This window comes from Amycolatopsis sp. NBC_00348 (genome assembly GCF_036114655.1).
Lineage (GTDB): Bacteria > Actinomycetota > Actinomycetes > Mycobacteriales > Pseudonocardiaceae > Amycolatopsis.
The window spans coordinates 6074147-6128870 of the sequence record NZ_CP107994.1 but is presented as its reverse complement, the minus strand read 5'-3'; the positions used below and the strand labels follow the sequence as shown (position 1 = coordinate 6128870).

At 71.7% G+C, this 54724-nt stretch carries 57 protein-coding genes (2 of these 57 cut by a window edge); 23 read left to right on the top strand and 34 right to left on the bottom strand.

Annotated elements, in window-relative coordinates:
- Window positions 1-85: the 3' end of an Rv2231c family pyridoxal phosphate-dependent protein CobC gene (cobC, locus tag OHS58_RS26425; RefSeq protein WP_328644349.1), read on the top strand. 932 nt of this gene lie to the left of the window's left edge; only the last 85 of its 1017 coding nucleotides appear in the window; its start codon lies off the left edge, out of view; the stop codon is at window positions 83-85.
- Here cobC and OHS58_RS26420 read toward each other — a convergent pair.
- The 5 genes from OHS58_RS26420 to OHS58_RS26400 all read right to left on the bottom strand — a co-directional run bounded on the left by OHS58_RS26420 (window position 66) and on the right by OHS58_RS26400 (window position 3620).
- The gene (locus tag OHS58_RS26420; RefSeq protein ID WP_326943638.1) at window positions 66-539 is read right to left on the bottom strand and encodes a hypothetical protein; all 474 of its coding nucleotides are present in this window, start codon (window positions 537-539) and stop codon (window positions 66-68) included. The genes cobC and OHS58_RS26420 overlap by 20 nt on opposite strands.
- Window positions 536-1060: an RNA polymerase sigma factor gene (locus tag OHS58_RS26415; protein WP_328644348.1), complete on the bottom strand. Its 525-nt coding sequence runs from the start codon at window positions 1058-1060 to the stop codon at window positions 536-538. The genes OHS58_RS26420 and OHS58_RS26415 overlap by 4 nt, the downstream gene beginning before the upstream one ends.
- A gap of 14 nt (window positions 1061-1074) precedes the next feature.
- Complete coding sequence (locus OHS58_RS26410) at window positions 1075-1797, bottom strand: adenosylcobinamide-GDP ribazoletransferase (RefSeq protein WP_328649861.1); 723 nt, start codon at window positions 1795-1797, stop codon at window positions 1075-1077.
- Between the two features lie 184 nt (window positions 1798-1981).
- Window positions 1982-2995 carry a nicotinate-nucleotide--dimethylbenzimidazole phosphoribosyltransferase gene (gene cobT, locus OHS58_RS26405; protein WP_328644347.1) on the bottom strand — a complete coding sequence of 338 codons (1014 nt, stop codon included), beginning with the start codon at window positions 2993-2995 and terminating at the stop codon, window positions 1982-1984.
- A gap of 22 nt (window positions 2996-3017) precedes the next feature.
- Window positions 3018-3620 carry a bifunctional adenosylcobinamide kinase/adenosylcobinamide-phosphate guanylyltransferase gene (locus tag OHS58_RS26400; protein ID WP_247055896.1) on the bottom strand — a complete coding sequence of 201 codons (603 nt, stop codon included), beginning with the start codon at window positions 3618-3620 and terminating at the stop codon, window positions 3018-3020.
- A gap of 36 nt (window positions 3621-3656) precedes the next feature.
- Between OHS58_RS26400 and OHS58_RS26395 the strand changes: the two genes are divergently transcribed.
- Window positions 3657-4610 carry a cobalamin biosynthesis protein gene (locus OHS58_RS26395; protein WP_328644346.1) on the top strand — a complete coding sequence of 318 codons (954 nt, stop codon included), beginning with the start codon at window positions 3657-3659 and terminating at the stop codon, window positions 4608-4610.
- A gap of 418 nt (window positions 4611-5028) precedes the next feature.
- Window positions 5029-6510 carry a cobyric acid synthase gene (locus OHS58_RS26390; protein ID WP_328644345.1) on the top strand — a complete coding sequence of 494 codons (1482 nt, stop codon included), beginning with the start codon at window positions 5029-5031 and terminating at the stop codon, window positions 6508-6510.
- Window positions 6511-6513: 3 nt separating this feature from the next.
- On the opposite strand, the gene OHS58_RS26385 is transcribed toward OHS58_RS26390, so the two are convergent.
- From OHS58_RS26385 to OHS58_RS26375, 3 genes are all read right to left on the bottom strand, one after another.
- Entirely contained in the window at window positions 6514-7149 is a 636-nt protein-coding gene (locus OHS58_RS26385; protein WP_328644344.1) for a DUF4190 domain-containing protein, read from the bottom strand.
- Window positions 7150-7213: 64 nt separating this feature from the next.
- Window positions 7214-7984, bottom strand: a complete 771-nt coding sequence (locus OHS58_RS26380; protein ID WP_328644343.1) for a CbtA family protein — start codon at window positions 7982-7984, stop codon at window positions 7214-7216.
- Window positions 7985-8002: 18 nt separating this feature from the next.
- Entirely contained in the window at window positions 8003-8212 is a 210-nt protein-coding gene (locus OHS58_RS26375) for a CbtB domain-containing protein (protein ID WP_247055886.1), read from the bottom strand.
- 193 nt (window positions 8213-8405) lie between these two features.
- Here OHS58_RS26375 and OHS58_RS26370 point away from each other — a divergent pair, with 193 nt between their 5' ends.
- Window positions 8406-9305: an ROK family protein gene (locus tag OHS58_RS26370; RefSeq protein ID WP_247063553.1), complete on the top strand. Its 900-nt coding sequence runs from the start codon at window positions 8406-8408 to the stop codon at window positions 9303-9305.
- Between the two features lie 334 nt (window positions 9306-9639).
- Here the strand turns inward: OHS58_RS26370 and OHS58_RS26365 are convergent, their stop codons facing one another.
- From OHS58_RS26365 to OHS58_RS26355, 3 genes are all read right to left on the bottom strand, one after another.
- Complete coding sequence (locus tag OHS58_RS26365; RefSeq protein ID WP_326943631.1) at window positions 9640-10425, bottom strand: DeoR/GlpR family DNA-binding transcription regulator; 786 nt, start codon at window positions 10423-10425, stop codon at window positions 9640-9642.
- A gap of 48 nt (window positions 10426-10473) precedes the next feature.
- A complete protein-coding gene (locus OHS58_RS26360; RefSeq protein WP_328644342.1) occupies window positions 10474-11871 on the bottom strand; it encodes a Dyp-type peroxidase in 1398 nt (465 codons plus the stop codon).
- Window positions 11872-12098: 227 nt separating this feature from the next.
- Window positions 12099-12734, bottom strand: a complete 636-nt coding sequence (locus OHS58_RS26355; RefSeq protein WP_328644341.1) for an RICIN domain-containing protein — start codon at window positions 12732-12734, stop codon at window positions 12099-12101.
- Between the two features lie 274 nt (window positions 12735-13008).
- Here OHS58_RS26355 and OHS58_RS26350 point away from each other — a divergent pair, with 274 nt between their 5' ends.
- Window positions 13009-13995, top strand: a complete 987-nt coding sequence (locus OHS58_RS26350) for an ArsR/SmtB family transcription factor (protein WP_326943628.1) — start codon at window positions 13009-13011, stop codon at window positions 13993-13995.
- Between the two features lie 199 nt (window positions 13996-14194).
- Here OHS58_RS26350 and OHS58_RS26345 read toward each other — a convergent pair whose 3' ends face one another.
- Both OHS58_RS26345 and gltB read right to left on the bottom strand, forming a co-directional pair.
- Complete coding sequence (locus tag OHS58_RS26345; protein ID WP_326958964.1) at window positions 14195-15646, bottom strand: glutamate synthase subunit beta; 1452 nt, start codon at window positions 15644-15646, stop codon at window positions 14195-14197.
- Window positions 15647-15711: 65 nt separating this feature from the next.
- A complete protein-coding gene (gene gltB, locus OHS58_RS26340; RefSeq protein ID WP_328644340.1) occupies window positions 15712-20283 on the bottom strand; it encodes a glutamate synthase large subunit in 4572 nt (1523 codons plus the stop codon).
- Between the two features lie 547 nt (window positions 20284-20830).
- Between gltB and OHS58_RS26335 the strand changes: the two genes are divergently transcribed.
- Complete coding sequence (locus OHS58_RS26335) at window positions 20831-21463, top strand: YigZ family protein (RefSeq protein ID WP_328644339.1); 633 nt, start codon at window positions 20831-20833, stop codon at window positions 21461-21463.
- Window positions 21464-21746: 283 nt separating this feature from the next.
- Window positions 21747-24467 carry a GH92 family glycosyl hydrolase gene (locus tag OHS58_RS26330; protein WP_328644338.1) on the top strand — a complete coding sequence of 907 codons (2721 nt, stop codon included), beginning with the start codon at window positions 21747-21749 and terminating at the stop codon, window positions 24465-24467.
- A gap of 56 nt (window positions 24468-24523) precedes the next feature.
- On the opposite strand, the gene OHS58_RS26325 is transcribed toward OHS58_RS26330, so the two are convergent.
- From OHS58_RS26325 to OHS58_RS26315, 3 genes are all read right to left on the bottom strand, one after another.
- Entirely contained in the window at window positions 24524-25090 is a 567-nt protein-coding gene (locus OHS58_RS26325; protein ID WP_328644337.1) for a GNAT family N-acetyltransferase, read from the bottom strand.
- Between the two features lie 41 nt (window positions 25091-25131).
- On the bottom strand, window positions 25132-25389 hold the full coding sequence (locus OHS58_RS26320; protein WP_247055854.1) for a hypothetical protein: 258 nt from the start codon (window positions 25387-25389) through the stop codon (window positions 25132-25134).
- A 126-nt stretch (window positions 25390-25515) separates the two neighbouring features.
- Window positions 25516-25971, bottom strand: coding sequence for an Lrp/AsnC family transcriptional regulator (locus OHS58_RS26315; RefSeq protein WP_326951622.1), 456 nt, complete (start codon window positions 25969-25971; stop codon window positions 25516-25518).
- Between the two features lie 80 nt (window positions 25972-26051).
- Here OHS58_RS26315 and OHS58_RS26310 point away from each other — a divergent pair, with 80 nt between their 5' ends.
- Window positions 26052-27071 (top strand): Glu/Leu/Phe/Val dehydrogenase dimerization domain-containing protein, encoded by a 1020-nt coding sequence (locus tag OHS58_RS26310; protein ID WP_328644336.1) that lies wholly within the window; start codon window positions 26052-26054, stop codon window positions 27069-27071.
- 54 nt (window positions 27072-27125) lie between these two features.
- On the opposite strand, the gene OHS58_RS26305 is transcribed toward OHS58_RS26310, so the two are convergent.
- Complete coding sequence (locus tag OHS58_RS26305; RefSeq protein ID WP_328644335.1) at window positions 27126-27947, bottom strand: PHP domain-containing protein; 822 nt, start codon at window positions 27945-27947, stop codon at window positions 27126-27128.
- Window positions 27948-27984: 37 nt separating this feature from the next.
- Between OHS58_RS26305 and OHS58_RS26300 the strand changes: the two genes are divergently transcribed.
- Window positions 27985-30732 carry an FAD-binding and (Fe-S)-binding domain-containing protein gene (locus tag OHS58_RS26300; protein WP_328644334.1) on the top strand — a complete coding sequence of 916 codons (2748 nt, stop codon included), beginning with the start codon at window positions 27985-27987 and terminating at the stop codon, window positions 30730-30732.
- A 42-nt stretch (window positions 30733-30774) separates the two neighbouring features.
- Here the strand turns inward: OHS58_RS26300 and OHS58_RS26295 are convergent, their stop codons facing one another.
- From OHS58_RS26295 to OHS58_RS26280, 4 genes are read right to left on the bottom strand one after another with little or no spacing between them, the layout of a single operon-like run.
- On the bottom strand, window positions 30775-31338 hold the full coding sequence (locus OHS58_RS26295; RefSeq protein WP_328644333.1) for a TetR/AcrR family transcriptional regulator: 564 nt from the start codon (window positions 31336-31338) through the stop codon (window positions 30775-30777).
- Window positions 31339-31380: 42 nt separating this feature from the next.
- Window positions 31381-31578, bottom strand: a complete 198-nt coding sequence (locus tag OHS58_RS26290; protein WP_326943616.1) for a ferredoxin — start codon at window positions 31576-31578, stop codon at window positions 31381-31383.
- A 10-nt stretch (window positions 31579-31588) separates the two neighbouring features.
- Window positions 31589-32803 carry a cytochrome P450 gene (locus tag OHS58_RS26285; protein WP_328644332.1) on the bottom strand — a complete coding sequence of 405 codons (1215 nt, stop codon included), beginning with the start codon at window positions 32801-32803 and terminating at the stop codon, window positions 31589-31591.
- Entirely contained in the window at window positions 32790-33302 is a 513-nt protein-coding gene (locus OHS58_RS26280) for a PadR family transcriptional regulator (RefSeq protein WP_328644331.1), read from the bottom strand. The genes OHS58_RS26285 and OHS58_RS26280 overlap by 14 nt, the downstream gene beginning before the upstream one ends.
- A 109-nt stretch (window positions 33303-33411) precedes the next feature.
- Here OHS58_RS26280 and OHS58_RS26275 point away from each other — a divergent pair, with 109 nt between their 5' ends.
- The 3 genes from OHS58_RS26275 to OHS58_RS26265 all read left to right on the top strand — a co-directional run bounded on the left by OHS58_RS26275 (window position 33412) and on the right by OHS58_RS26265 (window position 35297).
- Window positions 33412-33768: a VOC family protein gene (locus OHS58_RS26275; RefSeq protein WP_326943613.1), complete on the top strand. Its 357-nt coding sequence runs from the start codon at window positions 33412-33414 to the stop codon at window positions 33766-33768.
- A gap of 108 nt (window positions 33769-33876) precedes the next feature.
- The gene (locus OHS58_RS26270; RefSeq protein WP_328644330.1) at window positions 33877-35067 is read left to right on the top strand and encodes a cytochrome P450; all 1191 of its coding nucleotides are present in this window, start codon (window positions 33877-33879) and stop codon (window positions 35065-35067) included.
- 14 nt (window positions 35068-35081) lie between these two features.
- Window positions 35082-35297 carry a ferredoxin gene (locus tag OHS58_RS26265; protein ID WP_326943611.1) on the top strand — a complete coding sequence of 72 codons (216 nt, stop codon included), beginning with the start codon at window positions 35082-35084 and terminating at the stop codon, window positions 35295-35297.
- On the opposite strand, the gene mtnA is transcribed toward OHS58_RS26265, so the two are convergent.
- Window positions 35294-36259: an S-methyl-5-thioribose-1-phosphate isomerase gene (gene mtnA / locus OHS58_RS26260; RefSeq protein WP_326958988.1), complete on the bottom strand. Its 966-nt coding sequence runs from the start codon at window positions 36257-36259 to the stop codon at window positions 35294-35296. The two genes, OHS58_RS26265 and mtnA, sit on opposite strands and share 4 nt — an antisense overlap.
- Before the next feature lie 45 nt (window positions 36260-36304).
- Here mtnA and OHS58_RS26255 point away from each other — a divergent pair, with 45 nt between their 5' ends.
- On the top strand, window positions 36305-36703 hold the full coding sequence (locus OHS58_RS26255; protein WP_328644329.1) for a RidA family protein: 399 nt from the start codon (window positions 36305-36307) through the stop codon (window positions 36701-36703).
- A 95-nt stretch (window positions 36704-36798) separates the two neighbouring features.
- Here OHS58_RS26255 and OHS58_RS26250 read toward each other — a convergent pair whose 3' ends face one another.
- Window positions 36799-37593 carry a PIG-L family deacetylase gene (locus OHS58_RS26250; RefSeq protein ID WP_326958992.1) on the bottom strand — a complete coding sequence of 265 codons (795 nt, stop codon included), beginning with the start codon at window positions 37591-37593 and terminating at the stop codon, window positions 36799-36801.
- 60 nt (window positions 37594-37653) lie between these two features.
- Between OHS58_RS26250 and OHS58_RS26245 the strand changes: the two genes are divergently transcribed.
- On the top strand, window positions 37654-38136 hold the full coding sequence (locus OHS58_RS26245; protein WP_326958994.1) for a DinB family protein: 483 nt from the start codon (window positions 37654-37656) through the stop codon (window positions 38134-38136).
- A gap of 162 nt (window positions 38137-38298) precedes the next feature.
- Here the strand turns inward: OHS58_RS26245 and OHS58_RS26240 are convergent, their stop codons facing one another.
- Both OHS58_RS26240 and OHS58_RS26235 read right to left on the bottom strand, forming a co-directional pair.
- Complete coding sequence (locus OHS58_RS26240) at window positions 38299-39099, bottom strand: Fpg/Nei family DNA glycosylase (protein WP_328644328.1); 801 nt, start codon at window positions 39097-39099, stop codon at window positions 38299-38301.
- Between the two features lie 20 nt (window positions 39100-39119).
- Window positions 39120-39761 carry a TetR/AcrR family transcriptional regulator gene (locus OHS58_RS26235; protein WP_328644327.1) on the bottom strand — a complete coding sequence of 214 codons (642 nt, stop codon included), beginning with the start codon at window positions 39759-39761 and terminating at the stop codon, window positions 39120-39122.
- Between the two features lie 74 nt (window positions 39762-39835).
- Here OHS58_RS26235 and OHS58_RS26230 point away from each other — a divergent pair, with 74 nt between their 5' ends.
- The 4 genes from OHS58_RS26230 (at window position 39836) to infA (ending at window position 42692) form a co-directional block, all read left to right on the top strand.
- Window positions 39836-40693 (top strand): NmrA family NAD(P)-binding protein, encoded by an 858-nt coding sequence (locus OHS58_RS26230; RefSeq protein ID WP_328644326.1) that lies wholly within the window; start codon window positions 39836-39838, stop codon window positions 40691-40693.
- Between the two features lie 300 nt (window positions 40694-40993).
- A complete protein-coding gene (locus tag OHS58_RS26225) occupies window positions 40994-41728 on the top strand; it encodes an alpha/beta hydrolase (protein WP_328644325.1) in 735 nt (244 codons plus the stop codon).
- Window positions 41725-42471, top strand: a complete 747-nt coding sequence (locus OHS58_RS26220) for a GNAT family N-acetyltransferase (protein ID WP_328644324.1) — start codon at window positions 41725-41727, stop codon at window positions 42469-42471. Before OHS58_RS26225 ends, OHS58_RS26220 begins: the two co-directional genes overlap by 4 nt.
- The gene (infA, locus tag OHS58_RS26215; protein ID WP_305879353.1) at window positions 42471-42692 is read left to right on the top strand and encodes a translation initiation factor IF-1; all 222 of its coding nucleotides are present in this window, start codon (window positions 42471-42473) and stop codon (window positions 42690-42692) included. The genes OHS58_RS26220 and infA overlap by 1 nt, the downstream gene beginning before the upstream one ends.
- Here the strand turns inward: infA and OHS58_RS26210 are convergent.
- On the bottom strand, window positions 42640-43614 hold the full coding sequence (locus OHS58_RS26210; RefSeq protein ID WP_328644323.1) for a GlxA family transcriptional regulator: 975 nt from the start codon (window positions 43612-43614) through the stop codon (window positions 42640-42642). The two genes, infA and OHS58_RS26210, sit on opposite strands and share 53 nt — an antisense overlap.
- A gap of 72 nt (window positions 43615-43686) precedes the next feature.
- Here OHS58_RS26210 and OHS58_RS26205 point away from each other — a divergent pair, with 72 nt between their 5' ends.
- The gene (locus tag OHS58_RS26205) at window positions 43687-44022 is read left to right on the top strand and encodes a cupin domain-containing protein (protein ID WP_247055812.1); all 336 of its coding nucleotides are present in this window, start codon (window positions 43687-43689) and stop codon (window positions 44020-44022) included.
- Here OHS58_RS26205 and OHS58_RS26200 read toward each other — a convergent pair.
- Both OHS58_RS26200 and OHS58_RS26195 read right to left on the bottom strand, forming a co-directional pair.
- Window positions 44007-44132 carry a hypothetical protein gene (locus OHS58_RS26200; RefSeq protein WP_326959010.1) on the bottom strand — a complete coding sequence of 42 codons (126 nt, stop codon included), beginning with the start codon at window positions 44130-44132 and terminating at the stop codon, window positions 44007-44009. The two genes, OHS58_RS26205 and OHS58_RS26200, sit on opposite strands and share 16 nt — an antisense overlap.
- The gene (locus OHS58_RS26195) at window positions 44132-44752 is read right to left on the bottom strand and encodes a glyoxalase (RefSeq protein WP_328644322.1); all 621 of its coding nucleotides are present in this window, start codon (window positions 44750-44752) and stop codon (window positions 44132-44134) included. Before OHS58_RS26195 ends, OHS58_RS26200 begins: the two co-directional genes overlap by 1 nt.
- A gap of 114 nt (window positions 44753-44866) precedes the next feature.
- Between OHS58_RS26195 and OHS58_RS26190 the strand changes: the two genes are divergently transcribed.
- The gene (locus OHS58_RS26190; protein WP_326943598.1) at window positions 44867-45637 is read left to right on the top strand and encodes an oxidoreductase; all 771 of its coding nucleotides are present in this window, start codon (window positions 44867-44869) and stop codon (window positions 45635-45637) included.
- Window positions 45638-45984: 347 nt separating this feature from the next.
- Here the strand turns inward: OHS58_RS26190 and OHS58_RS26185 are convergent, their stop codons facing one another.
- Entirely contained in the window at window positions 45985-46446 is a 462-nt protein-coding gene (locus OHS58_RS26185) for a phage tail protein (protein ID WP_328644321.1), read from the bottom strand.
- A 147-nt stretch (window positions 46447-46593) separates the two neighbouring features.
- Here OHS58_RS26185 and OHS58_RS26180 point away from each other — a divergent pair, with 147 nt between their 5' ends.
- Window positions 46594-47946 (top strand): TrpB-like pyridoxal phosphate-dependent enzyme, encoded by a 1353-nt coding sequence (locus OHS58_RS26180; protein ID WP_326943596.1) that lies wholly within the window; start codon window positions 46594-46596, stop codon window positions 47944-47946.
- Between the two features lie 42 nt (window positions 47947-47988).
- Here the strand turns inward: OHS58_RS26180 and OHS58_RS26175 are convergent, their stop codons facing one another.
- The gene (locus OHS58_RS26175; RefSeq protein WP_328644320.1) at window positions 47989-48915 is read right to left on the bottom strand and encodes an NADP-dependent oxidoreductase; all 927 of its coding nucleotides are present in this window, start codon (window positions 48913-48915) and stop codon (window positions 47989-47991) included.
- Window positions 48916-48963: 48 nt separating this feature from the next.
- On the opposite strand from OHS58_RS26175, the gene OHS58_RS26170 reads away from it, so the two are divergent.
- Window positions 48964-49344: a winged helix-turn-helix transcriptional regulator gene (locus OHS58_RS26170; protein WP_326943594.1), complete on the top strand. Its 381-nt coding sequence runs from the start codon at window positions 48964-48966 to the stop codon at window positions 49342-49344.
- Between the two features lie 42 nt (window positions 49345-49386).
- Here OHS58_RS26170 and OHS58_RS26165 read toward each other — a convergent pair whose 3' ends face one another.
- Together OHS58_RS26165 and OHS58_RS26160 are read right to left on the bottom strand one after the other, a co-directional pair.
- Window positions 49387-49935 carry a DUF1062 domain-containing protein gene (locus tag OHS58_RS26165; protein WP_328644319.1) on the bottom strand — a complete coding sequence of 183 codons (549 nt, stop codon included), beginning with the start codon at window positions 49933-49935 and terminating at the stop codon, window positions 49387-49389.
- Window positions 49936-50122: 187 nt separating this feature from the next.
- On the bottom strand, window positions 50123-51400 hold the full coding sequence (locus OHS58_RS26160; protein WP_328644318.1) for a sensor domain-containing diguanylate cyclase: 1278 nt from the start codon (window positions 51398-51400) through the stop codon (window positions 50123-50125).
- A gap of 218 nt (window positions 51401-51618) precedes the next feature.
- Between OHS58_RS26160 and OHS58_RS26155 the strand changes: the two genes are divergently transcribed.
- Window positions 51619-51918, top strand: a complete 300-nt coding sequence (locus OHS58_RS26155) for a hypothetical protein (protein WP_247055794.1) — start codon at window positions 51619-51621, stop codon at window positions 51916-51918.
- Window positions 51919-52032: 114 nt separating this feature from the next.
- On the opposite strand, the gene OHS58_RS26150 is transcribed toward OHS58_RS26155, so the two are convergent.
- Together OHS58_RS26150 and OHS58_RS26145 are read right to left on the bottom strand one after the other, a co-directional pair.
- The gene (locus OHS58_RS26150) at window positions 52033-53238 is read right to left on the bottom strand and encodes an MFS transporter (protein WP_328644317.1); all 1206 of its coding nucleotides are present in this window, start codon (window positions 53236-53238) and stop codon (window positions 52033-52035) included.
- A gap of 64 nt (window positions 53239-53302) precedes the next feature.
- Window positions 53303-54724, bottom strand: the 3' portion of a protein-coding gene (locus OHS58_RS26145) for a VanW family protein (protein ID WP_328644316.1). 369 nt of this gene lie beyond the right edge of the window; the window shows 1422 of its 1791 coding nt (coding positions 370-1791); its start codon lies beyond the right edge, outside the window — the gene reads right to left on this strand; its stop codon occupies window positions 53303-53305.

Sequence of the window (54724 nt, the reverse complement as noted above, 5' to 3'; positions counted from 1 at the left end):
ACTGGGGCCGGATCACCTGCGCCTGGCGGTGCGGGATCGTGAAACGACGGACGCGTTCCTGACGGCTATTCGCAGAGGTGCTTGAACGCCGTCGCGCCCCGCCGGACCAGGAACCGCACCTCGTGGCCCTGGTCGTCGCGGAAGATCATGTCCCCGGAATCGGTGAAGAACATCGTGCCCTCCTGGTAAGGGTTGCCCCAGCCCGCCGGCGCTCCGCCGTTCGGGCCGTACAGCGGCGTTTCCGCCTCGAAGTAGGTCAGGCCGCTGCGCGTCTCGTCGACGCCGCAGTGGGTGAGCAGCGCGAAGTTCGGCAGGAAGCCGTGGGTCTGGCGGGGCAGCGGCACCGCCGGGACGACCGGCACGGGCGCCGGTGCCGGGCGGCTCGCGAGGATGATCCCGCCGGCGACCAGGATCGTGACGGCCGCGACCAGGGCCGGGACGAGCACCCGCCGTCGCGGTGCCGGTGCGGTTTCCCGGACGTCGACGTGGTCGGCGAGGGCTGCGAAGGCGGCGCGCAGCCGCGTTTCGACGTCGGTCATCGGAGCTGTCCTTCCAGTTTCGCGAGCGCGCGGGAGGCGCAGGTCTTGACCGTGCCGCGGGAGACGCCGAGCGTGTCGGCGATCTCGGCTTCGGAGAGGCCGGACCAGTACCGCAGCACGAGCACTTCCCGCTGCCGTCGCGGCAGTTGCCGCACGGCGGCGATGACCTCGCGGTGTTCCTCGTCGAGCAGGGCTTCGGCGTCGGCGGGCGGACCGTCGTCGCGATCGGCCTGCTCGGCTTTGCGGTGCCGCAGCCGCAGGGCCGCGCGCCGCTGGGCGGAGCGGGCGCCGTTGACGACGGAAACGCGCAGGTAGCCGCCGGCACCGGCGGGGTCGTCGAGAGGCCACCGTTTGAAGAGCGCGACGAAGGCGTCCTGCACGACGTCCTCGGCGAGCCCGCGGTCGCCGAGCAGCAGCACGGCGAGCCGGACGAGGCCGGGGCGGTGGGCACGGAAGAGTTCCGCCAGGTCCACGGCGATGTCGGTGCTCAGGGCGTCCTCCTCGGCGTTTACCTGGTACACGCCGGGCGGAGGCCTCAGGTTGACAGCGCGAGCAACGCGGCCGCGACCCCGGCTTCGACGCCCGCGCCGAGGACGTCGCCGGTGACGCCGCCGAGCCGGGTGGTGCAGCGCCGGAGGAGTGCCGCGGTGACGGCGTAGGCCAGCAGGACGGCCAGCGGTCCGCGCCACCACGGCAAGCCGGGGAGGAACGCGGTGCCGGCGGCCGCTGCTGCGGCCAAGGCTGCCGCCGCCGACCGCGGCACCGAGCCCGCGACCGTCGAGCCCAAGCCCTCCGGTCGGGCCGACGGGACGCCTTTCGCGCAGGACATCGACAGCGTGCAGCGGCCGATCAGGATCGCGGCGCAGGCGGCGACGCCGTGGTCCGCCGCGATCGCCCCGGCCAGCGCGCCGACCTGGACGAGCAGCACGAAGACGAGCGTCGCGACCCCGGTCGGCCCGGAGTCGCCGCGGCGCATGACGTCGAGGGCCTTGGCGCGGTCGTAGGAGGCACCGAGGCCGTCGGCGGTGTCGGCGAGCCCGTCCAGGTGCAGGCCACGGCTGCCGAGCGCGACCGCCCCGAGCGCGAGCGCCGCGACGGCGATCGAGGGGAGCGCGTGCCCGGCCCACACGATCAGCCCGGCGGCCGCGGCCAGCGGGACGGCGGCCAGCGGCGCGAGCACCATGGCGCCGCCGGCCACGCGCCGGTCGATGACACGCGGCGCCGGGACGGGCACGGTGGTCAGCGTCCCGACGGCCATCCGCGCGGCATCACCCCAGCGGCTCACGTCGGCTCGCCCGCGGTCCGGCCGCGGCCGGTGGAGTTGTCCACAGCCGCGTCGGAGCCGGCGGAGTTGTCCACAGATCGCCGAACGGGGCTTGTGACCGGCCACCCGCCGATAGACTGGACAGGGGACGCCCCCCAGGGAGTGGTGGGGGCTGCGTTCACGCCAAGTCCGCCAGCAGGCCCATGTCCGCGATGATCGCGCGGGCCGCGCGCAGCGTCGGGATCGCCTGCACCGCGCCGCTGCCTTCGCCCAGGCGTAGCCCGAAGTCCAGGATCGGTTCCAAGCCCAGCGCCTTCAGCGCGAACGCCTGCGACGGTTCCGTCGAGCGGTGCCCGGCCAGCCACCACTGCTCCGCCCCCGGCGCGATGTCCCGCGCCACCAGGGCCGCCGCGCCCGAGAACACGCCGTCCAGGACCACCGGGATGCCGCGGGCCGCCGCTTGGACCAGGAAGCCCGCCGTCGCCGCGACGCAGGCGCTGCCCAGGGCCGTCAGCCGCTCGAACGGGTCATCCATCCGGCCGGCGGTCCGCGTCAAAGCCGCCGAGACCGCCGCTGTCTTGCGCTCCAAGCCGTCCGCGTCGACGCCGGTTCCGGTGCCGACCACCTCGGACGCCGGCAACCCCAGCGATGCCGCGACCAGGGCCGCGCACATCGCCGTGTTGCCGATGCCCATGTCGCCCGGGATGAGCACGTCCGCTTCGCGCTCTTCGTCCGCGATCGCGCGGCCCGCCTCGAAAGCCGCTCGCGCTTCGCCCGGCTCCAGGGCGTCTTCGACGTCGATCGAGCCCGAGCCGCGGCGGATCTTGTGGGCCGTCACGTCCGCCGGGACGTCCGAACCGTCCCAATCGACGCCGAGGTCGGCGACCCGGACCCGCGCGCCGACCTGCGCGGCCAGCACGTTCACCCCGCTCTTGCCGGCCAGGAACACCCGCACCATCGCCGCGGTCACCTCGCGCGGGTACGCCGACAGCGCGGACACGCCGTGGTCGCCCGCGAAGACGACGACGCGGACGTCGTCCAGGGGGCGCGGCGGCACGCTGCCGTGCGCCGCGGCCAGCCAGGCGGCGATCTCCTCGAGCCTGCCCAGCGAGCCGAGCGGCTTGACCAGGCCGTCGAGCCGCTCCTGCGCGGCGGCGCGGGCGGTGGCATCAGGCACGGGTACGTCGAACACGAGCGCCTCCGGGGTACGGGTCCTACAGGTCGAGCACCCGCCCCGCGACGACCAGCTGGACCCGGTCGGCGTCGGCGGACACCCGGTTGTTGAGTGCGCCCAGCACATCACGGAACAGCCGTCCGGACGACGTTGCGGGCACCACACCGCTGCCGACCTCGTTGCTGACCGCGACCACCGGCACCCGCGCCGCGGCCCACGCGGCCAGGAAGTCCTCGAGCCGATCGTCGAGCCGGTGCTCCCAGCCCCGCTCCTGCTCCCACGCGCCGACCTCGTCGAGCACCCGCGAGAGCCAGGTGCCGAGGCAGTCGATGAGGAGCGGCTCGGTCGCCTTCCTGAGCGTGCCCGCGAGGTCCGTGGTCTCGACGGTCTTCCAGTTCGACGGCCGCCGCGCCTGGTGCGCGGCCACCCGCGCGGCCCATTCGGGGTCGTCGTCGCTCGGGAGCAGGCCGGGCGCGACGTAGACGAGGTGCGGGTGGCGGGCGACGAGCCGCTCGGCGTGCCGCGACTTCCCCGAGCGGACCCCGCCGAGGACGAGCACCTTTCCTTCGTCGCGTCCGTACCGGCGGAGGGCGCGGGCCAGGTTTTCGAGATACCCGGCTAGCCGGTGCGTCAGCTTGGTCATACCGGGCATTGTGGTGCACGCGCTAACGTGCGCCACGTGCCACTCCGTCTAGGGACAACCGCGGCCGGACTCGTTACCGGATATGTCGCCGACACCCTGTTCGGCGACCCCCGTCGGGGGCATCCAGTGGCGATCTTCGGTACCGCCGCGGCGGCTCTCGAACGCCGCGTGTGGGCCGACTCGAAGCCGCGCGGAGCCGCGTACGCGGGATTGTGTGCCTTCGCGGCTGTCGGCCTCGGAGCCGCGCTTCAGGCCTCGACGCGGCGAAGTCCCTTCGCGCGCTTCGCGGCGACTGCCGTCTGTACGTGGGTGGTGCTCGGCGGACGTGGTCTCGCCGACGAAGGCGCGGAGATGGCGAAGCTGCTCGAAGCGGGCGAAGTGCCTTCGGCGCGTATTCGGCTCTCGCACCTCTGCGCGCGCGACGCGACGACGCTCGACGCCGCCGAGCTGACCCGCGCCGCGACCGAGTCGATCGCCGAGAACACGTCGGACGCCGTGGTCGCGCCGCTGTTCTGGGGCGCCGTCGCCGGGCTGCCGGGCCTGCTCGGCTACCGCGCGCTCAACACACTCGACGCGATGGTCGGCTACCGGTCACCGCGCTACCAGGAGTTCGGCTGGGCCGCGGCCCGCGCCGACGACCTGGTGAACCTGGCCCCGTCCCGCCTAGGAGCCGCGCTGACGGTCGCGTGTGCACCCCTCGTCGGCGGCCGGGCGCGCGCGGCCTGGCGGATCTGGCGCCGTGACGGCGGGCACCACCCGAGCCCCAACGCGGGCCAGGTGGAGGCGGCTTTCGCGGGAGCGCTGGGCATCCGGCTGGGCGGCACGAACAGCTACGGCGGCGAGGTCGAGCGCCGGGCGCGGCTGGGGGAAGGCCGCGATCCCGAGCCGGTCGACCTGCGGCGGGCGGTGCGGTTGTCCCGGCTGGTGGGTGCGGCCGCGCTGACCGTGGCTGTGGTGGCCGGCGCCGGGATCGGCCGTGGCCGCGATTAGCACCGGGATCGGCCGTGGCCGCGCCGGTCGCCGAGCGGCGGCTGCGGCTGTCAGGTCCAGGATCGGCCTCGGGCTCGCGATGGCAGCCCCCACCACTCCCTGGGGGGCGGCCCCTGTCCAGTCTATCGGCCGGTGGTGGGGGCGAAGCCCCGTTCGGCGATCTGTGGACAACTCGGCGGGTACCGCGCGATCTGTGGACAACTCCGCGGGTGTCACGCGATCCACGGGCAACTCTGCGGATACTGGCGATTAGCGGACAACTCCCGCGAGTAGTGCACGATCTGTGGACAATCCGCGGGTGCCGGGCGACCTGCGGACAACTCCGCGACTAGTGCGCGACCTGCGGACAACTCAGCGAGTACTGCGCGAGCTGCGGACAAATCCGTAGCTACCGCGCGATCTGTGGAAAGGAGCACCTATGAGCGGCCTGCTCGTCGCCGGGACGACGTCCGATGCCGGGAAGAGCCTGGTCACCGCCGGGATCTGCCGGTGGCTCGCCCGGCGTGGGGTGCGCGTCGCACCCTTCAAGGCCCAGAACATGTCCAACAACTCGATGGTCTGCGCCGACGGCGCCGAGATCGGACGTGCCCAGTGGCTGCAGGCGCGGGCGGCGCGCGTCGAGCCCGAGGCCGCGATGAATCCCGTGCTGCTCAAGCCCGGGAGTGACCGGCGCAGTCACGTCGTCGCGCTCGGGAAGCCGTTCGGGACCCTCGAAGCGGGGGAGTACGCGACCGGCCGCGCCGGGCTCGCCGAGATCGCCTTCGCCGCCTACGAACACCTCAGCGCGCGCTACGACGTCGTCGTTTGCGAAGGCGCGGGCAGCCCCGCCGAGATCAACCTGCGCGGTGGCGACTACGTCAACCTGGGGCTGGCGCGGCGGTTCGGGCTGCCGGTGCTCGTCGTCGGCGACATCGATCGCGGTGGCGTGCTCGCCGCGATGTTCGGCACCCTCGCGCTGCTCTCGGCCGAGGACCAGGCGCTGGTCGCGGGCTGGGTCGTCAACAAGTTCCGCGGTGACGTCGGGCTGCTGCGCCCGGGCCTGGACAGCCTCGAGAAGGTCACCGGCCGGCCAGTGCTGGGCGTGCTGCCCTGGCTCCACCGGGTGTGGATCGACTCGGAGGACGCCCTGGCCGCGGCCGGCTGGCGCCGGGAGGCCCATCGCGGCGGCTTGAGCGTGGCCGTCGTCCGGTTCCCGCGCGCGTCCAACGCCACCGACGTCGACGCCCTCGCCGCCGAACCCGGCGTCACGGTGTCGCTGACCGCCGACCCGGACACGGTCGCGGCGGCGGACGTGGTCGTGCTGCCCGGTTCCCGCGCCACGGTCGACGACCTGGCCTGGCTGCGCGCCCGCGGTCTCGACACGGCGCTGGCGGCCCGTGCCGCGGCCGGGAAGCCGGTCCTCGGCATCTGCGGCGGCTACCAGATGCTCGCGGACTCCATTGTGGACGACGTCGAGTCCGGCGCCGGCGAGGTACCGGGCCTGGGCCTGCTGCCGGCCCGGGTGACGTTCGCCGAGGCGAAGGTGCTCGCCCGCCCGTCGGGCGAGTGGCGCGGCACCCGCGTGGACGCCTACGAGATCCACCACGGCTCGGTGACGGCGTCCGCGCCCCTGGAGTCCTTTCTGGACGGTCACCGCGCCGGCGCCGTCTGGGGCACGCTCTGGCACGGCGCCTTCGAGAACGACGCCTTCCGCCGCGCATGGCTCACCGAGGCGGCAGCGCAGGCGGGCGTTTTGTGGACGCCGTCCCCGGACGCGCCGGGCTTCGCCGACCTGCGCGAGGACATGCTGGACCGGCTGGCGGACGCCGTCGGCGAGCACCTGGACACGCCGGCGCTGCTGACGTTGCTGGAACTGGGCGCGCCGGCGGGCCTGCCGTTCGTGCCGCCCGGAGCGCCCTGACGGTCAGGGCTGGAGCGGCCCGGTGAGCTTGCCGTCCGGCTTTCCGATGGTGCAGGTCGCCTCCCGGGCTCCGGCGTTCCAGGACGACTCGGTCGGGATGTGCGCCAGGAACTCCAGGCCGGGCGGCGGGGTGCCGTGGGTGAAGTACGCCGCCCCCGCGATCCGGCACAACGGCTGCGCCAGTTCTCGCAGCGTCGTGAGCCCCGGGTAGGACGGGTACCCGCCGCTGACGTCGACCCGGTCGGCGATCTGCTCGTCGTGCGGCACGTCGCAGGCGGCCCGGACCACTTGCTCGCCGTCCGCGTCCAGGCAGTCGCCGATCGCCATGCCCTGGATGTAGTCCGGGCCGGGCGCCGCCTGCGTGACGTGTTTCGGCCCGGTCGTGATCAGGCTGACGCCCAAGCCCAGCCAGACCACGCTGAGCGTCAGCCCGGCGATCGCGAGCCCACGTCCGGACCGGCCACTGCCGCCGATCCGGACGAGCGCGCGCCAGCCGAACACCACGCCGAGCGGGACGAGCCCGAGCAGCCCGCAGACGAGCGACGCGATCGCGAACCCGTCGGTCCCGGCGGGATCAACGAGCCCGCGGACGGTCGTCTGGTCGTGGCCGGCCAGCGTGGAGCGTGTTTCGTCGAACAAGATTCCCCTCCGGAGTCCCCCGACCCGGCGGGGAAATCCTAGAGGAGCGATGCTTTGTTCTTGATCACGAAATGGCGGCGGCCGGGGCCTTCTTGGTCAGCGACTTCTCCGCGAGGGCCCCGAAAGACAGGCCCAGGGCGAGCCAGAGCGTGGCCTGGGTGCCGATCGACGCCGTTCGGAAACGCCAGAGCGTCGACGCCGGGAACGCCGCGGGGACCTCGTCGACCACCGGCATCAGCCACGCCACCAGGGCGACCACCACGAGGTAGCCCGCCGCGGCGAGGAGGAAGCCGTTCAGCGCGCCGAACCGGTCCGCGAGCTTGCGGCCGAACACCGTCGCGACGATGCCCGCGAGCAGAGAGACGGCGACGAACCCGAAGTACAGCTCGGTGCGCGAGCCGATCGTGCCCGGCTGGCCCACCGCGGGCGGGTTGGCCGGGTACTTGAGGAACGGGATCAGGAACACCACGGCGAACGCGCCACCGGTGAGCAGCAACGCCGTCACCCGCGGCCGGAGGCTGCCGAGGCGGCCCTGGACGAACGCGAAGGCGAGCGAAAGCAGCCCGCCGATCGCGACGGCGTAGACCAGCACACCGGCCAGCAGCCCGACGGTGCTCTGGATGTCGCGGGGGACGAGCTCCTCTTCGGGCGCTTCGGCGGCCTGACCGGCGCCGGCGTCGGCGTCCGTTCCGTGGGCATGATCGTGGGAAAGGGTCTCTTCGAGCCCGATGGACGTGTCGACCGGCGGCTCACCGAAGGCGTAGGCGAAACCGAACGCGAGCACACCGGCGATCAGGCCCGCGAGCATGCCGCGGACCAGCAGGGACTTCATCATGGGAGTACGTGCCGCCGATCAGTGGCAGGGGAAGGCCAGCAGGTGCCGGCCGTCGTGCACGAACTCGTGGACGTACATGTTCGCGAAGATCGAGGTGGCGCCCTGCTCGGCGCTGACGAAGTACACCGCGATCAGGGCGAGGAGCACCACGAACACCGCCCACGGGACGATCTCACGGATCGGGATCCGGACCGGGAGCGGAACGGCGGGGACTGCCGCTTGCGACATGGTGGGGGCCTCCTCGGGCTTTCGCGGCCTCATCGGGGTTCATACGACGGTCCGGGTCTGGCTTCCCCCTGGCGGGGGTCACAGTGGCGCGACCGCGCGGACTTGCACCGCGTTCCGGATTCCGTCGTCTTGCCGGTTGAGCGTAGGTCCGCACTTCCGGGCCCGTCAATGTGACAATGCGCCGGTGACTCGAATGGTGGCGGCCCTCGACGTGGGCGGTACGACGATCAAGGCGGCGCTGCTCGACGAGCAGCTGCAGCCGAAGGCGACGCTGCGGGCCGAGACGGCGCGCAGCGCGGACGGCACGGCGCTGGCCGAGCAGGTGGCGGAGATCGTCGACATGCTGGCCGGGCAGGCCGGCACAGTGACACCGGCCGCAGTCGGCGTGGTGGTGCCGGGGATCGTCGACGAGGAGACCCGGATCTGCCACTTCTCCGCCAACCTCGACTGGCGCGAGGTCCACTTCGGCGAGCTGCTGGAGGACCGGCTGGGGCTGCCGGTGGCGTTCGGCCACGACGTCACCGCGGGCGGCATCGCCGAGTTCCGCGTCGGCGCCGGCCAGGGCGCGCGGAACGCGGCGTTCATCCCGGTCGGCACCGGGATCGCGGCCGCGCTGCTGCTCGACGGCCGCATCCACCGCGCGGGCGGGCAGGCGGGCGAGGTCGGCCACATCGACGTCGGCCACTCGCTGAAGTGCGGCTGCGGCGCGACCGGCTGCCTGGAGGCGATCTCCTCGGCGGCGGCGATCGCCCGCCGCTACACCGAGCGCACGGGCCGCCCCGCCGACGGCGCGCGGGAGGTCGTCGACCTGGCCCGCCACGGCGACGAGGTCGCGGTGGAGGTGGTCCAGGACGCGCTGGACGGCCTCGGCCACGGCATCCGGACGCTGCTGACGCTGCTGGGCCCGGAGGTGATCGTCCTGGGCGGCGGGCTGTTCACGGCGGCGGACTACGTGCTCGAGCCGGTGCGCGACTGGCTGGCGTCGCACCTGACTTTCCAGCGGATGCCGGAACTGCGGATCGCGAAGCTGGGCGACGAGGCCGGACGGCTGGGGGCGGGGCTGCTGGCCTTGGACCGGCTGGCGGCGCACTGACGGAGCTGCTGTGTCTCTTTCGGATCCGCTCCGGCTGTGTCTCTGACGTCTCTGCCGGATCTGCCCGGCTGTGTCAAGTCGCTTGTCCACAGCCGGGCAGTTGTCCACAGATTTGCCGGAGCCCGTTTTTGCAGGTCACAGGCGATAGACTGGACGTGGGACGCCCCCCAGGGAGTGGTGGGGGCTGGTCTGGGGGGCTGGGGGTGTCCACACCGGCCGGGAACGGGCGTGACGCCGACCGGAGCGGACGGGGCCTCGGGCCACCCTCCGGCGGTGTAGCCATCCCGGACCCCTCGCTGCCGCCCGCCCCGACGACCTCACCGCCGACGGCCGGTCAAGCTGTGACGACCTCGACTCCCGCCGCAACGAAGGCCGCTATCTGGTCCGGGTCTGCTCCCGAGTCCGTGATCAGCTGGTGGACCGCCGTGGTGTCGCAGATGCGGGCGAATGCGTGGCCGCCCAGTTTGCCGCTGTCCGCTATCACCACCACCTGACGCGCTCGTGATGCCAGCAGGCGGTTGATGCTCGCCTCGCCTTCGTGGTGGGCGTACGCGCCGCGCTCGGGGTCGAACGCGTCCACGCCCAGGAACACCAGGTCCAGGGTGATCTGGTCCAGGAACAGGCTGGCCAGCGGGCCCGTCAGCTCGAACGAGTGCTGGCGGGCCACGCCGCCCGTCACGACGATCTTGATGTTGGGACGGACCGCCAGCTCGTGGGCGATGTTGAGCGCGTTCGTCACCACTGTCAGCGCCGGCGAGCCGTCGCGCTCGGCCAGCTCCGGGCGCAGCGCCAGCGCGCGGGCGACCTCCGTGCTCGTCGTGCCGCCGTTGAGGCCGAGCACCATGCCGCGCTCGACCAGCCGTGCGGCGGCCGCGCTGATGCGCTGTTTCTCCGGCGCATTGCGCGCGGCCTTGTGCCGCAACGGCAGGTCGTACGCGACGTTGCTCGCCACCGCGCCGCCCCGTGTGCGGGTCAGCAGCTGGCGACCGGCCAGGTGGTCCAGATCCCGCCGGATCGTGGCGGGGGAGACGTCGAGCTCCTCCGCGGAGGCCTCGACGTCGATCTTGTCCCGCTGCCCCACCATGTCCAGCAGTGCGCTGAGCCGTTCGTGCCGGTCCAAGCCCGTCCCTTTCGCCGCTTCACCAGGAGCGGTAAAGGTACCGGGTAATCAGAGCGAGCGTAGGAAGGCGAGCGACGGCATGAAGAAGTATTCGCCGCCCTTGAGCGTCACCGCCTGCGGCACCGGCTCCGCCGCGCGCTGCGCCGAGCCGCCCCAGTCGACCGTGTAGTCCGACGGCCCGCGCGCGCCCTGGCCGATCACCGGGTCCAGGCCCGGCGTGACGCCGTCGACGATCGGGAAGCCCGGGTTGTCCGCCCAGATCGCCTGGGTGAACTCGAACTGGTTGCCCAGCACGGAGTTGAAGGCCATGAACAGCAGCCCGACCCCGCCGCTCGGGCGCGCCCCGGGCGGCAGGTCCGCGTTCGGGTCGTCCGGACGCTCGCCGTAGGTGACGCCGCGGCGGGCCATCAGGTGCAGCCGCTCGCCCGTGGGGTCTTCCGCGCCACCCGAGCCGCGCGGGTTCGTCTTGCGGATGTGCGCCTGGAACGGGCACTTGAGCGCGTCGCGGTCGCTGTCGAAGGTGAAGTTGTTCGACACCGGGCTCTCGGCGCCGTCCTCCCGCTGGGTGGTCAGCGGCGTGCCGTCCTCGAACCGGCCGATGATCATCGCGCCGGCGCGCTCGCGGTCGTCGCCGGTGAGGCCGAGCGTGTCGGCCAGGTCCGCTTCCGCCTGCTTGAACCGGCGCACGTTCTGCTCCAGCTTGCGGAAAACGAAGTAACTGCCGAAATGCACGCCGGGATCCGGCGCCGCGGTGTCGGGCACCAATACCTGGGAAAGCGGCGCCGCCGGATTCCAGACGTTGATGCCGTCGGTGTTGTTCTTTTCCGCGTCGACGTCTTCGGTGAGGAACAACGGCTGGCTGCGGCCGTCGACGTAGCCGAAGTGCTCGATGCCCTCACCGCGCGCGTTGACCCGGCCGAGCCCGGTTTCCTCCGCCACGACGGCGACGGAGTCCGGCAGCAGGTCGAGGATCTCGTTGCGCCGCGCGGTCATCGCCTTGTCGGTGGCGTCGCCGACGAGCACGACGGCGTGGATTTCGCCGTGATAGCCCGGATCGAACGTCGAGCGCGGCGGATCGCTCAGCTTCCGCCGCGTGTCCGGCGCCGCCATGCCCCGCAGGAATGCCTCGTCCTGCGGGACGTTCTCGACGCCGAGCGCGCGGTAGCCCGCCGCGGTGAGCCCGGCGCCGACGTACGGCGTCCCGGGGGCGCCGCCGCTCTTGAACCCGCCGACCTCGGCGAGGTGTTCCTTGGCGGACTTCATCTTCCCGGTGACCGAGACGAGGAACGCCCGCGCCTCCACCGGTTCGCCGAACGTCAGGAACAACGCGGAAAGGTGGTCGCGCACGTGCGCTTTGAGGATGTTCGGCTGCAACTCGCCGAGCATCGTGGCGGCGTCACCGCTCGCCGTGGTCCAGGACAGTGTGGTGGACAGATCGACAGACATCAGGGTCCCCTCCCCAAGTAAACCGCCTAGCGGCGGTACCCGGCCGGCTCCTCCCCTGCGGCCGGCCGGGTCCCCTGAACACAGAATGCAACGAACGGGCGGCTTCGCGCCACCCGCTCGGCGGTTTCACACGAAAGATTAAGTTGAACGCGTAATCGGTGCGGAAACGGAAACGCGGGCCCCGGCCGGGACCCGCGTTCCGTTCAAGCGGCTATTCGATCAACTGGTCAGGACCACCACTGGGACGTGCCGCCCGAGATGAAGTCCCACAGCTGCAGGCGCGTGCCGTTGGTCCCGGCCGACCCCTCGGCGGTCAGGTAGCGCGTGCTCGCGCCGCTCTGCAGCCGCAGGTAGCCCTCCGGGTTGACGGTGCCCGCCCACCACTGGTTCTTGCCACCGGCGATGAAGTCCCAGAGCTGGACCTTGGTGCCGTTCTTGCCGATCGAGTTCAGGTCGGCGTCGAGGTACCGGTTGCTCTGGTAGTTCTGGAAGCGGTAGAAGCCCTCCGGGTTCTGGGTCAGCCAGAACGCCTGGTTCGGCGCCGTGTCGTTGCAGTCCCAGAGCTGCACCTTCGTGCCGTTCGCGCCGATCGTGTTCAGATCCGCGTCCCAGCAACGGCCGGACTGAGCGGAGACGATCAGCCACGGCCCCGGGTCGACGTCGGCCGCCGCGCGGTTGGTGGACCGCTGCTGCTTCGCCGCGTCGGCCACCTTCGAGTGCCGGAGCGTGACCCCGGCCAGCGAAGAGACCTTCACATCCCCCTTGCCATCGGCCGGCGCCGCGCCGGCCTGCGGTACGGCGACCAGGCCCAGCAGGCCCGCCGCCGCGGCGACCGTCACCATCAGTCGCTTGATCTTCGTCATCGTTCCCCTTTTCGGCATCTGGATGGCACCTGATGACGGGGAGAAGGCAGGCGCCACCCAGCCCCGGGCCACAATGGACCCGGCGCACAGCAAAACCGGCGAATCCCCCTCGTCGAGACCCTCAAACCCCCGAAAGCGGGCCTCTGAAAGCCATCATTCAGGGGAGTTCCTGCCTCGTCGAGTAGATTTCCCGGAGCGGCAAAGACGCTGGTCAGCGGTGTAACGGAACGGTACGGCGGCCGATAGAGGGGGACAGACACCCGGGGGGCCATCGGTGCGCATCGAGCTGACGTTGCACGACCTGATCCGCGTCGGGCTCGCCGCCGCGGCCGACCCGATGGCCGAGCTCGCCGCGAGCCTGCAGGTCCTGCAACGGCGTGACGGCGGGCGCAACGCGGCGTCGTCGGCGTTCAACCGCTGGCGGCACCGGGTGTGGCAGGGCCTGCCGGACTCGGCGGCCGTGCTGATGTGGCTCTGCCGCCCGGACGCGCCGCTCCCGGAGTTCCTGCTGCCGGCCGCGGGCCGCTACGACCTGGAGTCGGGGCTCACGGCGGTGCTGAAGACGGACCCGACGGCGCTGAAGATCGGGTTGCGCACCGCGCCGGCCGACCACGAGCTCCCGGGCTGGGCGACGGCGCTCGCCGACGGCGACACTGCGGGCCTGCCGCGATTGGTCCAGGCCATGCAGGACTACCACGAACTGGCCCTCGCGCCGAGCTGGGACTTCGTCGGCGCCCAAGTGGACGCGGACCTCGGGATGCGCACGCAGGTGCTGCTCCACGGCGGCGTCGACGCGCTGCTGACCGGCCTGCGCCCGATGGTCCGCTGGGCGCCCCCGGTGCTGGAGACCGACGACCGCACCGCCGGCGGGCCCGTGTCGGAGGGCACCGGGCTGCTGCTGGTGCCGACGTACTTTTCGGTGTGCCCGGCGCTCGTCACGCCCGCCCCGGGCGGGATCCCGCGGCTGCTCTACCCGTGCGTCCGCCAGGCTTCCTACGGGTCGGCGCCCGACCGCGCGGCCCGGCCCGTGCGCGGCAACGCGCTGGCGGACCTGCTCGGCCCGACCCGCGCGGCGGCGCTGACGGTGCTGGCGGTCGGCTGCAGCACCTCCGAACTGGCGGCGCGGCTGGGCGTCACGCCGTCGGCGGTCAGCAAACACGCGACGGTCCTGCGCCGCGCGGGGCTGATCATCACGCACCGGGAGCGCAACACGGTGCTGCACTCGCTGACCCCGCTGGGCAGCGCGCTGCTCGACAGCTGATACGGAAGCAGGAGTTTCGGCGGTGGCCGCTCTGGCCGGACTTTCGGGCTGTGCCGACGGTCCTGTCGACCGGCAGGCGCTGCGCAGCGAGTTCGACGAGCTGTGAACACACCCTTCACCACCGGCACCACGGCGAACAGCAGAGGGTGGGACAGCGCCGGCGGGGTGACGACTCTGGCACCGCCGCCGGCGCCGGGTCTTACGTCAGCGGGCGGTCCGTCGGGGCGATCGGGGCCGGCAGGATGCCGCGGCCCGTCAGGAACGCGTCGACGCCCGCGGCCGCGGAACGGCCTTCCGCTATCGCCCAGACGATCAGCGACTGGCCTCGGCCCATGTCGCCCGCGACGAACACGTTGTCCAGGCTCGTCTTGAACGTCTTGTCGCGTGCGACGTTGCCGCGTGCGTCCAGCTCGACGCCCAGGTCCTCGATCAGGCCCTTCTTCTGCGGTCCGAGAAAGCCCATCGCCAGCAGCACCAGCTGCGCCGGCAGCTCGCGTTCGGAACCGGGGACCGGGACGAACTTGCCGCCCTCGTTGCGCACCTCGACCAGCTTCAGCGCGCGCACCCGGCCGTCGGCGTCGGCCGCGAACTCCTGCGTGTTCACCGAGTACAGCCGCTCGCCGCCCTCTTCGTGCGCCGAGGACACCCGGTAGATCATCGGGTAGGTCGGCCACGGGTGCGCGTCCGAGCGGGCCTCCGGCGGCCGCGGCATGATCTCCAGCTGCGTCACCGACCGCGCGCCCTGGCGGTGGGACGTCCCGACGCAGTCCGCGCCCGTGTCGCCGCCGCCGATGACGACGACGTCGAGGCCCGAGGCGTCGAAGGGCGACGACTCGAGGTCACCCGACGCGACCCGGTTTGCCGGCGGGAGGAACTCCATCGCCTGGTGGATGCCGTCGAGCTCGCGGCCGGGGATCGGCAGGTCGCGCCAGTCCGTGGCGCCGCCGGCCAGCACCACCGCGTCGTACGACGACTGCAGCTCGGCGACCGACAAGTCCACGCCGACGTTCACCGACGTCCGGAACTCCGTGCCCTCGGCTTCCATCTGCGCGAGCCGGCGGTCCAGGCGGTGCTTCTCCATCTTGAACTCGGGAATGCCGTAGCGCAGCAGCCCGCCGATCTTGTCGGCCCGCTCGAGGACCACGACGCTGTGGCCCGCGCGCGTGAGCTGCTGCGCCGCGGCAAGACCCGACGGGCCGGACCCGACGACCGCGACCTTCTTGCCGGTGCGCGCGGCCGGCACCTCCGGCGTCACCCAGCCCTCGGCGAAGGCGCGGTCGATGATCGAGATCTCGACGCGCTTGATGGTCACCGGGTCGTCGTTGATCCCCAGCACGCACGCGGTTTCGCACGGTGCCGGGCACAGGGTGCCGGTGAACTCCGGGAAGTTGTTGGTCGCGTGCAGCCGGTCGGCCGCCTGCTGCCAGTCCTCCCGCCACACCAGCGTGTTCCACTCCGGGATGAGGTTCCCGAGCGGGCAGCCCTGGTGGCAGAACGGGATGCCGCAGTCCATGCAGCGGCCGGCCTGCTTCTCCAGCTTCGTGGACGCGAAGTCCTCGTAGACCTCGCGCCAGTCCATCAGCCGCAGGTCGACCGGACGGCGCGTCGGCTCTTCGCGCGTGGTGGTCAGAAAGCCCTTGGGGTCAGCCATGTGCGGCCTCCGTTTCTTGCGGGACACCCGCACCCGGTCGGCACTCATGGCTGGCTGCGCGATTTTCAGCCATGAGCTGCCTCCATGATCGCCTCGTTCACGTCGCGCCCGTCCCGCTCGGCCTGCACCTGGGCGGCGAGCACGCGCTTGTAGTCCTTCGGCATGACCTTGCCGAACCGGTCGACGCCGGCGTCCCAGTCGGCGAGCAGGGCACGCGCGACCGCGGACTCCGTTTCGTCGTAGTGCTTTTCGAGGGCCTCGCGCAGGAAGTCCGCGTCCTCGGAGTCGAGCGGGTCGAGGTCGACCATCTCCGGGTTGACGCGGTGCGCGGGCAGGTCCAGCACGTACGCGACGCCGCCGGACATGCCGGCCGCGAAGTTGCGGCCGATCGACCCGAGCACGACCACCCGGCCGCCGGTCATGTACTCCGCGCCGTGGTCGCCGACGCCTTCGACGACGGCCAGCGCGCCCGAGTTGCGCACGCAGAACCGCTCGCCGACCTTGCCGCGGATGAAGATCTCACCGCTCGTCGCGCCGTAGCCGATCACGTTGCCGGCGATGATGTGCTCTTCCGCGGCGTACCGCGCTTCCTTCGACGGGCGCACGATCAGCCGGCCGCCGGAGAGGCCCTTGCCGACGTAGTCGTTGCCGTCGCCGTAGAGCCGCAGCGTGATGCCCTTCGGCACGAACGCGCCGAACGACTGGCCCGCGGTCCCGGTGAAGGTGACGTCGATGGTGTCGTCCGGCAGCCCTTCGCCGCCCCACCGCTTGGTCAGCTCCGAGCCGAGCATGGTGCCGACGGTCCGGTTCACGTTGCGCACCGGCAGTTCCAGCCGCACCTTGTCACCCGAGTTGAGGGCGCCTTCGGCGAGCTGGATCAGCGTGTTGTCGAGCGCCTTCTCCAGCCCGTGGTCCTGCTGCGTCTGCTGCAGGCGCAGGCCGGCCGGGGCCATGTCCGGCACGTGGAAGATCGGCGACAGGTCCAGCCCGGCCGCCTTCCAGTGGTCGACGGCCTTGCGCTTGTCGAGGAACTCCGCGTGCCCGACGGCCTCGGCGATCGTCCGGAAGCCCAGCTCCGCCAGGTACTCCCGCACCTCCTGGGCGATGAACTCGAAGAAGTTGACGACGTACTCGGCCTTGCCGCTGAACTTCTCGCGCAGCTTCGGGTTCTGCGTCGCGACGCCCACCGGGCAGGTGTCGAGGTGGCAGACGCGCATCATGATGCAGCCCGACACCACCAGCGGTGCGGTCGCGAACCCGAACTCCTCGGCGCCGAGCAGCGCCGCGATGACGACGTCGCGGCCGGTCTTGAGCTGGCCGTCGGTCTGCACGACGATCCGGTCGCGCAGCCGGTTGGCCAGCAGCGTCTGCTGCGTCTCGGCCAGGCCCAGCTCCCACGGGCCGCCGGCGTGCTTGATCGACGACAGCGGTGACGCGCCGGTCCCGCCGTCGTGACCCGAGATGAGCACGACGTCCGCGTGCGCCTTCGAGACGCCCGCCGCGACCGTGCCGACGCCGACCTCGGACACGAGCTTCACGTGGATGCGCGCGGCCGGGTTGGCGTTCTTCAGGTCGTGGATCAGCTGGGCAAGGTCCTCGATCGAGTAGATGTCGTGGTGCGGCGGCGGCGAAATCAGGCCGACACCCGGTGTCGAGTACCGCGTCTTCGCGATCCACGGGTACACCTTCGCGCCGGGCAGCTGCCCGCCTTCACCGGGCTTCGCGCCCTGCGCCATCTTGATCTGGATGTCGTCGGCGTTGACCAGGTACTCGCTCGTGACGCCGAAGCGGCCCGACGCGACCTGCTTCACGGCGCTTCGCCGCTCCAGGTCGTAAAGCCGCTCCGCGTCTTCGCCGCCTTCGCCGGTGTTGGACTTCCCGCCGAGGCGGTTCATCGCGATGGCGAGGGTCTGGTGCATCTCCATCGAGATCGAGCCGTAGGAGATCGCGCCGGTGGCGAACCGCTTGACGATCGAGGAGACCGGTTCGACCTCGTCGATCGGCACCGGCGGCCGCTCGCCGTACTTGAAGCCGAACAGCCCGCGCAGCGTCAGCAGCTTCTCGGCCTGGTCGTCGACGGCCTTCGTGTACTCCTTGAAGACGTCGTACTTGCCGGACCGGGTGGAGTGCTGGAGCTTGAACACGGTCTGCGGGTTGAACAGGTGCGGCTCGCCCTCGCGGCGCCACTGGTAGTCCGCGCCCGTCTCCAGCTGGCGGTGGGCGGCGCGGACGCCGTCGGCCGGGAACGCGTACTGGTGCCGCTTCGCGACCTCTTCGGCCAGGGTGTCGAAGCCGACGCCGCCGAGGCGTGAGGTCGTGCCGGTGAAGCAGTTCTCGATGACCTCTTCGCCGAGCCCGATCGCCTCGAAGATCTGCGCGCCGGTGTAGGACGCGACGGTCGAGACGCCCATCTTGGACATCGTCTTGCGGACGCCCTTGCCCAGCGCCTTGATCAGGTTCCGGGTCGCCTCCTTCGGCGTCACGCCCGGGATCAGGCCCTGGTGGGCCATCTCCTCGACGGTCGCCATCGCGAGGTACGGGTTGACCGCGGCGACGCCGTAGCCGACGAGCAGCGCGATGTGGTGCACCTCGCGCGCGTCGCCGGCCTCGACGACGAGGCCGACCTGCGTGCGCGTCTTCTCACGGACGAGGTGGTGGTGCACCGCGCCGGTCAGCAGCAGCGACGGGATCGGCGCGTGGTCCTCGTCGGTCCCGCGGTCGGACAGCACGATCACCCGCGCGCCGTCCTCGATCGCCTCCGACACCTCGGTGCGGATCTCGTCGAGCCGCTTGACCAGGGCCTCGCCGCCGCCGTGCACGTTGTACCGGCCGAGCACGGTGACGGCCTGGAACTCGGGCAGGTCACCGTCGTCGTTGACGTGCACCAGCTTGGCGAGCTGGTCGTTGTCGAGCACCGGGAACGGCAGCGCGATCCGGCGGCACGACGCCGAGTTGCCGACGAGCAGGTTCGGCTCGGCGCCGATCTGCGCGCCCAGCGCCGTCACCAGCTCTTCGCGGATCGCGTCCAGCGGCGGGTTCGTGACCTGGGCGAACAGCTGGATGAAGTAGTCGAAGATGAGCCGCGACCGGCTGGAGAGCGACGCCAGCGGCGAGTCGTTGCCCATCGACCCGATCGGCTCGGCGGCGGTGCGGGCCATCGGTTCGAGGATGGTTTCGAGGTCTTCCTCGGTGTAGCCGAACGCCTGCTGCCGGCGCACGAGCGTGGCGTGCAGCGGGACCTCGCGGTCGCGCTCGGGCAGCTCGTCGAGCTGCAGCAGCCCGGCCTCGACCCACTCGTCGTACGGGTGCGCGGTGGCCAGCTCGCCCTTGATCTCCTCGTCCTCGACGATCCGGCCGGCCTCGGTGTCCACCAGGAACATCCGGCCGGGCTCGAGCCGTCCCTTGCGGACGATCGTCGCCGGGTCGATGTCGAGCACGCCGACCTCGGAGGCGAGCACGACGAGGCCGTCGTCGGTCACCCAGTAGCGGCCGGGGCGCAGGCCGTTGCGGTCGAGCACCGCGCCGATCTGGCTGCCGTCGGTGAAGGCGACCAGCGCCGGGCCGTCCCACGGCTCCATCAGCGTCGAGTGGAACTCGTAGAAGGCGCGGCGCGCCGGGTCCATCTCCTGGTGGTTCTCCCAGGCCTCGGGGATCATCATCAGCACCGCGTGCGGGAGCGACCGGCCGCCGAGGTGGAGCAGCTCCAGGACTTCGTCGAAGCTCGCCGAGTCGCTGGCGCCGCGGGTGATCACCGGGTAGATGCGCTTGAGGTCGCCCGGGATCAGGTCGGTCTCGAGCAGCGCCTCGCGGGCGTCCATCCAGTTGCGGTTGCCGCGCAGGGTGTTGATCTCGCCGTTGTGCGCGACGTACCGGTAGGGGTGCGCCAGCGGCCACGACGGGAACGTGTTGGTGGAGAAGCGGGAGTGCACCAGGCCGATGGCGCTGGTGACGCGCTCGTCGGTCAGGTCGGCGAAGAACCGCTCGACCTGGGGCTCGGTGAGCATTCCTTTGTAGACGATCGTGCGCGAGGACAGGCTGGGGAAGTAGACGTCTTCCGCGGCCAGCTCGTGCTCCACGCGCTTGCGGACGCAGAACGCGCTGCGCTCGATCGACAGCGGGTCGGCGTGCTCCGGCTTCGGGCGGCGCGCGGCCAGGAACAGCTGCGTGAAGTGCGGCATCGTCTCGGCCGCGGTCGGCCCGCAGTGCTCGGGGTTGACCGGCAGCTCGCGCCAGCCGAGCACACGCATGTCCTCTTCGGCCGCGATGCGCTCGATGGTCGTCATGGCCCGGCCGCGGCGTTTTTCGTCCTGGGGCAGGAAAGCGGTGCCCACGGCGTAGGTGCCCGGTTCGGGCAGGGTGAAATCGACGACTTCGCGGAAGAACTCGTCCGGGATCTGGATCAGGAGCCCGGCGCCGTCCCCGGTATCCGGTTCGGCGCCCCGCGCCCCGCGGTGTTCCAGGTTGCGCAACGCGACCAGGGCCTTCGCGACGATGGCATGATCCCGGCGTCCGGTGAGGTCGGCGACGAACGCGACACCGCAGGCGTCGTGTTCGTATTCGCTCCGGTAGAGGCCCTTGGCCTCGGCGTTGCTGAGCTGCTCCCCCGACGGGGGGAGGGCACTGGCACGGTGGGTCACGGCTGGCCGCCTCCCAAGGCGTTGGCGTGACCGGTACTCACCTCATCGAGTGGTTCGAACTGAACCGGTTAACGAAGTGGTCCGGTACCGCGATGGTCAGTCGAGAACAGTTGCTGTTGTCGAGGTGCAAGATGCCGCGAGGTATCGGCCGGGCTGGTCGGCGTCACCGAAGGAGCCCGGAAACCGGACGCGGGTCATCTGGGAGGCCGCACAACACTGGGCAGCCGAACGTGTTCGGTACTGCGTGCGCGCAGAGGCAGACCACTGTGGTGGGGGTCAGCCGGAGCGCGCGGTGTTACTCCCGGGTTCGCCGGGTCTTATGACGATAGTGTGAATTCGCTGTTATCGACATACGTCGTCGCCCCCGGGTGGGAAATGCCACGCTTGCGTTGACGGGCACGGGGGTCGTCCCATATGCCAGGTCGCCTCTCCCTTCGCTGCCTGAAATATCGCCTTGACCTGCGGAAACGTCCGTCTCAAGTGGTCCGAGGCGGGTGCCGGTGCCCGGCTCCGGGGTGAGAAGCTGGGTACATGGTGAACCCGGCCGATGACTGATCGTTATCTCTCCGTGGCTCGGGAGGGCAGCCACGAGGTCGAGATCAAGCGCTCCCGCTTCCTCTGCGCGCTCGCTCCGGTGACGTCGGAGGAGGCCGCGCGCGCGTTCATCGCGGGCCGGCGGCGCGCCGGACCGGGCGCCCGGCACCACTGTCTCGCCTTCGTTCTCGGCCCGGATGGACGGACCCGGCGTTCCAGTGACGACGGGGAACCTGCGGGCACGGCGGGCACGCCGATGCTGGAAGTGCTGCGCCGCCGGGAGTTGACGGACACGGTCGCGGTCGTGACGCGCTACTTCGGCGGGGTGCTGCTCGGCGCGGGCGGGCTCATCCGCGCGTACGGACAGGCTGTGGCACAAGCGATCGACGTAGTAGGCGTACTAGAACACCGTCGACTCCAAGTGGTTGAGGTCGCCGTGAGCTACGACCGCGCGGGCCGGCTGGAGAACGACCTGCGCGCGTCGCGCTACGTCCTGCGCGCGACGCGCTTCGACGAGCTGGCCCGCTTCGAGATCGGCCTGGCGCCCGGCGAGTCCGAAGTGTTCGCGAGCTGGCTGGCCGACCTCACCGGCGGCGAAGCGAAGGCCGTCGAACTCGGCGAGCAGTGGGTCACCGGGGGCGCGTGAGTGCGGACCACCACCGGGTAGTGGGCTGACCACGCGCGCATTCGGTTGGCGCACAAGGGGGATTCGGACTTTCGGTGCTACCGCGGAGGTATTCGCCCGTGGCACCATGTCCTTCCCCCGACCACCGGATCACCCGGCCCGCCCCGAACCGGGCCGCGCACCACCCTCGATCACCACATCAGCCTCACGAGCCTCAAAAAGCTGCACTTTCCCTGGGAAAGTGCAGCTTTCGGGCCGATTGACAACGTTGTCAGCCACTGCGTGCCGAGGAGAGGAAGGTTCCATGTCCGGACCACTGTCAAGGTTCAGGAGACGGCTCCGGGGAGCGGCGCTCGCCGCGGTCCTCGTGGGTGCGGGGCTCGCCGCGCTGCCCGCTCCGGCCGCCGGCGCCGCGACGCTCGCCCTTACGCAGTACGTGAATCCCTTCATCGGCACGGACAACAGCAACTCGCCCAACCCGGTGCCCGGCGGCGCCGGCGGCAGCACGTACCCGGGCGCCGTCGTGCCGTTCGGGATGACGCAGTTCAGCCCGGACACCCCGACCGGGTCGCCGTCGGGCTACCGCTACAGCGACACGAGCATCGAAGAGTTCAGCCTCACCCACTTCAACGGCGCCGGCTGCCCCAACAACGAGGACCTCGGCCTGCTGCCGATCACCGGCGCGATCGGGACGTCGCCGGGCACCGGCTGGACCGGGTACGCCGGGCGCTACACGAAGGCGAACGAGTCGGCCGCGCCCGGCTACTACAAGAACAAGCTCGACAACTACAACACCACCGTCGAGCTGTCCGCCACCCAGCGGTCCGGCTCCATGAAGCTGACCTACCCGAACACGACGACGGCGCGGCTGCTCGTCAACACCGGCCGCAGCGCGACCGGCAACCGCAACGGGTCGATCGCCATCAGCGGCAGCCAGCTCACCGGCACGGTGACCGGCGGCGGCTTCTGCGGGTCGTCGAAGACCTACCAGATCTTCTACGTGGTCCAGTTCGACCGCGCGCCCAGCGGCTTCGGCACCTGGCTCGGCGGCACGGTGAGCGCCGGGTCCGCGAGCACCAGCGGCACGAACTCCGGCGGCTACGTCACCTTCGACACCTCGAGCAACACGACCGTGCAGGCGAAGGTCGGCATCTCGTTCGTCAGCCTGGCCAACGCGCAGGCGAACCTCGCGGCCGAGAACCCCGGGTTCGACTTCGCCGGGGTCCGCGCCGCGGCCGACACGAGCTGGAACACCATCCTCAACCGCGTCCAGGTGACCGGAGGCGCCGCCGCGGACCTGCAGAAGTTCTACACGGCGCTGTACCACGTGTTCCAGAACCCGAACATCGCCAGCGACACCAACGGCCAGTACCGCGGGTTCGACCAGGCGATCCACACCGCGACGCACACCGTGTACCAGAACTACTCCGGCTGGGACATCTACCGGTCGTGGGCGGCGTTGATCGGTTTGGTCGCGCCCAACGAAGCCAGCGACATCGCGAAGTCGATGGTGCTGGACGGCCAGCAGGGCGGGTTGCTGCCCAAGTGGTCGCACAACAACAACGAGCACTTCGTGATGACCGGGGACCCCGGACCGATCGTCGTCGGCAGCATGTACGCCTTCGGTGTCCGCGGTTTCGACACGGCGGCCGCGCTGACGCTGATGGACAAGAGCTCCAACGGCGGCGCCGCGCAGGGGCAGGCGATCCGCGGGCGCCAGTCCGGGTACGTCAGCCGGCACTACGTCACCGAGGACCCGTCGGACTCGCTCGAGTACTCGGCGTCGGACTTCGCGGTGGCGCAGTTCGCGAAAGCCGTCGGTGACACGACGAAGTACAACACCTACATGCAGCGCGCCCAGTGGTGGCAGAACGTGTACGGCACCGACTCCGGCTACATCCAGCCGCGGGGCAGCACCGGCACGTTCGCCTGGCCGGTCGTGCCGTCGAGCAACAGCGGCTACACCGAAGGCAACCCGTCGCAGTACACCTGGATGGTGCCCTACAACTACCAGGGCCTGATCAACCTGATGGGCGGCGCGAAGACCGCCGTCCAGCGGCTGGACCACCACTTCACGCAGCTCAACGGCGGCCTCACCCAGCCGTACTTCTACATCGGCAACGAGCCCGAGCACGGCGTGCCGTGGGCGTACAACTACGCCGCCCACCCGCAGGGCACCAGCTCGGCGGTGCGGCGCGTGATGAACGAGTCGTTCACCACCGGCGCGGGCGGCGAGCCCGGCAACGACGACCTCGGCGCGACCTCGGCGTGGTACGTCTTCGCCGCGCTGGGGATGTACCCGGCGACGCCGGGCGCGGACGTCCTGGCCCTGCACGGCCCGCTGTTCCCGGCGGTTTCGATCATCCGCCCGAGCGGGACGATCCAGATCAACGGCAGTGGCGCCGGCCAGGGCTCGCAGTACGTGCAGAGCCTGAGCGTCAACGGGACCGCGACGACGAAATCGTGGATCCGCTACGGCGACATCGCGGGCGCGTCGACGCTGAACTACACGATGGGCTCGTCGCCGAGCGCGTGGGGCACGAACGCGGCGGACGTCCCGCCGTCGTACAACGACGGCTTCACGCCGCCGGCCGCCGCGCCGAACCTCGGCACGAACCTGGCGCAGGGCAAGGCCGCCACGGGCTCGGCGTCGTGCGCCTCGTCCGAAGGCGCGGCCAACGCCGTCGACGGCAGCCTGATGAACAACAGCAAGTTCTGCACCACGGCCGCCACGAAGTTCCTCCAGGTGGACCTGGGGTCGGCGCAGAACGTGTCGTCGTTCGTGGTCGAGCACGCCGGCCTCGGCGGTGAGACCACGGCCTGGAACACCGGGGCGTTCACGATCCAGACGTCGACCGACGGCACGAACTGGACGACGGTCGCGTCCGTGACCGGCTCCCGGGCCAGCCGCACGTACCACCCGATCACCGCGAGGTCGGCCCGCTACGTGAAGCTGAACATCACCACCGCGGCCAACGACGGCAACGGCGCGGCGCGGATCTACGAGTTCGAGGTCCACGGCTGAGCCTTCTGCCGCAGCTCGTCGTGAGTGTTTAGGGCGGTTCTAACCGCCCTAAACACTCACGACCGCGACCCCCACTGCTCGCGCGTGATCGCGTATTCGACTTCGCCGTGTTCCGCACCCGGGGCGAGGTCGTGCTCCGGGAACTTGTCGAAGTACGTGCGGATGAGCGTCATCCCCAGCTTTTCCATGACGCGCCGCGAGCGCTGGTTCACCGTCATGGTGAACGCCGTGACGCGCTTGACCCCCAGGTCGTCGAAGCCTTTCGCGAGCAGCGCCACCGAGCCTTCGGTGCCGTAGCCCTTGCCCCAGGCCGCTCGGTGCAGCCGGTACCCCAGTTCGGGCTCGTCCGGCGGGTCCGACGGACGCGGCCGGAAGTGGAACCAGCCCAGGAAATCGCCCGTGCTCTTCTCGATCGCGGCCCAGAACCCGTAACCGGGGAACCGCTCGTAGTAGCCGAGGAACGCGGGGAGGTCGAGGGTGACGATCTCCGTGCGATCCGCCGGCCGGCCCCCGTCGATGTACTTCATCACCGCGGCGTCGTCGTAGAGGTCGAACAGCGCGTCGGCGTCGCTCTCGGTGAACCGGCGCAGGATCAGCCGCTCGGTCTCGAGGAATACGTGCATTCGGGCGATGCTGGCAGGGCCCCCACTGCGCGGCAACGCAATTACGCGGCGGTCGCGAAGACCTCACCCAGTGCTTGCGAACCGGCTTCGGTGAGTAGTGCCGGGACGCGCTGGCCGCACTTGCCCGGGCGGGCCGGCGCGATCAGGCCCAGGCGGGCCAGCCGGTGCACGGTGGACTGATCGCAGCAGCTCAGGCCGTCGATGAAGAGGTCGGGTTCGCAGCTGCAGCTGATTTCGGCGTGACCCTCGGCCACGGCTCTCAGTGTGGCCCGCTCACGATGGTTCAACGTGGTGATCATGGCGGTGCCTCCTTCCGTCGTAATCATTAGACGCTTCACCACCGGCAGTTTCCCCTCTCAGCGTGCGAATCCGGGTATTCAGGGGGTGTATTCAGGGGTGATGCGCAGTCTTCGTCCGGGTACCCCTTAGGCCAGTGGTTCCAACGTCGTCTTGCGCAGGTGCCGGAAAATGATCGAAGTGCGGAAGCCGACGATCTCCCGGCGGATCGCGAGGCGGTCGGTGAGGAAGGCGTGCAGCCCGTCGATGTCGGGGGCGGTGACTTCGATCAGGAAATCGTCGCTACCCGCGGTCACGTACACCGAAAGCACCTCCGGCAGTTCGGCGATCGAGCGCTGGAAGGTGTCGATGACGGCCCGGCTCAGCGGCCGCACCTGCGCCGCGACCATGGCCCGGACGCCGCGGTTGAGGCTCGCGAGGTCGATGTCGGCGTGGTAACCGCGGATGACGCCGCGCTCCCGCAGCAGCCGGATCCGTTCGAGGCACGTCGACGGCGCGATGCCGACCTTCCGGGCGATCTCGCGGTTGGTCTGCCGGGCGTCCTCCTGCAGCAGGCGCACGATCGCCGAATCAAGTTCGTCCAGCACCGGGTGCTCCTCGTGATTGCCGAATTTAGTTCGGCGACATGTCGACATCGCCGACGATCACTCTAACTTCAGTGCCCATGACCGCACATGAGCAGCTCATCGCCCGCCGTGGCCGCCGATCCGGCGTCACCACGATGGTCGCGATCCATTCGAGCGTCCTCGGCCCGGCCGTCGGCGGCTGCCGCCTCAAGGCCTACCCGAGCCTGACCGACGCCGTCGACGACGTCCTGCGCCTCTCGGCGGCGATGACCGCGAAGTGCGCGGTCGCCGGCCTCGACTTCGGCGGCGCGAAGAGCGTCATCGCGCTGGAGCCCGGCCGGGTGCTCTCTCCGGCGGAACGGCGGGACGTCCTTCTGGACCACGCCGAGCTGATCGCCTCGTTCGACGGCGCGTACCTCGCGGGCCCGGACGTCGGCACCGGCCCGGCCGACATGCTGGTGCTGCGCGAGGTCTCGCCGCACGCATTCTGCACACCCGAGTCCGCGGGCGGCACGGGCTCGTCCAGCGGCCCGACGGCGCTCGGCGTCCTCGCCGCGCTGCGGGCGGCGTCGGGCACGCGGTCGATGGCCGGGCGCCGGGTGGTGATCAGCGGCTACGGCGCGGTGGGGGCCCATCTGGCCGCGAGCCTGCAGGCCACGGGCGCGTCGGTGGTGGTCTCGGACGTCGACCCGGCGAAGCGTGCCGAGGCTCGCGACTTCGAGTGGGTCCCGCCGGAGAAAGCGCTCACCCTGACGGCGGACGTCGTCATCCCGGCGGCGGTGGGTGGCGTGCTGAGCCCGGAGAGCGTGGCCCGGCTCGACACGCCGCTGGTGGTGGGCCCGGCGAACAACCAGCTGACCGACGACGCCGTCGCGGACGCGCTGGCCGCCCGGGGCGTGCTGTGGGTGCCGGACTACGTCGCGAGCGCGGGCGGGATCTTGTACACGCTTTCGCGGGAGGCGGAGGGCCTGGACCACGACGCCGCGCTGGCCCGCGTCGAGTCGATCGAAGGGACGGTGGAGGGCATCCTCACGGCCGCGCGGGCGCACTCGACGACGCCGTTGCGCGAGGCGGCCGCGCTGGCCGAGCGCCGTCTTACGGCGCCCAGCGCTCGCTGAAGCCGGAGGTCGCGAGGGGCACCCTCAGGGACTTGAGCGCCCTGAGGGTGCCCCTCACGGCACGGCGGCCGGGCGCAGGGCGGCCAGCACCTCGGGCGCCGTCGTGAAGTCGCCCAGCCGGACCGGCTTCCGGTCGCCGTGGAAGTCGCTCGAGCCCGTCGTCAGCAGCCCCAGCTCCGCCGCCACCTCCCGCAGCCGCCGTCCGACCTCCGGCGGCTGCTCCGGGTGGTCCGCTTCCAGCCCGGCCAGTCCTGCCGCGGCCAACGTCGCCAGCTGGGCGTCCGACACCTCCGCCCGGCGCTTCGACGAGCGTGGGTGGGCCAGCACCGCCGTGCCGCCGGCCGCGCGGACCAGGGCGATCGCGGCCGTCGTGGGCAGGACGTGCTTCGGGACGTCCGCGCGGCCGCCGTCGGCGAGCCAGTCCGGCGTGAACGCGTCCGTCACCACGCCCGTCGCCACCAGGGCCGCCGCGATGTGGGGGCGGCCCAGCGGGGCGCCGGCGGCGATCGCCTCCACCTGGGCCAGCGTGATCGGTGCGCCCAGCTCGCGGCAGCGGTCCACCATCCGGACCGCGCGGCGGGCGCGGTCGGTACGGATCAGCTCCAGCTCGGCCGCCAGCGACGCGTCCGCCGGGTCGGCGAAGTAGCCGAGCAGGTGCACCTCGGCGTCGTCGAGCCGGCAGGAGATCTCGACGCCGGGCACCAGCTCGACCCCGGCTTCCGCGGCGGCGGGCGCCGCAAGAGCCAGGCCGGCGAACGTGTCGTGGTCGGTGAGCGCGACCACGGTCAGGCCCGCCCGGGCCGCCAGCCGCGGCAGGTCCGCGGGCGGGGTCGTGCCGTCCGAGGCCGTGCTGTGGGCGTGCAAGTCGATCGTCACACAGCGGATCGTGCCACCGATCGACTTGAATGGGGGCGTGGAGATCCTCACCGACACCGCCACGCTCGCGCTGTACACGACCGACGCCTCCAACTACCGCCACGTGCCCCGGGGCGTCGTGCTGCCGGAGACCGTCGACGACGTCGTCGCCGCGGTCGCCGCCGCCCGCGCCCGGGACCTGCCGGTGATCGCCCGCGGCGGCGGCACCAGCGTCGCCGGGAACGCGTGCGGGCCCGGGCTGGTGATCGACACCTCGCGCCACGTCGGCGGGGTGCTCTCACTCGACCCGGAGACGCGGCTCGCGCGGGTGCTGCCCGGGACCGTGCTGGACGACCTGCAAGCCGTCGCGGCGCCGCACGGGCTGCGGTTCGGCCCCGACCCCTCGACGCACAGCCGCTGCACGATCGGCGGGATGATCGGCAACAACGCGTGCGGCTCGCACTCGGTGGCGTGGGGCCGCACGGTCGACGTCGTGCGCTCGCTGGACGTCCTGCTCTACGACGGCACGCGGCTGCGGCTCGGCCCGGGCGAGCCGACCGAAGGCCGGGTCTTCGACGAGCTGCGCGCGCTGGTGCGGGACAACCTGGCGTTGCTGCGCAAGGAACTTTCGACGTGGCCGCGGCGCGTCTCCGGCTACGGCCTGGAGCACCTGCTGCCGGAGAACGGCTTCGACGTCGCCAAGGCGCTGGTCGGCTCGGAAGGCACGTGCGTCACGGTGCTGGAGGCGACGGTCGCGCTGGCCGAGCTGCCGCGGCACCGGGTGCTGGCCGTGCTGGGCTTCCCGTCCGACATCGCCGCCGCCGACGCGGTGCCGTCGATCCTGCCGTGGTCGCCGCTGACCGTCGAAGGCGTCGACGCCGAGCTGGTCGCGATGCTCCCCGGCCGCGGCAACGACCTGCCGCCGGGCGGCGCGTGGCTGTTCGTCGAGCTGGCCGGCGCGGACCCGGCCGAGGCCGCCGGACGCGCCCGCGCGCTGGCCGCGTCGCTGGAGCTGACCGGGTCCGTCGTGCTGGACGACCCGGTCGCGCAGCGCGAGCTGTGGCGGATCCGCGAGGAAGGCGCCGGCCTGGCGACCCGGCTCGCGGACGGCTCGGAGGCGTGGCCGGGCTGGGAGGACGCGGCCGTCCCGCCCGAGCGGCTCGGCGCGTACCTGCGCGAGTTCAAGGACCTCATGCGTGCGCACGGGCGCAAGAGCGTCGTCTACGGACACTACGGCGAGGGCTGCCTGCACCTGCGGCTGGACTTCGATCTCCTGTCGCAGCAAGGGATCGCCGGGTTCCGGCGGTTCCTGGAGGAGGCCGCGGACCTCGTCGCGGCGCACGGCGGCTCCCTGTCCGGCGAACACGGCGACGGCCAGGCCCGGTCGGAGCTGCTGTCCCGGATGTACAGCCCGGAGATGATGGCCGTTTTCGCGCGGTTCAAGGCGATCTTCGACCCGGCCGGGCGGATGAACCCCGGCATCATCGTCGAGCCGCGCAAGGTCGACGCGAACCTGCGCGTGCGCCCGGCGCCGCTGTCCATCGAGGACGTCACGGTGCTCGGCTATCCCGAGGACCGGGGGAGTTTCGGGCAGGCGATGCGCCGCTGCGTCGGCGTCGGGAAGTGCCGCAACACCAGCGGCGGCGGCGTCATGTGCCCGAGTTACCGCGCCACCCGCGAGGAGCAGCATTCGACGCGCGGGCGGGCGCACCTGCTCGCGGAGATGCTCAACGGCGAGGTCATCACGGACGGCTGGCGCTCCGCCGAGGTCCACGACGCGCTCGACTTGTGCTTGTCCTGCAAGGGGTGCCTGTCGGACTGCCCGGTGGACGTCGACATGGCGACGTACAAGGCGGAGTTCCTGCACCAGCACTACCGGCGGCGGCTGCGCCCGGCGGCGCACTACTCGATGGGCTGGCTGCCGCTGTGGCTGCGGGCCAGCGCGCGGGCGCCGCGGCTGGCCAACGCCGTCGGCCGCTCGCCGCGGCTGTCCGGCCTGCTGAAACGGCTGGGCGGGATCGCGCCGGAACGCGCGCTGCCGGAGTTCGCGCGGAAGCCGTTCACGACGGCGCGGGCCGACCTGCGGCGGCGCGCTTCCGGCGACCGGAAAGTCGTGCTGTGGCCGGATTCGTTCAACAACTACCTGACACCGTCGGTCCTCGACGCGGCCCACGAGGTGCTGACCGCGGCCGGCTACGACGTCGTGCTGCCCGACCGCGGTGTCTGTTGTGGACTGACGTGGGTCTCGACCGGCCAGCTCGACGTCGCCCGCCGGGTGCTGCGCCGGACCCTGGACGTGCTGGCGCCCTACCTCGACGCGGGCTACGAGGTCGCCGGGCTGGAGCCGAGCTGCACGGCGCTGTTCCGCGGCGACCTGCCCGCGCTGCTGCCCGGTGACGCTCGCGCGGAACTGCTGGCGTCACGCACGGCCACCTTCGCGGAGCTGCTGGAGCGCGCGCCGATCCCGTTCGCGGCGCTGGACGTCGACGCGATCACCCAGGTCCACTGCCACCAGCACGCGGTCCTCGGCTTCACGGCCGACGAGTCGGCGATGGCGGCGGCGGGCGTCCGCAACACGACGCTGGACGCGGGATGTTGCGGCCTGGCGGGCAACTTCGGCTTCGAGCGCGGCCACTACGACGTCTCGAAGGCGGTGGCGGAGGACCGCATGCTCCCGGCGATCCGCGCGGCCTCGGAAGACACGGTCGTCGTCTCCGACGGCTTCAGCTGCCGGACCCAGATCGCCCAGGAATCAGGCCGCCAGGCAGTACACCTGGCGGAACTGCTGCGACGCGCGTTGCCCTGACGAGGCGGCACTTTCACGTGAAAGTGCCGCCTTGCTCGAGCGTTATTCGGTGCGCTCCAGCAACGTCCGGGTGGCGGCGAGCACCAGGCGGCAGATGTCTTCCGGATCCGCGCTCGCCAGGGGCTCCTTCGCGGTGACCTCGCGGACCAGGCCGATGCCCAGCAGCCAGGCCAGCGCGAGGTCGGCGCGCAGCTCGGCGTCCGGTGCGTCGGTCAGGCCCGCCAGCGTGCCGGCGTACTCGCGGCCCAGTTCCTGTCGCATCGCCGCGGCGGCGCTGTCGCTGCCCGGTGACCGCAGGTACGTCTCCAGCGTGCGGTTGCGCTCGCCGCCCGGTTCCAGCATGGCGCGCAACGTCGCGCTGAACAGCCGTTCCGGCGAGTTCGAGGCGATCTGCTCACGCGTGTTCCGCGCGATGACCGCCTCGAACAGCGCCTCTTTGCTGCCGAAGTAGCGGAAGAGCAGCGACTGGTTGGCGCCCGCTTCCTTCGCGATGTCCCGCACGGTGGTCCGGTCGAAACCGCGGTCGGCGAACAGGTCCGCGGCGGCGTCGAGCAGCGCCAGGCGCGTCGCGGCGGCGTCCCGCTTCCGGCCCGGCAGTTCGGTCACCGCTGAAGGTTAACCGGCAAACCGGACGCCGGTGCGGTGCGGTCAGGCCTCGGCGAGCCGGATCGCCGCGGCCGGGCAGGTCAGCTCCGCCTGGCGCGCCGCGTCCCGCTCACCGGCCGGCGGCTCCTCCGCGAGGAGGACCACCGTGCCGTCGTCTTCGTTCTGGTCGAACGTCTCCGGCGCCAGCAGCACGCACTGGCCCGACGAGACGCACTTCCCGGTGTCGACGCTGATCTTCACGGGGTGCTCCTCACCAGGTGACGGGGACGCGGTCGACGCCGCCCGCGACGCGGTTCACGCGGACGGCGATGTCGTCGAGGCCGACGGCCAGGCGCATGTCCGGGAAGGCGCGGAACAGAGCGGGGAAGACCGTCCGCAGCTCGGTGCGGGCCAGGTTGGCGCCGATGCAGACGTGCGCACCGGTGCCGAAGGCGAGGTGGACGTTCGGGGTGCGGCCCGGGTCGAACTCGTCCGGGTCGGCGAACGCCGCGGCGTCGCGGTTGGCCGCGTCGCTGGAGATGAGCACGGCGTCGCCGCGCATGATCCGGGTCCCGGCGACCTCGACGTCCTCGTGCGCGTAGCGCAGCAGGCCGGTGCCGCTGGTGGCCGTCATCCGCAGGATCTCCTCGACGGTCTGGTTCACCTCGCCATCGGGATCGGCCACGAAGCGGTCGCGGCGGGCGGTGTCGGTGAGCAGGAACAGCACGCCCATCGCGATCCGGGTGGACGTCGTCTCGTGGCCGGCGAACAGCAGCCCGGCACCCATGCGCGCGAGGTCGTCGTCGGTGAAGGCCGGGTCGTCGGCCTGGACCGCGACCATGTCGGAGATGACGTCGGCCTGCGGGTTCGCGCGCTTGGCATCGGCCAGGCCGGTCATGTAGGCCTTGAACTCGGTCATCGCGGCCTGCGCGTCGGCGCCGCCGTCCATCACGGCGATCCGCTCCGACAGGTTCCGGAAGTGCTCGCGGTCGGCGAACGGGACGCCGAGCAGCTCGCAGATCACCAGCACCGGCAAGGGGAACGCGAGCAGCTCGGTCAGGTTGACCGGCTCGCCGGGGTGGGCGTCGTGCGCCGCCCGCATGTCGTCGAGGCAGCGGGTGGTCAGCTCGTCGATCCGGTCGCCGAGGGCGCGCATCCGCGGCGCGGAGAACGCGGGCGCCAGCATCCGGCGCATCCGCTTGTGCTCCTGCTCTTCGGTGTCGAAGTCGCCGCTAGGGCCGTCCTGGATCGCGGCGTGGGAGATGCGCGACGCCTGCTCGGGCGCCGGGTGCGACCGGCCGAAACGCTTGTCGCGGAACACTTCCTTGGCTTCCTCGAACGACGTCACCAGCCACGCCGGGTCGCCGGCGGGGGTGAGCACCCGGCTGACCGGGGCCTGCTGCCGGAGCGCTTCGTAGTCCGGCGCGATCGCGAGCGCGTTGGCGCGGGCGAAGGGCAGCCGAGGGGTTTCTTCAGTGGTGGTCATGAACCGCTCCTCGTTTCAGTTCGGCGAGCCAGGCGCGTTCGGTGTCGAACTGCTCGCAGACGTGCCGCATGGTGGCGCGGCTCCACGGATCGGCCTGGTCGGCGAGCAGCCGGGTCAGCCGCTCGTGCTCGGCCGCGAGCCCGCGGTCGCGGACGTCGATGACGCGAATCCGCTCGCCTTCGCGCAGCCAGCCGAAGTTCCCCACCCTGGCGAGGAACTCGGCTTCGTTGAGCGCGAGGTCGTCCGGGAAGTCGGCGAGCATGTCGTGCAGCAGCTCCCGCCCGACTTCGGTGACGGTGTAGACGTGCCGCGGCGGTTTGGCCTCCTGTTCCTCCGCGCTGCGGCTCACCGCGCCGGCGTCGACGAAGCGCCGCAGCGTCGGGTACAGCGAGTTGTTCGACAAGGTGTGGCCGGTCGAGGCCTCCACGGCCTTGCGGAGCTCGTAACCGTGCATCGGTTCGCGGGCCAGTCTCGACAGCAGCAGGATCTCGATCCACACCTAGGTCACCGTAACCTAGGTTTCCGTGACTCGGCAATGGCTCATGGTGACAACCGGCCGGAAACTTTCCGTCGTCCGGCGCGGCGCCACGACCTGGCAGGATCGCGGCATGGAACGTGTGGTCGGCATCGGTGGGTACTTTCTCCGCGCGGCGGATCCGGCGGCGCTCAGCGCCTGGTACCGGGAGAAACTCGGCCTCGACACCGACGAGCACGGGGCCTGGCGGCAGGAGGCGGGCCCCACGGTCTTCGCGCCGTTCGAGGCGGACACCGACTACTTCGGCGCGCGCTCCCAGCAGACGATGCTCAACTTCCGGGTCCGCGACCTCGACGCCATGCTGGCGCAGCTGCGCGACCTCGGCGCCGACGTCGCGGCCGAGGCCCAGGAGTTCGACGGCGTCGGCAAGTTCGGCTGGGTCACCGACCCCGAGGGCAACCGCGTCGAACTTTGGCAGCCCGCCGGCTGAGCCGCCCGCGGTGTACGCAGCGTGGTCGCCGGAACGCTCGACGTGAGCCCCGAAGCTGTGTAGCGTTTGCAAGCAGGTGCTTACAAACGAGACCACGGGGGTTCCCGCATGACCACCACGCACACCGAGGCGCTCGCGTACCCGTTCAACGAGGAGGCCGGGCTCGACCTGAACGAGGCCTACGCCGCCGCCCGCGACGCGGACGGCATGGTGCGGGTCAAGATGACCTACGGCGAGCCCGCCTGGCTGGCCACGCGCTACGCCGACGCCCGGCTCGTGCTGGGGGACCGCCGCTTCTCGCGGGCGATGGAGAAGGAGAAGGACGCGCCTCGCCGTTCGCCCGTGCAGCGCGACGGCGGCATCCTGCAGATGGACCCGCCCGACCACACGCGGCTGCGGACGCTCGTCGCGAAGGCGTTCACCATGCGCCGCGTCGAGCTGCTCCGCCCGCGCGTCGCCCGGCTCGCGGCCGAGCTGATCGCCGACATGAAGGCCGCGGGGGCGACCGCGGACCTCGTCGACGCCTACGCGCTGCCGATCCCGGTCGCCGTGATCTGCGAGCTGCTCGGCGTCCCGGTCGCGGACCGGCCGAAGTTCCGCGTCTGGAGCGACGCCGCGCTGTCCACCAGCGGGCTGACGCCCGAGGAGTTCGAGCGCAACCGCGAGGAGCTGCGCGACTACATGCGCGGCCTGATCGCCGAACACCGCTCGGCGCCGCAGGACGACCTCATGACGGCGTTGATCGAGGCCCGCGACACCCGCGACCGGCTGACCGAGCTGGAGCTGGTCGACCTGTGCGTCGGCATCCTCGTCGCCGGCCACGAGACCACCGCGAGCCAGATCCCCAACTTCGTCTACGCGCTGCTGGACCAGCCCGGGCAGTGGAAGCGGCTGCAGGAGGACCCGGACCTGATCCCGGCCGCGGTCGAGGAGCTGCTGCGGTTCGTGCCGCTGGGCGCCGGCGCCGGGTTCGCGCGCTACGCCACCGAGGACATCGAGGTCGGCGGGGTGCTCGTGCGGGCGGGCGAGCCGGTGCTGGTGGCGGTCGGCGCGGCCAACCGCGACCGGCTGCAGTTCGACGACGCGGACCAGCTGCGCTTCGACCGCGGGGACAGCCACCACCTCGGCTTCGGCCACGGCGTCCACCACTGCCTCGGCGCGCCGCTCGCGCGGCTCGAGCTGCAGGAGGCGCTCCGCGCGTTGGTCACCGAGCTGCCCGGGCTGCACCTCGCGGGCGATATCGTGTGGAAGACGCAGATGCTCGTCCGCGGACCGCGGTCGATGCCGATCGGCTGGTGACTCGGAAGGTGACCATGAGCTGGCACGTGGAGGTCGACGAACACACCTGCATCGGATCGGGGATGTGCGCGTCCCTGATGCCCGAGGTGTTCGCGCTGGACGGTGCCGTCGCGCGCACGGTCACCGATGAGGTCGACGCGGACGAGACGGTGCTCGACGCCGCCGACTCGTGCCCGGCGATGGCGATCCTGGTGACCGACGGCGGCCGCGAGATCGGCCCGCGTCCCTAGGGGACGTAGCGGCCGTTTTCGGTGACCACGGCGGTGATCAGCGCCGCCGGGGTGACGTCGAACGCGGGGTTGAACACCTCGGCGCCCGGCGGCGTGATGCCGACGCCGGCGTATTCGGTGAGCTCGCGGGCGTCGCGTTCCTCGATGGTGATGCCCGTGCCGTCCGCGAGCGATCTGTCCACTGTGGACGACGGCGCGACGACGACGAACGGCACGCCGTGGTGCGCGGCGGCGATGGCCAGGCCGTAGGTGCCGATCTTGTTGGCCACGTCGCCGTTCGCGGCGATCCGGTCGGCGCCGACGAGCACGCAGTCGACCATCCCGCGGGCCATCGCCGCGGCGGCCGCGCCGTCCGGCTGGACGCGGTAGGGCACGCCGGCCTGCGCCAGCTCCCACGCCGTCAGCCGGGAGCCCTGCAGCAGCGGGCGCGTCTCGTCGACGAGCACCTCCTCGACGAGCCCGCGCTCGTGCAGGTGCCAGACGACGCCGAGCGCGCTGCCCCACGCGACGGTCGCGAGCCGGCCGGCGTTGCAGTGGCTGAGCAGCCGCAGCGGCCGGCGCGGGCACGCGGCCAGCACGATCTCGGCGGCGTGCGCGGACGCCGTCCGGTTGAGTTCTTCGTCCTCGGTCAGCAGGGCGCGCGCTTCGGCGAGGACGGCGTCGGCCCCCTGGTCGAGCTTGGCCAGCGCGCGTTCCACCCCCCACCGCAGGTTGACGGCGGTGGGGCGGGCGGCCGCGACCAGCTCGGCGTCGGCCCGGACGTCGCCGCCGTGCCGGGCCGCGAGCGCGACGCCGAGCGCACCGGCCCCCCCGAGCGCCGGCGCACCGCGGACGGCGAGCCGCTTGATGGCGTCGACGAGCTCGCCGACGGTGCGCAGCTCCAGCAGCCGGTAGTCGCCGGGCAGCGCGGTCTGGTCGATGATGACGATCGCGCCGTCCGCCCAGTCGATGGTCCTGCGCACGCGCCCTCCCGAAATCCGGTTGCCCGCCCGGAGAGGATGCGGGACGTGACCATTCAACGGCAGAACCCGCCCGGCCTGCACGCGACGCCGGGCTACCACCACGTGACGGTGGCCGCGGCGGGCCGCACGGTGTACCTGGCGGGCCAGTGCCCCCTGACCGCGGCCGGCAAGGTCGTCGACGGAGATGTGCTGGCCCAGACCGACCAGGTGGTCGCCAACACCCTGGCCGCGCTGGCCTTCGCGGGCGCGACCCCGGAGGACGTGGTCCGCACGGTGATCTACGTGGTGACCGACGACCGCGCGACGCTGTCGGCGGTCTGGGACCGCCTGACGGAGTCGCCGATCGGCGCGGCCTTCACCACGGCGAGCACGCTGCTGGGGGTGGCACAGCTCGGGTACACGGACCAGCTGGTGGAACTGGACGTCACGGCGGCGCTCGCCTGAGCCCGCCCGCCCGAACCAGCTCCGCCCAGCCCCAGCCCCAGCCCGCCCGAACCGGCCCGCCTGCGTCCGGCTCGCGATTCCCAGTCCTGCTGGGGTCAGAGTCCGGCCATCAGGTCCGTCTCCGTGATGCCCGGGCCCTGGCCCGCGCGGATGTACCACTCCGTGCCGAACGCGAAGGCGAACGCTTCGTCCGGCATGGCCAGCATGAACGTGTCCTCGCTGATCTGGCTCGGGTGGGCGCGCATCGCCGCGCGCTTGGCGTCGACGTACTTCGAGACGTCCACCGCCGCCGTGATCTCGGCTTCGGGCTTGCCGAACTCGACGTTCTCCGGCGGGTTCGGCCTCGCCTCCGGCGGCATCAGGCCCTCCTCGACCGCCGCGTCGAAGCCGCGCTGCATGAACTCGCGGTTGAACGTCGCCTGGAAGACGCGTGGGGTGCCGGCCAGCTCGGCCGCGCGGACGCCGACGCGGTGGACCTGGATGTGGTCGGGGTGGCCGTAATCGCCGTTGTCGTCGTAGACCGTCAGCACGCTCGCCGACTCTTCGCGCAGGATCGCCGCGAGCTGGACGGCGGCCGCTTCGACGTCGGCCTGCCAGAAGCACGCCGGATCGTCGTTCGTCGCTTCGCCCATCATCCCGGAGTCGCGGTAGCCGAGGAACTCGACGCGTTCCACGCCGAGGATCTTCGCGGCCGCGTGCGCCTCCTGGACGCGGCGGTCCTCGAGCTTTTCGCCCTCGGCGAGGAATCCGTCGGGTACTTCGCCGACCTCGCCGCGCGTCGCGACGACCAGCACGACGCGGTGGCCGTCCTCGACGGCCTTGCGCATGACGCCGGCGGTGCGCAGGCACTCGTCGTCGGGGTGGGCGTGGAAGGTGACCAGTGTTGCCATGAAACCGACGCTACCGGCAACCCCCGACAAATTCCGCGCGGACCGCTAAGGTCCGCGGTCGTGGACGGTGAGAAGCGCACGCTGCTGCGGTACCTGCACGCCCAGCGGGCCGCCGTCCTGGCGATCCTCGAAGGACTGGGGGAGCCGGCGCTGACGACACCGGTCCTGCCGTCCGGCTGGACCCCGCTGGGCATGGTGGAGCACCTCGGGTACGCCGAGCGGTTCTGGTTCCAGGAGATCGTCACCGGCACCGCCGGCCCGGTCGCCTGGCCGGACGACGACCACGCGCCGCTGACGACTCCGCGCGCCCCGGCCGTCGTGTTCGCCTTCTACCGCGAACAATGCCGCCGGTCCGACGAGATCTTCGCCGCGACGCCGCTCGACACGCCGTCGAAGGGCCGGTTTCCCGACCTGCCCGAGGCGGAGATCGCCGACCTGCGCGGGGTCGTGCTGCACGTGATCGAGGAGACGGCCCGGCACGCCGGCCAGCTGGACGTCGTGCGCGAGCTGATCGACGGCCGCACCGGGCTGGGCCCGCGCTAGGCACTGCCGGAGTAAGTCAAGCTCGCGGTCTTCGCGCCCAGGCGGCCCCTGGCGGCACGGGCGGGATCACCCGAGTACGACCCGGTACGAGGGTGACCCGCCCGCACCGCCAGGAACCACCTGGATCACGAAGCCCATCGAGCAGACTCACTCCGGCAGCGCCTAGTCCAGCTGTTCCTTCGAACACCACCACGTAGACCGGCCGCCGACCGTGCCGTGCGCCATCTCCGCGCCGCAGCGTGGGCAGTGGTCGCCGGCGCGGCGGTGCCCGATGATCTCGCCGGTGTGCACCCCGCCGTGCTTGATCGCGGCGCGCAACGCCTTCTTCAGTGCCTTGTGGAGCTCGGTGAGCTCGTCGCCGGTCAGGCCGTCCACCAGCCGCGACGGGCTCAGCGCGGCCTGCCACAGGGTTTCGTCGGCCAGCAGGTTGCCGATGCCGGCCACCACGGACTGGTCGAGCAGCCGCGCCTTCAGCGGCGCCCGGCCGCGGCCGACGCGCTCCCGGAAGTCCGCCCGCGAGATCTCGCCGGCGTCGGGGCCCAGCGCGTCGAGATCGGGGTCGAGGCGCACTCGGCCCAGCCGTCGCGTGTCGAACAGGACCAGCTGTTCGCCGTCGGTGAAGGTGATCCCGAACCGGAACCACTCGGGTTTCTCCACGCGGCCGCTGAGCTGCTCCGGGCCGAGCGGCCCGCGCTCGTCGCCGAGCCGCAGCTGGCCGGCCATCCCCAGGTGCAGGCCGAGGTTCGGGCCCGGCTGCCCGTCGCCGCCTTCGGTTTCGCACCACAGCGTCTTGCCGCGCCGGCGCGCGGCGGTCAGCCGCCCGCCGGTCAGCGCGGCGGCGATCTCGCCGGGCGGATGCGGCCGGCAGACCCAGTCGTCGTGGTCGTCGACGTCACGGATCTTGCGGCCGAGCGCGCCGATGAGAACCTGACGGGCGAGCTCGACCTCGGGGAGTTCCGGCACGCCGCCCAGTCTGCCCCAGCTCAGCCGGGCCGGCTGAGCCACTCGTCCAGCAGGGTGCGTTCGGCGGTGGTCAGCTTCGACAGTCCCGGCACGACGGCGTCGGGCGCCGGCGCGTCGCCGAGGATCGCGTGCAGCACGGCCTGGTACATCGTGTCGGCGAGCCCGGGCTCCCGGTCGTCCGGCGGCACGGCCAGCAGCGTGAGCACGGCGCCGGTGCCGGCCGCGTGGATCACCTCGACGGCCCGGCGTTCGGTGACCCGCAGGCGCCCGGTCGCCGCGACACGCCGGACGCGGGCGCGCAGGACCGCCAGCCCGGCGGCCGCGGCGCCGCCGGACGTCCGCCGCGGGTCGATCAGCAGGCCGAACAACGCCGCGTTGGCGAGGCCGAAGGCGATGTGCGCGTCCCACCCGGCGCGCAGGTCGGCCACGGGATCGAGCGTCTCGTCGACGGCCTTCCCGGTGACGTAGGTGCTGAAAGCGTGCTCGGCGACGACGTCGAGCAGGGCGTCCTTGTCCGCGAAGAACCGGTAGATGGCCGGCGGCTGCAGGCCGGCCGCCTGCGCGACGGCGCGGATCGTGACCGCGGCCACGCCCTGTTCGCGCAGGAGCCGCGCCGCGACCTCGACGATGTTCGTGCGCGTCTCGCCCCGGACCGTCCTCATGGTTTCGATGGTAACGCATCTATGGTATCCATGATGCTAACGTCGTTACTATCAGCGTTAGCGAGAGGTGGACCATGATCGTCATCACCGGTGGGACCGGCAAGCTCGGTTCCCGGATCGTCGAGCGGCTGCGCGAGCGCGTCCCGGCCGAGCAGGTTGCAGTGAGCGTGCGCGACGTCGACCGCGCCGGCGACCTCGGCGTGCGCGTGCGGCGCGGCGACTTCGGCGACCCGCAGTCCCTCGCGGAGGCCTTCGAGGGCGCCACGCAGGTGCTCATCGTCTCGGCGAACGAGACGGGCGGGAAGGCGGTCCAGAGCCACGTCACGGCGATCGAGGCCGCCCGGGACGCGGGTGCGGAGCGCATCCTCTACACGAGCCACCAGGGCGCGGCCGAGGATTCGCTGTTCGCGCCGATGCCCGACCACGTGGCGACGGAGGCGTACCTGGCCAAGACGGGGACCCCGTTCACCGTGCTGCGCAACGGTTTCTACGCGAGCACGGTGCCCCAGCTGCTCGGCGCGGCACTGGAAACCGGCGAGCTGATCGCCCCGGCGGACGGCCCGGTGTCCTGGACCGCGCACGCCGACCTCGCCGAGGCGGCGGCGATCATCCTGGCGTCCGACCGGTCTTTCGAGGGCCCGACGCCGCCGTTGACCGCCCCGGTGGCGCTGGACCTCACGGACGTCGCGCGCATCCTCTCGGAGCTGACGGGCCGCACGATCCGGCGAGTGGTGGCGGACGACGAGGAGTGGGTGCAGTCGCTGACCGGCCACGGCGTCCCGGCACCGCAGGCGCGGATGCTGCTGGGCATGTTCCACGCGTCACGCCGCGGCGAGTTCGCGACGGTGGACCCGGAACTGGAGCGCCTGCTGGGCCACCCGGCGACGTCGATGCGGTCGGTGTTGGAGGAGGCTATCGCGGGGTCGGCGTAACAAAGCGAGGTCCGGCGTCCCCGGGAAACGGGCTCCGCGGGCGCTAGTCCTCATCGGGGACGGTCGTTACGTCGGTTCTGGCGGCCACCTCCGGGAGGGCGAAGTCGCCATCGGATGCTCGTCGGTAAATGAGTTGGACTGCTCAAGCCGAGCCGGTAGCGTCGCCAAAAGACCGTGTACTGCCTGAGGAGGTGAGCCCCGTGAACGTATTGCCGTGGGTGCTCCCTTCCCGTGTCACGGCCGGGTGGTCGGCGTAGGTGTCGCCGGGAGCGTCCTGACTCTCCCGAAAGGCAGCACCTCATGCACTTCACCGCAGAAACTTCAGCTAACGGCGTCCTCGAACGCGACTTCACCGTGGGCGACGTCCCCGGTGTCCTCTGGTCACCCGCCGCGGGTGGCGAGCACCTTCCCCTGGTCCTGATGGGCCACGGCGGCGGCACGCACAAGAAGGCCCCCGCCATGGCCGGCCGGGCCGAGCGGATCGTGGCCGGCTGTGGGTTCGCCGTCGCCGTTCTCGACGCGCCCGGGCACGGCGACCGGCCGCGTACGGACCATGACGAGCGGGAGATCGCCTTTATGCAGGCGGCGATGGCCGCCGGCGAGCCCGTCGGGCCGATCGTCGTCCGGTACAACGCGCACCTGGCGGAGCAGGCCGTCCCCGAATGGCGGGCGACGCTCGACGCGCTCCAGGACGCCGGTTTCGACGGGCCGGTCGGCTACTTCGGCCTCAACATGGGTACCGCGATCGGCGTGCCGTTGACGGCGGCCGAACCCCGGATCGCCGCCGCGGTCTTCGGGCTCTTCTGGCCCGAACCCCTTGCCGAGACGGCGAAACGCATCACGATCCCGATCGAGTTCGCGCTCCAGTGGGACGACGAGCACATCCCGCGCGAAGCCGGCCTCGCGTTGTTCGACGCCTTCGGTTCGAAGGAGAAGTCGTTGCACGCCAACGCCGGCGCGCACAAGGAGCTGCCGCGGTTCGAGGCCGACAGCGCGGTCCGGTTCTTCGCCCGGCACCTCGGCGGTGCCCGATGAACCCGCCGGACACGCACGAGAAGACGGTCGTCACCCGGGTCGCGGAGCGGCACTGGCACGCGCTGGAAGACGACCTCGTCGTCGGCCGCGGCGAGGCGTCGCGCCGGCCCGACGGGCGGGTCTTCCTCAGCGTCGACGCCTGGCACGGCGCCGTCTTCGACCACCTCGCCGAGGCCATGCTGCGCGATCTGCCGCGGCCGCTGTACACCGTGGTCGACGAGGCCGACCTCGACCTGACCACCGACTGGCTGCGCGCCGGTTTTTCGATCCGCCGTCGCGAGTGGGAGTACGTCGTGCCCACCCGCGCCGACCTGGCACCGGCGCCGGCCGGCGTGACCATGATCGGCGTCGGCTATGCGGCGGAAGGTCCTCTGCGAGAGCTGGATCGCGTGATCCGCGACGAGGTCGAGGCCACGATCGGCTGGCAGGAGATGCCGGCCGAGGTGCGGTCCGTGCTGGACCCGTCGCGGTACGCGGTGGCCGCGCGGGCCGGTGACTACGTCGGGATGGTCCGGGTCGTGCCGCTCCGGCAGCCGCGGATCGGGCTGATCGCCGTTCGCGCCGACCTGCGACGCCGGGGCATCGCCCGGGCGCTGCTCTCCTACGCGCTGGGTGCGCTGCGCCGCTCCGGCGTCGCCACGGCGTCGGCCGAGGTCAACGAAGCCAACGCGGCCGCCACGGCGTTGGTCGAGGGCGCCGGCGCCCGGCGGGCGAGCAGCAACCTCGAGCTGGTGATCCGCTGATGGCGAAGACCGGCAGCATCGAGATCGAGGGCACGGTCGTGGAGTGCCTGCGCAACGCCACTTTCCGGGTGGAGCTGGAAAACGGGCACAAGGTGCTCGCGCACATCAGCGGCAAGATCCGGCGCAACTACATCAAGATCCTGCCGTACGACCGGGTGCTGGTGGAGCTCAGCCCGTACGACCTGAGCCGCGGCCGGATCCTGTTCCGCTACCGGAGCTGAACGCCCGCCGGTAGGCACCCGGCGTCGTGCCGACCAGGGTGCGGAAGCGGCGGCGGAGGTTGACCGCGGAGGTCAGGCCGACGCGCGCCGCGACCGCCTCCACCGGCAGGTCGGTCTCCTCGAGCAGGGTGCGGGCCTCGGCGACCCGGCGCGACAGCAGCCAGGCGCCGGGGCTCGTGCCCAGCTGCCCGGCGAAGCGCCGGGCCAGCGTGCGCGGCGAGACGCTCAGGTGCGCGGCCAGGTCGCCGACGGACAACGACGTCCCGAGGCGTGCGCCGGCCCAGTCGAGGAGGCCGTCCAGGGCGTCCGCGGGCGGGGCCGGCGGCGCGTACTGCGCCTGGCCGCCGTCGCGGTGCGGCGGTATCACCATGTGCCGCGCGACGAGCGCCGCGTGCGCGGCCCCGTGGTCCTGCCGGACGAGGTGCAGGCACAGGTCGATCCCGGCGCCCGCACCGGCGCTCGTCGCGACGTCGCCGTGGTCGACGTAGAGCGCGTCGGCCTCGACCCGGACGGCGGGGAACTCCCGCTGCAGCTGGGCGGCGCGCTGCCAGTGCGTCGTGGCCGAGCGGCCGTCCAGCAGCCCGGTGCGGGCGAGCGCGAACACGCCGGAGCAGATCGTGACGAGCCGCGCGCCCCGGGTGTGGGCCCGCAGCAGGGCCCGTCGCACGCGGGCGGGGAGCGGCGCCTCGACCGGCGCCCAGCCCGGGATGATCACCGTGTCGGCGGACGCGAGCGCCGAAAGCCCCAGCGGCACGGACATCGTGTACCCGGCCGACGTCGGCACCGGGCCGGGCGTCTCGGCGCAGACGTCGAACTCGTAGTGCCGCGGCACACCGGTGCGGGGCGTGCCGAAGACCTCGGCGGCGCAGCCGAGCTCGAAGGTCGACTGCACCGGCCGCACCAGGGCCACCACGCGATGCATGGCAGGAAAGTACCCCAAGGTGTCTTTGTCGACACTGTCCCCGCGCCGCCCGGGCGCGGCACGGTGGGGGACATGCACCCCGAGATCCTCGCCCAGCCGGGCTACACCGCTGTCTCCGTCGAGGAAGCCCCCGTCCGGGAACTGTTCCCCGGGATCCGTCACCGTCCGTTGTGGACGGACCCGGCCGGCGCGCACGCCGGCGTGCTGGAGATGGACCCGGGCACGTCGTGGCCGCGCCGCGACGTCCACGAGCCCGGCCCGGAGGAGGTCTACGTCGTCGCGGGCACCTTCAACGACGGCGCCCGCGACTACCCGGCCGGGACGTTCCTGCACGCGCCGGCCGGCTCGTGGCACGTGCCCGCGACGGCCACGGGCTGCACGCTGTTCCTCTTCTACCCGCAGGGCTGAGGATCGAGGCTCTCCTCGGGCGACGGGACTTCGTCGCCGGCCGGCGGGGCCTCGACGTCGTCGTCCTCGGACAGTTCGGCGAGCCGGGCGAGCAGGTAGTGGTGGCACATCAGGACTTGGCGGCCATCGAGGCGGCTTCCCAGGTGAAGCCGTCGGGGTCGGTGAGGGGCGCGTCGCCGCCGACGACGGCGATCCGGTGCGAGCCCCGGCCCTCGGGGGAGACGCCGGCGTCCTTCGCGAGGGCCTTGTGCCGGTAGAGCCCCAGCTTGACGCCGGTGGTGGCGAACTCGACGTACATGCGGCCGAAGCTCTTCCCGACGGCGAGGCCGTGGTCGGCGTAGAACTTCTTGCTCGCCACGATGTCGCTGACGCCGAGCAGGAGCGCGACGTCGTCGACCTGCTTGGTGGCGGGGCCGGTGTTCTTCTTCGCGGACGTCGCGACTTTCCAGATGGTGCCGTCCGGCGCCTGGACGACGCCGCCGTAGCCCCACATCGACTTCGCGGCGGGCTTGAGCGTCGTGGCGCCGGCTTCGATGGCGGCGTCGATCAGGGCGTCGACGTTGGCCGGCTGGGACACGATGAGCGACAGGGTGAACCCGCGGAAGCCGGTGCTGGGCGCCTCGGAAGCCCGCAGGCGAAGCCGGTCGCCCAACCCGAAGGCGGCGGCGTAGAAGCGTTCGGCGGCGGCGGTGTCGGCCACCTCGAGGGTGATGTTTTCGATGGAGGTCATGGCGGTAACGCTAGGCGCGACCCGGTGACCAGGGCTTCTCGATTCCTGATCGGTCTGGGGCGGGTCCGCGCGTAGGGTGGCGCTGCTGTTCCTCCTTCGCAGAGAGAGCGTCACATGGACTTGAAGCTGTCCGGCAAGGTCGCCGTCGTCACCGGAGCCAGCAAGGGCATCGGGCTGGCCATCACCCGCGCACTGGTCGCCGAGGGCGTCCACGTCGTGGCCGGCGCCCGCACGGTCCCGCCCGAACTGGCCGGCGTCCGTGTCGTCCAGGGCGACCTCACCTCCCCGGAGGGACCCGCGCAGCTGATCGACGCCGCGATCGCCGAGTTCGGCGGGCTGGACATCCTGGTCAACAACGTCGGCGGGGTCACGCCGCGCACCGGCGGCTTCCTGTCCGTCACGGACGACGACTGGCTCACGGCCCTGACGATCAACTTCCTCGCCGCGGTCCGCACGACCCGCGCGGCCGTCCCGCACCTGCTCGAACGCGGCGCGGGCAGCATCGTCACGATCGCGTCGGTCAACGCGACGCTGCCGGACCCGCTGGTCATCGACTACAGCGCGGCCAAGGCGGCGCTGCTCAGCTTCTGCAAATCGCTGTCGAAGGAGCTGGGACCGCAGGGAATCCGGGTGAACACGATCAGCCCGGGCCCGGTGAGCACGGGCCTCTGGCTGGGCGACGCGGGCGTCGCGGCCACGGTCGGCCAGGCGAAGGGCCTGGACCCGGACGCGGTGGCCAAGCAGGCGGCGGGCGACGCGGTGACGGGCCGGTTCACCCAGCCCGAGGAGGTCGCGGACCTGGTGCTGCTGCTGGCGGGCGGCCGAGCGGCGAACGTGACGGGCACGGACATCCTCATCGACGGCGGGATGACACCGACTCTGTGATTCCGGGCGCCCTGTTGCCCGGCTCCCGCCGGCAGCAGGGCGCCTCATCCACCGGGCGAGCCGTCAGGGACGTTCCGCGAACCAGCGGAGTTCGGCCGGTGCCACGGTATCGGCGACCTCGCCATCGCGGACGGTCCACGACGTGGATCGCTGCCGTTCATCGCTCAAGAGGAAAACCCGACCGGCCTGTCCAGGTCAGTACGCGGGCGGGTGGGCGTTTCCGGCGCGGCCGGTCAACTCGACGCTGGTCGTCGCGGTGTTCGGCCAGAGTCCGCTCGACCTGCTCTCGCTGTCCGTGGTCGAACTCGAGCCAGCCGCGAACGGCGACGTACATGCCCACGGCAGTCTCAGTATTCGTTCTTGATGACGAAGTACGAGCCGCGGATCGTACCGGCCAGTTTGGACTTCTGGCGGGCGAACTTGAACGCCCCGAGCTCCTCCGGGACCTCCATCCCGTCCGACAGCTTGAACCCGACGGCCCGCTTCCCGCCGTCCTCGAGGGTGTACATCACGTTGATCGACAGGCCGCTCTCGTAGAAGACGTACGCCATCCGGATGTTCTCCACCTGGAACTCGGTCGCCTCCAGCGGGGGTGCGGCGATGACGATGCCGCGTTCTTCCTCGAGGATCCGGGTCACCCAGTCGATGGACGGCCGGGCGTCGCCCGCTGGCTCGACCGTGAACGTGTGGTCGTACTTGTTCTTGAAGTAGCGGGCCTCGTTCGCCCGCAGGCCGGCGAGGGCGGCCGCTACCGGTGACGACTCCAGGCCGGCCGTCGATACGGTGGCGAAGTCCACGGCGTGGGGCATGGCGGATCCTCCGGTTCGTGTCGGGTCGGCGAGCTTCCGCCGAGGTCCGGAGCCAGCGTAGGCGAAGGAGGCCCCACTCGTGGGTACCGCTGGCTTCCCCGGCGGACTCGTCCTAAGTTCGAGCTGCGAGCCGAGCATGGAGGCGTGATGGCCGAACGGACCAAGTACATCCTGGACGAAGCCGATCTCCCGACCCAGTGGTACAACGTCATCCCCGATCTTCCCGAGCCGCCGCCCCCGCCGTTGCACCCCGGCACCCGGGAGCCGGTCGGGCCGGCCGATCTCGCTCCGCTCTTCCCGCAGGCGCTCATCGAGCAGGAGGTGACGACCGAGCGCTATGTCGACATTCCCGAAGAGGTGCTCGAGGTCTACCGGCTCTGGCGGCCGTCGCCGCTGTTCCGCGCGCGCCGGCTCGAGAAGGCGCTCGGGACGCCGGCGCGGATCTACTACAAGTACGAGGGCGTCAGCCCGGTCGGCTCCCACAAGCCGAACACCGCGGTGCCGCAGGCGTTCTACAACGCGCAGGAGGGCGTCACCCGGCTGACCAGCGAGACCGGCGCCGGCCAGTGGGGCAGCGCGCTCGCGTTCGCCTGCGCCCAGTTCGGCCTCGAATGCGAGGTATGGCAGGTCCGGGCGTCCTACGACCAGAAGCCCTACCGCAAGCTGATGATGGAGACGTTCGGCGCGACCGTCCACCCCAGCCCGTCCGAGCTGACCGAGTCCGGCCGGGCGATTCTCAAGCAGCACCCGGACTCGACCGGCAGCCTCGGCATCGCCATCAGCGAGGCGGTCGAGCAGGCGGCGCAGGACCCGGACACGCGGTACGCGCTGGGCAGCGTCCTCAACCACGTGCTGCTGCACCAGACGATCATCGGCGAGGAGGCGCTGCGGCAGTTCCAGCTGGCCGGTGACACCCCGGACCTGCTGGTCGGCTGCACCGGCGGCGGCTCGAACTTCGGCGGGCTGGCGTTCCCGTTCCTGCGGGAGAAGCTGGCCGGCCGGATGGACCCGGTGATCCGCGCGGTCGAGCCGGCCGCGTGCCCGTCGTTGACGCGCGGCCGGTACGCCTACGACTTCGGTGACACCGCCGGGCTGACGCCGTTGCTCAAGATGCACACCCTCGGCCACGACTTCATCCCGGACCCGATCCACGCGGGCGGCCTGCGCTACCACGGGATGTCGCCGCTGATCTCGCACATCTACGAGCTGGGCCTGATCGAGGCGATCGCCATCGGGCAGCAGGAGTGCTTCTCCGCCGGCGTCCGGTTCGCCCGGTCCGAGGGCATCATCCCGGCCCCGGAGCCGACGCACGCGCTCGCCGCGTGCATCCAGGAAGCGTTGCGGTGCAAGGAAACCGGTGAGGAGAAGGTGATCCTCACGGCGCTGTGCGGGCACGCGCACCTGGACCTGCCGGCCTACGGCGCGTACCTGGCCGGGGACATGGTCGACAACGAGCTGTCCGACGCGGTTCTCGCGCAGTCCCTGGCCACGCTGCCTTGACGTCCGGTGGGGCCTCGCGCCGCGCGAGGCCCCACCGCGGGCTCAGACGGTGAGCACGACCTTGCCCCGGAGGTGGCCGCCTTCGAGCAGCCGGTGGGCGTCGGCGACGCGCTCGAACGGGACCGTCTCCTGCACGTGGACCCGGAGCTTGCCCTGGTCGACGAGGTCGACGAGACCACGCAGGGCGACCGGATCGGGGTCGACGGCGATGCCGCTGAAGCGCATTCCGGCGGCTTCGAACTTGGCGATGAGTGCCGAATCGTCCTCGGCGACCGCCGTCACCAGGTGACCGCCCGGGCGGAGCACGCCGAGTGAGCGCTCGGCGGTGTCGCCGCCGATCGTGTCGAGCACGACGTCGACGTCGCGGACCACCTCGGCGAAGTCGGCCGCCGTGTAGTCGATCACCTCGTCGGCGCCGAACTCCTCGACGAACGCCCGTTTGCTCCCGCTCGCGGTCGTGATCACGTGCGCGCCGAGCGCTTTCGCGAGCTGGATCGCGACGTGGCCGACCCCGCCGCCACCGCCGTGGACCAGGACGCGGTCGCCTTCGGTCACGCGGCCGAGGTCGACGAGGCCCTGCCACGCCGTCAGCCCGGCGACCGGCAGCGCCGCCGCCTCGACGTGCGAGAGCGACGCCGGCTTGCGCACCAGGTGCAACGCCGGAGCGGCCACGACCTCGGCGTAGGCGTTGGCCGCCCGCGGGAACAGCGGCATGCCGAACACCTCGTCGCCGGGCCGGAACCGCCACGTGTGCGCCTGCTCGACCACGCCGCTGACGTCCCAGCCGAGGACGAACGGCGGCCGGCCGAGCAGCGGGAACTCGCCGGCCCGCAGGCGCGCTTCCAGGGGGTTCAGGCCGATCGCTTTGACGCGGACGAGGACCTCGGTCGGCAGGGCCCGGGGCGCGGGCGCGTCCACGACGGTGAGCACGTCGGGGCCGCCGAGCGTCTGCTGAGTGATGATTCGCATGACGTCCAGGCTAGGTTTCCCACAGGAACCCGCAGGTACCTTAGGATCATGAGCGGTTTCGGTCCTGGTGATCCCTTCCTCGCCGACTGCCCGGCACGCCTGGCGCTCGAGCTGATCGCCGACAAGTGGACGGCGGTCGTGCTCTACGGCCTCAGCGAGGGTCCGGTGCGCCACGGCGACCTGGTCGAGCTGATCGGCGGCATCTCCCGCAAGGTCCTCACCCAGACGCTCCGGCGGCTGGAGGCGCACGGACTGGTCCGCCGCCACGCCTACGCCGGGGTGCCGCCCCGCGTCGAGTACGAGCTCACCCCGCTCGGGGCGACGCTGATCGAGCCGATCCACATGCTGACGGAGTGGGCGCGGGCGCACGGCGACGCGGTGCTGGACGCGCTCGACGCCGGGTCGGCCACGGCTGAGGCGTCCTCTTAGGACACCTCGGGCCTGCCCGGCGTCGGGCAGGCCCGAGGGGGTTCAGCGTTTCAGCGTGAAGGTGAAGTCGCCGGAGAGCTTGCCGCTCAGCCGGACCGCCGAGACGAGCTTTCCGTCCGTGAGCAGCTTTTCGGCCTCGGCCCGCGAAAGATCGCACCCTTCGGCGATCAGCCGCAGCGGCCGGACCGGGATCCTGGCCGCGAACCGGACCGCGACGTCGATCACCTCGCGGTCGCGGAGGTCCCCGCCGCCCGTGTCGAGCCGCCAGGCGCCGTCCCAGTCGAGGGCGACGTGGTTGCGGTGGAGCACGACCGGATCTTGGAGCAGCTCGGCCGCCAGGCCGGGATCGTTGTCGTGCAGCCGATCGAGCAGCTCAGGCCGGACGGAGCGCACGGGTACCCGCTCCAGGAACGTGAGCTTCACGGTGTCCCCGCACGCGGTGCAGCGTGCGAGGAGCCAGGCGTCGAGGAGCTTGTGGTGGGCGTTGACGCGGAACTTGCCGTTGACGCGGAAGCGATCGGCCGCGCAGGCGTGGCAACGGCGGCGGACGAGTGGCAGGCGAAGGGGCACGACGGCCCAGTTTTCGAGCATGGGAAGGACACCGTTCAGTGAGAAATCCGCAGCAGAAAGGAACGCGGCGCACCAACGCGACGCGTGAGGAATCAGCGCTCGGAAGATCTCAACGGATGTACAACGGCACGTCCTCGCCTGGACGACTCGGTCACGCAGCACGGTAGTGGCCCGCGGCGGCGCCGATCCAGCGGTTTTCGGGCCGGGCTCAGAGCACGTCGGGGATTTCGGGCCGGGCCAGCTCGCTGCGGGTGTCGGCCAGGACGACCTGGTCGCGGCCGGCTTCCTTCGCCGCGAACACGGCGTCGTCGGCCGCTTGCAGCAGGATCGTGTAGTCCGTGGCCGTCTCCGGGTAAACCGCCGCGCCGATCGACGCCGTCAGGCCGGTGATCACCTCGGGCTTGCCCGGGCGGAGCACCGGGACCTTCACCTCGATCCGCGCGATCGCCGCGCGGATGCGGTCGGCGACGGCCACGATCTCCGTGGTCGTCGTGCCCGGGAGCAGGACCACGAACTCGTCACCGCCGAAGCGCCCGACGTAGTCGCCGCCCCGCACCGAGTTCTGGACGACCGCCGCGATCGCGCGCAGCACCTCGTCACCCGCCAGGTGACCGTTGCCGTCGTCGATGGCCTTGAAGTGGTCGATGTCGATCATCAGCACACCCGCGGTCGACGACAGCTCGGCCGCGCGCGCCAGCTCGTTGCGCGCCAGCTGCACCCAGAACTCCGGCGCCAGCAGCGAAGTCTTCGAATCCGTGCGCGCGGCGGCCTGGAACTGGGGCAGCAGCAGGCCGATGTGCAGCGCCACCGGCGTCACCATGAGCACGGGCAGCAGCCACGGCCGGACCGTCATGACCAGCGCGATGCCGCAGCCGACGCCGACCGCGGCGAGCACGATCAGCACGTCGGACGGGTTGCCGAACGCCTGCCGCGGCGGCTTGCCCGGGTTGCTCATCACGATCGCGAGGATCACCAGCACGTAGTTGAGTCCGAAATAGACGATTCCCGAGACGAGCAGCGCGGTCATCCCGCCGAAACCGTCGAGGTAGGGGATGTAGGGCGCCACGTGCCCGCCCGTGCCGACGGTCAGCACCACGCCGGCGGCCGTGCAGGCCAGGATCACCGTGGCACCGGAGAACACTTTCCGGTGAACAACGCCACGCCTTTTGTAGACGCGAACCCACGAATGGGCGTAACTGACGACGATCACCACCGTGGCCAGTGGCGGTGGCAGCAGGAGGAGCCCGGCGAAGATCCAGATCGACTGCAGGTGCATGTGCGGCCGGCCGTCGGCAGCGAGCTCGCGGATGCGCTCGATGCGTTGCGCCGCTTCGAGGTGCACGATCTCGCCGGCCAGGATCAGGCCACACCAGAGCATGGCTTGACCGCTGATCGGCACGAGGCCGGCGGTCGCCAGGATCGCGACCACGGCGAGCGCGTCGACCACGAGGACATAGCCGAACACCGGAGTGGGCAGCTTCCACATGGCCCACGTACGGATACCCGATCGTGGACGTTCTGAGCTGGGCTTACGCCCTTGGGACCCGGAGAATCCCACGGAACGCCCCTCTTTCCAGGACGGAACTCTTCGCGGAATCGTCACTGTAATCGAATGAATGCGGTGTGTCATTAGGCTGGTCGGGCTACCGTCCGATTACGCACCGTACAAGATCGCCCCACATTCGTACACCACAAGGAGAAATCATGTCGCACTTCCTGTCCAACGCCAACATCGTCCCGTCCCGCCGTCGCGCGCAGCGGCCCACCGACTGGACGCGGCAGCTGCCGACCGACTGGACCCGCGCCATCCCGACGGACTGGACCACGCGTCAGATGCCCACCGACTGGACCGCGCGCGAACTGCCGACCGACTGGACCGCGCACCAGATCCCGACCGACTGGGCCAATGCCGACACCGACGTCGACGTCGCACCACTGCCCGCGTGCCCGACCGACTGGACGACCCGCACCGGTCAGCGCCCGACCGACTGGACGCGGTTCTGAGAACCGAACCCGGTGACCGGGTCCCACTGGGGACCGGTCGCCGGGTCCCGGACCGCCCGGTTCGTGGCCGGGTGGCCCGGAAACCGGCCGGACCGGCAGGACCGCCACGGTGGCTCAGGACGGCTCGGCTGCCGGCTGTGCCCGCCGCCAGAGCCGGGCCGCGCCGAACGCCGCGATCACGCCCAGGGCCCCGGCCGCGGCGACGACGCCATGCGGGGCCGCCCGCTCGGCCGCGAGCCCGGCGAGCACCACGCCCAGGCCCTGCGAGACCCGCAACGCCGTCAACGCGAAGCCGAACGCTTGCGCGCGCTGGGCTTCCGGCGTCAGCTGGACGAACGTCGTGTTGGCGATGAGGTTGTACGAACTGGCGATCCCGGACAGCGTGAGCAGCGCGAGCGTCGCTTCGAGGTCCGGCCGCAGCGCGCAGCCCAGCAGGGCCGCGCACGCCAGCACGGCGAGCGGCCCGAGCAGCTTGCCCCGCCGCTCCGGTGGCACGCGGGACAGCGCGGCCATGCCCACGACGTTACCCAGCGCGTACGCCCCGAGCAGCAGCCCGACGACCACCGCGCCGCCGCCCAGCTCGGCCGCGTACGGCGCCGCGATCGCCTCGCCAGCGATGTAGATCCCGGACACGCAGCCCAGCGCCACCAGTGCGAGCCGGCGCGGGTCGCCGACGACCACCGTCCAGCCCGCGCGGACGTGCCGCCACCAGCGGACGCCGGGTTCGGCGCGTGGCGGGCGCGGGCGCACGCCGATGGCCAGCACCACCGCCGACGCCGCGAAGCTGACCGCGTCGGCCAGCAGCGCCCCGGCGGTGCCGAGCCCGGCGACGAGCAGCCCGCCGAGCGCGAACCCGGCGACCTGCCCGGCCTGCACCAGGATCATCAGCAAACCCATGCCGGGCACGAACGTCTCGGCCGGCAGCACCTGCGGCATCAGCGCGGCCCGCGCGGAGTTCCACACCGGGTTGAACAGCTGGACGCCGACGAGCAGCGCCGCGACCGCGGGCAGCGGCAAGCCGGGCCAGGCCATCGCCGTCACCGCGACCGCGCGCACGACGTCGGCGACGACCATCACCCGCCGCGGCGGGTAGCGGTCGGCGAGGCCGGACAGCAGCGGGCCGCCGACGAGGTCGGGCAGGAACGTCAGCGCGTAGGTCAGCGCGGCCCAGCCGGGCGAGTTCGTGCGGTCGTACACCAGGATCGACAGCGCGACGCGCGCGAGCTGGTCGCCGGTGACGGAGACCAGCTGGGCGCCGAACAGCGCGCGGAACTCCGGTATCGCGAGGACGTCCCGGAACCCTGCCGCACGTGCCGTCATGGCGCCCCCGGTGACTCGCGGAAGCACTCAGCGTACCGGCGCGGACGCAGCCGGTGAACGGCCGTTAGGAGGGGTCGCAGGTGATTTTCGGTTGCGGGTTGTAGCGGACGGTCCGCGTCGAGCGGCTGACCTCGCGGCCGGACGAAGCGTCCTTGAGCACGCGGGTGTCGGTCGTGGTGAACCCGGGCGCGCCGTTGGAGGCGTGGCAGTTCTCCGCCGGCCCCGGCTTGGTCTGCGGGTCGGTCGGGTTGGAGCGGCTGCCCGGGATCGACTCGACGGTGTAGCGCTTGGTGCCCCACAGCTTCACGGTGATCGACGACGGCGTCCAGATCGTCTGGATCGCGATGCCGGTCGCCGAGTCGTTCGTGAACTTGATGTCGATGACGCTGGCACCGTTGGGGTTCTGGAACACCGTCGCCTCGCGCGCGGCGGGGTAGCGGCTGATGTAGTAGCTGTGTTCCTTGTGGCCCGCGTCTTTCATGCCCGAGAAGTAGGACGCGTTGTACAGCGTCGTCGCGAACTGCGAGATACCGCCGCCGACTTCGCGCGCCGGGGCGCCGTTCTCGATCACGCCCGCCTCGACGTACCCCTGCGGCTTGCCGCGCGGGCCGGTGAACCCGTTGAGGCTGAAGGTTTCGCCCGGCTTGACGATCGCGCCGTTGACCTTCTGCGCCACCACGCGGATGTTCGTGCCGGAGTCGGCCGCGAAGCCGTTGGTGGTGAACTCGCCGACGACCTCCTTGACGCCGAGCTGGTTCGCCTGCTCGGTGGTCACCTTGGCCGGGCTGTCCTTGTAGATCGCCGGGACCTCGCGGCCGTCGGTCTTCTTCAGCACCTCGGGCAGCGGCTTGAGGCTCGGGTCCCAGTCGATCGCCCGGCCGTCGGTCGACGGGTCGACCGTGGGCTTGCCGCCTTCGAAGACGATGGTCGCCTCCTTGCCCTCCTTCTCGGTGGACTTCAGCTGCGGCTTGGCGGCGTCGGCGATCTTGGCGTTGTCGATCTTCGGCGTCAGCCCGCCGCCCTCGGCGGGTTCGAAGCTCAGTGCCGCGGCGATCGCGTCCGGCTTCACGGTGGCGTCCTTGCCGTCGCCCTTGACGACGAGCGGGCCCGAGACGGCGGGCTTCGCGAACTGCTCAAGCGCGGCCTGGACGCCTTCGGGCGTGGTGCGGACCGGCGTGCTCGTGACCGGCAGGGCGAGGGTTTCGCCGCGAGCCCACTTCTCGATGACGGCGGCCTTCGCGGCCTCGACGTCGAGCTTCTGCCCGGGCTTCGGCGCGACGGCGACCGGGTTCGTGCCGTCGAACTTCACGGTGCCCTCGGCGGGCTCGCGGTCGACCTGGCCGCGGAGGCTGTCGAGCGCGGCCGCGAGCTTGGTGTCGTCGGCGTGGCTGACGACGCCGACCTCGCGGCTGGAGAACAGCGACGCGAGGCGCGTGAACGGGTTCAGCGGCTGCTCGCCGGCCTGGTCCAGGGTCTGCGTCCAGTC

Excerpts from the sequence above, each read along its gene's own strand:
- OHS58_RS26420 (WP_326943638.1), bottom strand. The coding sequence starts at position 539 with ATGACCGACGTCGAAACGCGGCTGCGCGCCGCCTTCGCAGCCCTCGCC.
- OHS58_RS26410 (WP_328649861.1), bottom strand. The coding sequence starts at position 1,797 with ATGGCCGTCGGGACGCTGACCACCGTGCCCGTCCCGGCGCCGCGTGTC.
- OHS58_RS26400 (WP_247055896.1), bottom strand. The coding sequence starts at position 3,620 with ATGACCAAGCTGACGCACCGGCTAGCCGGGTATCTCGAAAACCTGGCC.
- OHS58_RS26390 (WP_328644345.1), top strand. The coding sequence starts at position 5,029 with ATGAGCGGCCTGCTCGTCGCCGGGACGACGTCCGATGCCGGGAAGAGC.
- OHS58_RS26380 (WP_328644343.1), bottom strand. The coding sequence starts at position 7,984 with ATGATGAAGTCCCTGCTGGTCCGCGGCATGCTCGCGGGCCTGATCGCC.
- OHS58_RS26375 (WP_247055886.1), bottom strand. The coding sequence starts at position 8,212 with ATGTCGCAAGCGGCAGTCCCCGCCGTTCCGCTCCCGGTCCGGATCCCG.
- OHS58_RS26370 (WP_247063553.1), top strand. The coding sequence starts at position 8,406 with ATGGTGGCGGCCCTCGACGTGGGCGGTACGACGATCAAGGCGGCGCTG.
- OHS58_RS26360 (WP_328644342.1), bottom strand. The coding sequence starts at position 11,871 with ATGTCTGTCGATCTGTCCACCACACTGTCCTGGACCACGGCGAGCGGT.
- OHS58_RS26355 (WP_328644341.1), bottom strand. The coding sequence starts at position 12,734 with ATGACGAAGATCAAGCGACTGATGGTGACGGTCGCCGCGGCGGCGGGC.
- OHS58_RS26345 (WP_326958964.1), bottom strand. The coding sequence starts at position 15,646 with ATGGCTGACCCCAAGGGCTTTCTGACCACCACGCGCGAAGAGCCGACG.
- OHS58_RS26335 (WP_328644339.1), top strand. The coding sequence starts at position 20,831 with ATGACTGATCGTTATCTCTCCGTGGCTCGGGAGGGCAGCCACGAGGTC.
- OHS58_RS26330 (WP_328644338.1), top strand. The coding sequence starts at position 21,747 with ATGTCCGGACCACTGTCAAGGTTCAGGAGACGGCTCCGGGGAGCGGCG.
- OHS58_RS26325 (WP_328644337.1), bottom strand. The coding sequence starts at position 25,090 with ATGCACGTATTCCTCGAGACCGAGCGGCTGATCCTGCGCCGGTTCACC.
- OHS58_RS26320 (WP_247055854.1), bottom strand. The coding sequence starts at position 25,389 with ATGATCACCACGTTGAACCATCGTGAGCGGGCCACACTGAGAGCCGTG.
- OHS58_RS26310 (WP_328644336.1), top strand. The coding sequence starts at position 26,052 with ATGACCGCACATGAGCAGCTCATCGCCCGCCGTGGCCGCCGATCCGGC.
- OHS58_RS26285 (WP_328644332.1), bottom strand. The coding sequence starts at position 32,803 with ATGACCACCACTGAAGAAACCCCTCGGCTGCCCTTCGCCCGCGCCAAC.
- OHS58_RS26275 (WP_326943613.1), top strand. The coding sequence starts at position 33,412 with ATGGAACGTGTGGTCGGCATCGGTGGGTACTTTCTCCGCGCGGCGGAT.
- OHS58_RS26270 (WP_328644330.1), top strand. The coding sequence starts at position 33,877 with ATGACCACCACGCACACCGAGGCGCTCGCGTACCCGTTCAACGAGGAG.
- OHS58_RS26265 (WP_326943611.1), top strand. The coding sequence starts at position 35,082 with ATGAGCTGGCACGTGGAGGTCGACGAACACACCTGCATCGGATCGGGG.
- OHS58_RS26250 (WP_326958992.1), bottom strand. The coding sequence starts at position 37,593 with ATGGCAACACTGGTCACCTTCCACGCCCACCCCGACGACGAGTGCCTG.
- OHS58_RS26235 (WP_328644327.1), bottom strand. The coding sequence starts at position 39,761 with ATGAGGACGGTCCGGGGCGAGACGCGCACGAACATCGTCGAGGTCGCG.
- OHS58_RS26230 (WP_328644326.1), top strand. The coding sequence starts at position 39,836 with ATGATCGTCATCACCGGTGGGACCGGCAAGCTCGGTTCCCGGATCGTC.
- OHS58_RS26225 (WP_328644325.1), top strand. The coding sequence starts at position 40,994 with ATGCACTTCACCGCAGAAACTTCAGCTAACGGCGTCCTCGAACGCGAC.
- OHS58_RS26220 (WP_328644324.1), top strand. The coding sequence starts at position 41,725 with ATGAACCCGCCGGACACGCACGAGAAGACGGTCGTCACCCGGGTCGCG.
- infA (WP_305879353.1), top strand. The coding sequence starts at position 42,471 with ATGGCGAAGACCGGCAGCATCGAGATCGAGGGCACGGTCGTGGAGTGC.
- OHS58_RS26210 (WP_328644323.1), bottom strand. The coding sequence starts at position 43,614 with ATGCATCGCGTGGTGGCCCTGGTGCGGCCGGTGCAGTCGACCTTCGAG.
- OHS58_RS26205 (WP_247055812.1), top strand. The coding sequence starts at position 43,687 with ATGCACCCCGAGATCCTCGCCCAGCCGGGCTACACCGCTGTCTCCGTC.
- OHS58_RS26200 (WP_326959010.1), bottom strand. The coding sequence starts at position 44,132 with ATGTGCCACCACTACCTGCTCGCCCGGCTCGCCGAACTGTCCGAGGAC.
- OHS58_RS26195 (WP_328644322.1), bottom strand. The coding sequence starts at position 44,752 with ATGACCTCCATCGAAAACATCACCCTCGAGGTGGCCGACACCGCCGCC.
- OHS58_RS26190 (WP_326943598.1), top strand. The coding sequence starts at position 44,867 with ATGGACTTGAAGCTGTCCGGCAAGGTCGCCGTCGTCACCGGAGCCAGC.
- OHS58_RS26185 (WP_328644321.1), bottom strand. The coding sequence starts at position 46,446 with ATGCCCCACGCCGTGGACTTCGCCACCGTATCGACGGCCGGCCTGGAG.
- OHS58_RS26180 (WP_326943596.1), top strand. The coding sequence starts at position 46,594 with ATGGCCGAACGGACCAAGTACATCCTGGACGAAGCCGATCTCCCGACC.
- OHS58_RS26175 (WP_328644320.1), bottom strand. The coding sequence starts at position 48,915 with ATGCGAATCATCACTCAGCAGACGCTCGGCGGCCCCGACGTGCTCACC.
- OHS58_RS26170 (WP_326943594.1), top strand. The coding sequence starts at position 48,964 with ATGAGCGGTTTCGGTCCTGGTGATCCCTTCCTCGCCGACTGCCCGGCA.
- OHS58_RS26165 (WP_328644319.1), bottom strand. The coding sequence starts at position 49,935 with ATGCTCGAAAACTGGGCCGTCGTGCCCCTTCGCCTGCCACTCGTCCGC.
- OHS58_RS26160 (WP_328644318.1), bottom strand. The coding sequence starts at position 51,400 with ATGTGGAAGCTGCCCACTCCGGTGTTCGGCTATGTCCTCGTGGTCGAC.
- OHS58_RS26155 (WP_247055794.1), top strand. The coding sequence starts at position 51,619 with ATGTCGCACTTCCTGTCCAACGCCAACATCGTCCCGTCCCGCCGTCGC.
- OHS58_RS26150 (WP_328644317.1), bottom strand. The coding sequence starts at position 53,238 with ATGACGGCACGTGCGGCAGGGTTCCGGGACGTCCTCGCGATACCGGAG.